Genomic DNA, 57,671 nt, shown 5'->3' on the forward strand with positions numbered 1-57,671 from the left:
GAATGGCTCTGGCGTCCAGTTCAGCGATAGCCAGCTTGCGGCCTTGAAGGCCCGCGCGATGGGGACGGCGGGCGTCGGCGTGAACGAAATGGGCGAGCCGTTATCCCGGTTCGACATCGACTATGCCCGCGATTTCCTGCAGGCGTATGTCGATACGAGCGTCCATCCCGACTATAGCCGCAGCGACGACGCAGCCTTCGACTACACATCCGCAACCTACGACGAGGCCAATCTGCGACTCGCCTTCGATCGCACGTATGCCTACTACTCGATTATGGAACGTCCCAAGATGCTGTACAACGATACGACGAAGCAGTATGTCCTCGTCTATCATGTCGACGGCCCTTCGGACGCTCGCATCCTGGAGTTCTACGATACGCTGAAGAACAGCCCGATGGTCGTCACAGCAGCCAGCCGTTACAGCCGGGCGCAGATGGGCTTCGCCGTATCGGACTCGCCATTCGGCCCGTTCAAGCTGGTCAACGCCCAACGTATGAATTATGTCGAAGGGCGCTACGACAGCAGTCCGGGGATGGCGCGCGACATGACGGTGTTCAAGGACGACGATGGCAAGGCGTACGCCATCTACTCCAGCGAGGAAAATCGCTACACGTACATCTCGCTGCTGAACGACGATTATACGGCCCCCCTCAAAAACGGCACAGAGGGCTTCGGCGAAACGTTCACGGGCCGCGTATTCACGGATATGAATCGGGAAGCGCCGGCGGTGTTCAAATATAACGGCGATTATTATTTCATTACGTCCGGTACGACGGGCTGGGACCCCAATCCCTCGATCGCCTACCGCGCCAATCATATCTTCGGCAATACGACAGACGGCGGCCAGACGTTTACGGCGTATACGAACCTGGGCAACCCGTTCCCGAACGACAGCTCCAACACGTCGTATCGCTCACAGTCGACGGCGGTTATCCCATACGATCCCGAGAACGGACTGTTCATCTATATGGGCGACCGTTGGATCCAGCGCGCGCTGGATACGTCGGGTTATGTATGGACGCCGATCCGTATCACCGATGACGGAGCCCGGATCGAGGGCCAGACTGTGAGCGACTGGAAGCTGGAGTCGCTTGATGCGCTCGCGCCGCTACAGGTGCTGGAGGGCGGCGAGCATGCCGTCAAGCTGGGCGAAGCGTTGGAATTGCCCGAGACGCTGAAGGTGAAGCAAGGCTCTGCGGTGTATGACGGGGTGCCCGTCAGCTGGGATCCAGCGAGCTTGGCGGCGGCCAGTCTGAGACTGGGAACGGCAGAGGTGCAAGGCACGCTGGGCGGAAGCTCCGCCGTGGCCGGTCTGACCGTCCGCGTCGACGTTGCCGTAGCGCTCCCGGACCATATGATCTATTTCGTCAGCCCGTCCTCTGCTGCTGTGGCGCAGTACGCGCAGTTGGTCGCCGACTATACGGCTGCTACGGGCCAGCAGCTCCGGCATAGCGACGCGGAGCAAAGCTACGATCCCGCGAGCGGCAGAACCTGGGGCTACACTGGCACGAACAGCATCCTCCGCTCCAATAGCACGGATATCTACCAAAGCTTGCGTTATGTCAATACGACCAGCACCAGGGAGCTGACCTACAAGTTCGACCTTGAGGCGGGCGAATACCATGTCTACCTCGGCTTTTATGACCCGTGGTTCTCGTCCTCCCAATCGAACCGCGTCGTCAGCACCTCCATCAACGGGACGACGGTGGAGACGGGCAGGGTCATCAACGGCTCCTACGAGACTGCGGCCCACCCGAATATCGCCATGGACGCAGACGGAACGATGGAGATCGTCGTATCCCCGGACAGGACAGGCAGCAATACCGACGTGCAGCTGAGCTGGATCATCATCGCCAAGACGACAGCGGATGCGGAGCCGACAACGGACAAGGCGGCGCTGCAAGCGTTGTATGACGAGCTGCGGGATAAGCCAAACGCCAACTACACGACAGCAAGCTGGAGCGTCTTCCTGAGCGCGCTGACGGGAGCGCAGGCGGTGCTCCAGAATGAAACGGCAACCCAGCAGCAGGCGGATGACGCGCTTCAAACGCTTCGAGCTGCGGCGGACGGGCTGGAGACGAAGCCTCCGGTGGACAACCCGCTGTACATGACGGGAGCGGAGAGCGTCGTAACCGGGCAAGTCTTTGAGGTAACGATCGGGTTGGGATCCTTTAGCGAGAGCGTATACGCGCATGATTTCACAGTCCTCTATGATCCGGCGCAGGTGGAATATATCGGAGCGGAAGCGTTGAAGGACGGCTTTGCGATCCTGGATCAGACGGTCTCGGACGGCCAGATCCGTTTCCTGGCCAGCGATACGCAGCCGGTGGAAGCGAATGGCGAGCCTACGGCGCTGCTGAAGCTGCAGTTCCGTGCGATGGCATTGTCTGAGACTGCGGCAAGCGCCATGACGCTGACGGATGTCATATTGGCAGACGCTTCGGGTACCGAGATGGCGGTAGAGGAGCCGGTAACGTACAGCTTCGATATCGAGGCAGTGATCAAAGACGCGCTGCATACGGCGATATCCAGTGCGACCGCGCTGCATGACTCTGCCGTCGAGGGGCAGCAGGCAGGGCAATATCCGAGCGGCTCGAAGGCAACGCTGTGGCAGGCAATTCAGGCCGCGGTGGCTACGCAGGCGAATGAAGCGGCAACGCAGGAGATGGTCGATCAGGCGGTACAGGCACTGAGCGTAGCGGCGCAGACCTTCGAAGCGCTGGCGATCACGCTGGCGCCGGGCGATCTGAACGGCGACGGCAAGCTCGGCGTCGGAGATCTGGCGTTGATGGCCGCCGCATACTACGGCAGATCGAGCAGCGACACGGACTGGGACGCTTACAAGAAAGGCGATCTGAACGGCGACGGCGTCATCGATATCGCCGACCTGCGCAAGCTGGCGCAAGGGATCATGGGCAGGATCTAGCGAGGGGGATGAAGAAGGGTATGAATAGCCGAATTACAAATAGAGCGTGGTGCCTCGCACTGGTAGGGCTGCTGCTATGCTCGGTATGGCCGCAAGCGCTGTTCGCGGCGCCGGAGGCCCCGGAGTTCTACATGAGCGTGTCCAAGGCCGAGGTCAAGGTGGGCGAGACGATCGTTGTGGAGATCGGTCTGCGCAACGCGCGAGAGCTGGTGGCGTACGAGCTGAACCTGATGTTCGATCCGGCCTTGTGGACGGCGGGCAGCAGCGTCTTCACCAGCAAGCTAAGCGGCTTCAGCGGGCTGGCCAATGCCGAATTGCTGGCCGCAGGCCAGGTGCGCGGCGTCTATAGCAAGCTCGGCGATGCGCCAGGCGAGAGCGGCAACCTCGTGCTCGGCACCGTCAAGCTGACCGCCAAGGCGGTCGGCGCAGCGGAGTTCACGCTGGGCGCGATCAAGCTGGGAGATACCGGCGAGCAGTGGATGAGTCATGCTCCGGGTATCAAAACGAGCGTAAATATCGTCAGCGGCGGGTCGAGTGGAGGCGACAGCGGCTCGGGCAGCGGCCCTGGGGGCGGCGATAGCGGCTCGGGGACCGGCCCGGGTGGAGGAGATGGCGATGGCGGATCAGGGGGCAATACGGGGGAGAGCGGTACGAGCGGCGGCAGCGGCCCGAATCTCGGCAAGGAACCGATCATCACGGCGACCTCTGTGCTGGTGGAAGCGCCGGAGGTTGTCGACGGCACGGCGCAGGTGAAGCTGAGCGACGATCACATGAAGCGAGCGATCGAGCTGCTGAGCGGCTCGACGCTGCGGATCGTGGTGAAGCCTGATGCCTCGACGGGCAAGGTGGCGGTGTCGTTCCCTCTGGCTCAGATGCGGGCCGAATCGGGGCGCAAAGTGCAGCAAATCGTCATCGACAGCGGTCTGGCTCGGGTAACGCTGGAACGGCGACTGATCGAAGAAGCAGAATCTGTCCTGCAGTTCTCGGCGACGCGGCTGGATGCGTCGGCGATTCCGGCCGGGCTCGGCGAGCAGGTTGCTCCGGGAGCTGCGGGCTATCATCTCGAGCTGCTGCTGGACGGACGTTCGATCGCTGCGTTCGGCGCAGGCGACGTAATGATAGAGTTGCCCTATACACTGCGGCCTGGGGAGACGGCGGACAACGTCGTCGTCTACTATATAGCGGCTAACGGCAAGCCGGAGCTGGTCAAAAATGCAAGATACAATCCGGAGACGCAAACCGTCAAGTTTAACCCCAAGCGCTTCGGTCTGTACTTCCCGGCCTACGTACACAAGACGTTCGCCGACCTCGGCAAGGCGGAATGGGCGAGAGTCTACATCGAAGCGCTCGCGGCGCGGGATGCGGTAAACGGCGTCGGCAACGGCGCATTCGACCCGAACGGCCAACTGACGCGGGCGCAGTTCATCACGATGCTGGTGCAGCTGTTCGAGCTGGAGGAGACGTCGGCAGCGGCGACCTTCACCGACGCGAAGCGGGAGACGTGGTATTATCCAGCCGTATCGTCCGCGCAGCGGCTCGGCATCGTGCAGGGCAAGCCGGACGGCAGCTTCGGGATCAACGATCCGATCAGCCGACAAGACATGGCGGTGATGCTGCACCGCGCCTCGACGGCGCTGGGGCTGACGTGGAGCCGGACCGCAGCGGCGCCGACGTTCACGGATGCCGCCAGTATCGCGCCTTATGCGGTAGAAGCGATAGCGCTCATGCAGGAGCAAGGCATCATGGACGGCATGGGCGACGGCAGCTTCGCGCCGCAGGGACTGTCGACGCGGGCGCAGGCAGCAGCTGTGCTGTACAGGCTGTTCGGGCTGTAGCCAGAACGATCCCGTGACCGTAGGCTTGGTTTTGAGGGCAGCCTGAGAGATAGGAGGAAGAGGACGATGACAGGAGCTAATGCCAACGTCGATCAAGCGGCGCAGCGCGCCTACTGGCTGGAGAAGCTGAGGCAGCTCGCCGATCCGGTCCTGGGCCCCTTGGCCGAGCGGAGGCTCAAGTTGTCCATGCCGATCGAATGCAAGCCCGGCATGGAGGAGGATCGCGCCAAGTATACGCATCTGGAGGCGCTGGGCAGGCTGTTGGCGGGCATAGCGCCATGGCTGGAGCAGCCAGGCGGCGCAGAGGAGGAAGCGGAAGAGAAGCTGCGCATCCAATATGCGGCGCTGGCCAGGGCTGCGATCGATGCCGGGACGAACCCGGCATCGCCGGATGCCATGAACTTCGCGGAGGGCGGGCAGCCGATCGTGGACGCTGCCTTCCTGGCGCAGGCGCTGCTGCGCGCGCCTGGCGAGCTGTGGAGCAAGCTGACGCCGGAGGTGCAGCGCAATGTCGCGGACGCGCTCAAGGCGACGCGCAGTCGCAAGCCTCACGCGTCCAACTGGCTGCTGTTCTCCGCCCTGATCGAAGCGGCGTTGTATGTCATGGGAGAGCCGGATTGGGACCCGATGCGGATCGACTATGCGATCCGGCAGCATGAGCAGTGGTACAAAGGCGACGGCGCCTATGGCGACGGACCGGAGTTCCATTGGGACTATTACAACAGCTTCGTCATCCAGCCAATGTTGATCGACCTGCTGGAGACGATGCGCGGACAGGACGAGACCTGGGATGCGCTGCGCCCTGTCGCGCAGCTTCGGGCGCGCCGATATGCCGCTGTCCTGGAGCGGTTCATCGGGCCCGACGGCTCGTTCCCGCCGATCGGGCGTTCGCTCCCTTACCGCTGCGGGGCGTTCCACAGCCTCGCCCAGAGCGCGATGCGCGGCGAGCTGCCGGATGAGCTCTCCCCCGAGAGCGTACGGTGCGCGCTGACGGCGGTCATTCGCCGTACATTGGACGCACCGGGCACCTTTACGCCGGATGGGTGGCTGACGATCGGACTCGCAGGACATCAGCCGGAGCTTGGCGAGCGCTATATCTCGACTGGGAGCCTGTATCTGTGTGCCGCGGCCTTCCTGCCGCTGGGCCTGCCGGCTTCGCATCGGTTCTGGAGCGGTCCGGCCGCGCCCTGGACCTCTCGCATCGTCTGGAGCGGGGGAGATATCCCGATCGATAGCGCTTTTTCGTAGAATGATACAAGTTATTCGAGTTCTATACCTGGTCACCCTCCTTGCGGATTAACTATACTTTAAGAAGCGGCGGCGTTGTCCCTGCTTCCAAAATACGAACCGCGAGGAGCGATACATGTGAGAATATTGCTGCTAGATCTCGATTCGACCAATCCGACACATCTGGGATGTTATGGCTATCACCGCAACACCTCGCCTCATATTGATCGCATCGCGCAGAGCGGGGTTACCTTTACCAACTATTATACATCGGACGCTCCCTGCTGCCCGTCCAGAAACGCACTGATGAGCGGGAAATTCGGCATCCACAACGGAGTGGTCGGACATGGCGGGACCGCGGCCGATCAACGGCTGGAAGGGGCGAGCAGAGACTTCCAGAGCAAGCTCCATACGAACAGCCTGCCGGCGATATTCAGAAAGCAGGGGATGAAGACGGCCTTGATCAGCCCCTTTGCAGAGCGGCATTCGGCCTATAACTTCTATGCTGGCTTCCAGGAGATGTACAATACCGGCAGAAGCGGCATGGAGTCGGCCGAAGAGGTGACGCCAACCGTGCTGGACTGGCTGGACCGACATCAGCGCGAGGAGGATTGGTTTTTGTATGTGAATTACTGGGATCCGCATACGCCTTACCGCGCGCCGCAGGCGTTTGGCAATCCTTTTGAGGAGGAGCCGATCCCGGCTTGGCTTACGAGAGAGGTGTTCGAAGAGCATCGGCAAAAAATAGGTCCGCATAGCGTACATGAGCTGAATATGTATAACGACAAAACCTTCCCGGAATATCCTCGACATCCCGGTAAAATCGAGCAGTATGAGGAACTGCGGCATATGATTGACGGGTATGATTGCGGCATTCGATATATGGATTCGCACTTGGGCCTTATATTCGACCGCTTGGAGCAACAAGGAATCATGGACGAGGTCGTCATCATCATTACGTCGGATCATGGGGAGAACATGGGGCAGTTGGGCATCTACGGGGAGCACGGCACTGCGGATCAGGGCACCTGCCGGATCCCGATGATCGTACGCTGGCCGGGAGCCGCGCAGAGCCATGTCGATCATGGCTTGCATTATCACCTCGACTTGCTTCCCACCCTGGCTGAGCTGCTACAGCAGCAGCCTGTCCCCGATTGGGACGGTCAGAGCTATGCCTCCGTCATCCGCAGCGGAGCAGAGTCGGGTAGAGACTATCTCGTAGTGTCGCAGTGCGCTCATGTGTGCCAGCGCAGCGTCCGGTTCGGCGATTACCTGTACATCCGGACCTATCACGACGGGTACCATTTGTTTGACAGAGAAATGTTGTTCCATATCGCCGACGATCCTCATGAAACGAACAATCTGGCGAAGCAGCGTCCGGAACTCTGCCGGGAAGCGGTCTATCTGCTGAACGAATGGCATGATACGGCCATGATGACCATGCCTTATGACGTCGACCCGATGTGGACGGTCATGAAGGAAGGGGGGCCGTATCATGCCAGGGGCCATCTGGCTCGATATGCGAGCCATCTGAGGGCTACGGGGCGGGCGGACGCCATTCCGAAGCTGCAAGAGCGGCATCCGCAGGAGCGTTTATAATGAGCTGCTCTACCCTAAGCTCCGGGACTCGACATGCTTCATCACATACTCTCTTGGCGACATCGACATGAATTTCTTGAAGGTTCTGGAGAAATACGAAGGATCGTAATAGCCCAGATGATCGGAGATCGCAGAAATGGTCATATCGGTTACCATCAAAAAATCGCATGCATCCATAATCCGCAAATAATGGACGTATTGAATGGGAGAATGGCCCATCTTTTCCTTGAAGATCGAAATCGTATAATTGGGCGAACGATGGATCAGTCTCGCCAATGTATCGATTTCGATCGGTTCCCGGTAATGGGCAAGCAGGTAGTTTTTTATCGTTTCGGCATATTGAACCTTCATTGGAGCGAGATTGGATTCATCCATTTCTTTCTCCAGCAACCCTAGCAACTCCTGCAAGATGCCTTTGCAGATATAATTCCTGGCCCGGTGGCCTTCTCTTAATTCGGAGAACATCTTTTCAATGCGGTGTTTGTAATAGTTCATGTTGCGTGCTCGGATAATAAAGTAATGCTGGCGTTTCAAGAAGTCCGGTTCATCTTGAAAAGGCAGGGTCTGCGTAAACAACACGGTATATTTGAGATGGGGCTGACCGTTATAATTACTTCCGCTGCGTATTGAATGGATAGGCATAAACAGAATTTCGTTGGCGTTCAGCAAGATTTCTTCGCCATTGATCCAATAATGCGCCGTGCCTTCCAGCATAAACACAACAATATTCCAGCCGATTCTCTCTGCAGCGGTATGCCAATCGGGAATCATTTTGTCGAGATTAACGAAGAGTTCATCATGAAACACGACGCTCACTTCCTTTTCGGAGACTGACATAACATCTGCTAAAGGTAGTATATCACGGTAGCTTCTGTAAGGAGTCGGAATGTTACAAAGTACTAGGCCGACAGAAAAAACCCGCCTTCCCTTTGGGGAGGCGGGTTTTTTCTTAAATTCTAAGCATTTATAAGTCTGCTTGATCATTGACATATACAAAGAGTGGAACTATAATATTATAACAATTAAAAATATATTATATCACATTATCGTAATAATGTCAAGAATTATTTTTGAGAAGTTAGAAGCAACATGGAACACGCCATTTGCTAGTCCATAATGAAGGAGGAGATCCCATGTTTTGGCCCCGCATCTTCCAGTCCTTGAATGCCTCCGTACCGGAGCTGTATGCAGCCGAGCTGCTGGGGCTCAATGAACAAACCAGGCCATACGGCGTGGTCCTAACCGAGCAAGAGATTGCAATGATCATGGTTGCCAGAGATCAAGTATTGCAAAGCTATGGGCGGGTAGAGCTGGGGATTGACGTGACGAAAGAAATGGTGGAGCAGTTCGCTTCCTCGGCTTATGTGGAGCAAGAGAGCTACGCGGAGACGTTAATGGCACTGCATGAGATCTTCTATAATCTGAAAAACGAAACGGAGGATAGAATCAGCGACTACCAGCTCATCCACATGATGAAGAGGTTGTATGAAGAGGAGTGCGCGGGCTCTCTCGACCTGTTACAAAGTCGCTTGGAAGCCTATGCCGAGCAGTGTCGTGTGGAAGCGATGAAGAACGATAGCGATCTGGAAGGGGATGATGCTGCATGGCAGCTGAAGAGATGAATGAAAACCGCGGATGGATCGCTGGACGTGAAATTCGCCGGTCGCGATTGCCTCGTCATCAGTATACGATCGGTCTGCTGCAAGAAGGACGACATGCCGGACTGTTGACCAGCGAGGAGGCGATGCGCATCCAGCAAGGCTTGATGCTGATCCTGCAAGAGCTGATCCTGCGCTATACGCAAGGAGAGAGCACCTCGGTGACGACGGAGACGGCCGAGGATATCATGGTCTCGGTCCTGTATGCGATGGATGCCCACTTGTTCGGACTGGGCCAACCGGAGCAGGCTATCGACTGCTTGAAGCGGATGAACATCCGCGACATCTACACTCAGGGGGTCGAGACGGTCAGTCGATGCTTCGCGGACACCAAGCAGCTTTATGAGGAAGTCAGCAGCACGATGCTACAGGTGCCGATCGAAGCGTATCATCTGACGATTGACGAGGCACTGCCCGTGTTTCTTTGCAAATACGGGTTGATCTTCCATGCGCACAATACGATGGCCAGCATCGACTATCCATTGGCTCAGGATGATATGAAGCTGCAAGGCGTATTCTACATGAAGCAATATTTGGAACGCTTGCAGCTGGAAAATACGTTTTGCGCCAAGTTTGATCTGCAAGCGATCCTGGAGCTGCTATCCCATTACGGGAGAATGTGTCGATTTGATTATCGGATGGAATTGTTTAATTTGTTCCAGCTGATCCTGAACCAATCGGTATTCTCCACCCTGTGTGGCGGAGCGCCGACGGAGCTGAGGATAAGCGTTGCTCAATACGAGCGTCTGGCCCATCAATTTGCGAGATTCTCAGAAGGGGAGATTCGCAAGGCGATCACGAGCGCCATGACAATCATTCAGCAGGATCTGGCACTTGACCATTTGTTGATCGCCTATATGGATGACTGTAAGGAGGAGCTGGTGCAACGGGTGAAGCACGCGGCCGAGCATAATAGCCTCGACCATGTGATCGTCATGGAGCGACAGGCGGCAGCAAGCTCGATGGTCATCTCCTTTGACAAAGCGGATGTGATGAGTTCGGCTCAGCTAAGGCGGTTGCTCGATCAGATTCATAGTTGTGCAAGCACGGAAGAGAAGGTTAAGCTTATGTTGCAGAAGGTGCATTCAATCCATGACTACCTGGATCTGCTGGAGTCGGAATGCTTGTACGGCGACGAGTACGAAGCGCTCTTTCGTGCTTTTGGCGAGATGGAGCTGGCGATTTTGGCCAAGGTGGTGTTCTACGAGGAGCTGCGTAGTGAGCCGCTCTTGGCTGTGATTGCAGCTGATCCAGACGATATTTGCTCGGAGTGGCAGCACCATTTTGTTCGTTTCCTTCGCCACAAGGATCATGAGGCACTTCGGAGCCTCGACAGTTGGGTGAACGAATTGGATTATGAGCAGCTAAGCTTTAATTAAGCGGAGCAACAAAAGAATTCCATTCCTTCTGAAAGGACCAGTGACATGCATCCCAACCAATATCCGATCGGCGCCTTTCAAGCAGCAAGCGTTTCGTCGTATGGAGCCATTATGGACCGAGCCAATGAGGTGCCGAAACTGGTCGAACATTTGCACAGCTTGGTTGACGGTCTGGACGAGGGGCAATTATCGGGAGGAACTGTGGGCAGATTTGATCGATTACGAGAAGCTGCCTGTCTCGAATTCCTTGTCGCTGCTCGGCATTTTGCATGAACGGTTTTTCGTACTGCTCCAGGGACTGACCAGCGAGGACTACGAGCGGACGATGCAGACGGCAGTCCTTGGCGTCATCACGCTGGATGTCGCGCTGCAGCGATGGCTCTGGCATCACCGCCATCATGCGGCGCAGATCGAAAACTTGCTCCGCGCCGAGGGTTGGAAGCTGTAACCTTTTGGGGATTCCTCCGTCTATAACCATGAGGAGGGGATTCAATGCGAAGCAAAATGTATGTCTTGATAACCTGGGGGTTGCTCGTAATCATGCTTGCGGCGTGCGGCTCCGTGAACAAGGAGGAGCCGATGAACAAGCCAGGTCAAGGTGACGAGACGTGGTCTGTGGCAGGGAACATCGTATCCAAGGAAGCGGTGGAACCGGGAGGGCGATTGCTCGTCTATCCATCGGAGGAGCCGATGGCGCTGGAGGAGCTTTCCCAGGAAGAGTGGATCGAAAAAGCGCAAGCGGAAGGCGCGGATATCGCATGGTACGTGGTGGACCAAGCGCAGTACGCATCTGTTGAGGTCGGACAGCATGTGCGCATGACACTGAAGCCGGATCAGCTTGAGCCGTATCCGCCGATCCGTACGGTTATCGATCTTGAGGTAACGCCGGGGTCCTAAAAGGAACGGAAGCCATAAGAGCCAGGCCGCTTATTGCCAGGGTGCCTGGCTCTTTTTTTTCTGCAAGAATATTGAAACTTGGAACCTTCCTCTCTATAGTGCGTTTAACATAGAAGTTCTTTTCGGTGAGGTGGAGGCTATAGAAAAGTTTTTGAAGAATTCAACTTTTGGTACGCTGTTCACGCTTCCATTTTTTGTGAGTCTATTCTTTCGCATCTTTTTTTGGGGATGGCTCGTGTTTGGTACATATAACTTACTCTTCGGTGTGTATTGTATCTTGTTGGCCATAGTGTCCCAGATGGAAACGGTCCGTTCGCGAGGAATGCGAATTCTGTTTCGATCCGTGGTCATTGTTGCAGGCAGCTTCTTGATCCTTCTATTTGTTCTTGTATTTCTGCCATCCTACTACGACATTAGCCATTATGTGAAGCGGGATTTTAAATACGCCGTAGGCCAATTGGAGGCTGTCTCCCAGGCGAAGACGACAAAAGGTTTTGGTCTATGGGAGGAGATTCGTATTCAGAATACCACGTACATCAGCCCGGTCAGCATAACGACTGTTGAACTAGACGCGATGGTGATGATTGAGTACCTTCCGCACTCACGATTTATCATGCAGTACTGGAGTAAGCAATCCGCCCCTGAACACTAAAAACAGTTTTGAAAGGATGAACCTATGATTGCTTTTCTGTTCATTGGCGTCTACCTGATGCCCATCATTGCGTTTTTTTTCATTGTTTTGTTGCTGACGGCGATCCACAAGATCGTCAAAAACCGCCCATATCGTAAAGAGATGTATTGGTGCGGCTTGTTTTTTGCTGTCCTCATGTGGACGCTCGTTATGGTGACAATGATGAATGGGGGGCTTTAGAGGATGTGGTATGGAAGCTGGGCTAACGTAACGCCGCAATACATAGCAGATGATCTTAACGATGCAGCAGCTTGGCTATTAAAGTAAGGGGAGAACCATGAACTATTTAAGCAGCTTTACCTTGCCGTCCTCGATGGATCGCAACCCGAATGTATATCCCGATACGGTATTCCGGTCTTTCGCGGGCGAGGCGCTGTATTTCGATCGGATCACGGTTGTGTACGGCAACAATGGCTCCGGCAAATCCAGTCTGCTCAACCTGATGGCCAACAAACTGGGTCTCGCTGGCGCGGAGCGTATCAAAAGCTATGGATACACCGATTATGTGCAGCGTTTTCTTCAACAGAGCCGCATCCAACTGGAGCTTGAACGCGCTGAAGGCGGACAGGGGCGGTTGCCGGAAGGCAGCCGCTATATCAAATCCGAGGATATTCTGTATGAAATCAAGAAGATCCAGCAGAAGGCGGTGCTGCGGGAGGGGCTCCTGTTCGAGAATCGCAGCAAGGGCATGACGCAGGAGCAGGCGGAGACGCATAGCAACAGCCCGGCGTTTGCCAAGCAGATGGGCATCATTCAGTTTTCACAGGAGAAGTATTCCAACGGCGAGACGGCGATGCAGTTTTTTGAGGAGCATCTGCACCCGGGCCGACTTTATTTGCTCGACGAGCCGGAGACGTCGCTCTCGCCCGCCAATCAGATCAAGCTTGCGGAGCAGATCAACGAGCTGGCGCGTTTCCTGGACAGTCAATTCGTCATCGCGTCCCATTCCCCGTTTATGCTGGGGACACTCCATGCGAAGATTTACAATCTCGACCGCGCTTCCTTGCAGACGGCAGAGTGGCATGAGCTGGAGAACGTCAGGTTCTTCTATGACTTTTTTAATCAGCGTCGCTCGTTGTTTGAGGATTGAATTGCCCTGATAATCATTATCAATTATAATGGAGGAACAGTAATCGCATAAGGAGCGGACAAGATGAGGCTGGACGAGCAGATTATGCTATGGAATCACGCATCGGTGAAGGTGCTCGACATCCGTAGTATCCAGGCAGAGGGGGATAGTCTAGCCCGCAGCTATCGTCTGCCTGCCAATGCGTATATCTGCTCCAGTCGCGGCAGCGCCACGGTGCGGCTCGACGAAGAGACATACCGAATGGACGGGGGCCAGGTGCTCCATGGTCCTGCGGGCGCACGGCTCCAGCTCGTCGCCGAGAAGACCTTTGAGTATTGGCTCGTATTATACAAGGCGTCGCTGTCGTTGCCGCGCACCCGGCGCTGGTTCGGCTTGCTGCCGTCGGCCAATCCGTTCCGGCAATCGTATAGCTGCAAGCCGCCTTACCCGCTCGTCTTGCAGACGCAGCTGGAGCAGATGCACCACGACTGGAGCAGCGGCGATCCGATGCTGACGCTGCGCGCCCGCGCCAGATTCCACCAGTTCGTCTGGGAGCTGCTGCACCAGCTGGAGCAGGCCGGATCATCTCCGATGCCGCCTGAGCTGCTCGCACAGGTGACGCAGTATCTGGAGCTGCACTATCGACAGCCGATCTCGCTGGAGCAGCTGGCGGCGACGTTCGGCTGTAGTGTCAGCTACCTGACCAAGCTGTTCCGCAAGCGGCTGCAGACGAGCCCGATGCGTCGTCTGACGGGCATCCGCATGGAGGCGACAGCCCATCTGCTGCTCACCTCGGAGCGCACGCTGCAACAGATCGCCGAGCAAGTCGGCTACCCCGACGCGCATACGCTCAGCCGCAGCTTCAAAAAGCATTACGGCTATGCCCCTTCCCGCTACAAGGAGATGGCAAGCAAACGGAGCATACCCGAATTGCCCGGTCCACATACCCGATCTGCCCTTCTTCCGGCTCCGGACGGGTGGTATAGTGTGAATGAATTTGAAAATCATTCTCACTTAAAGAGACGTGGAGGGGTAAGCTTGTATTCTACAAAAAGATCGGCAACATTAACGGCAGCTACACTGATGCTGGGGGTATCGCTGCTGCTGAGCGCCTGCGCCAGCTCGCCAGCGCCAGGAGGCGCCGAGGCGAACAATACCGGCAACGGGAGTCCATCCGCCAATACAACCGCAGCTACCAATACGCAGGAAGCGACGACAACGGGGTCGACCCGGACGTATACGAGCACCGCCTTCGGCAGCATCACGGTGCCGGACAAGCCGGAGCGGATCGTCGACTTGACGGGCAGCGCCATCGGCAATCTGCTGCAGCTCGACATCAAGCCGATCGCCTCGGTCGACTATGGACTGGTTAACCCGTTCCATGACGGACTGCTAGAGGGGATCGAGAACATCGGCGACGGCAGCAACCTCGAAGCGATCCTGGAGCTGAATCCCGATCTGATCATCGTCTTCAGCTACGTGGGCGACGAGATCTATGAGCAGTTGACGCAGATCGCGCCAACCGTCCGACTGGAGTACGGCGCTCAGAAGCCGTCCGAGCTGCTGCTGGAGTTCGGCAAGATTACCGGCAAGGAACAGGAAGCCGAGGCATGGGTCAAGGCGTGGGACGCCAAGATAGCTGAGGTGAAGCCCGCCGTCCAGGAGGCCGTCGGCGACCGTACAGTAGCGATCATGCAGCCGCATGCCAAAGGCATCTACGCCTGGGGCAACAAGGGGGGCCGCGGCGGCGAGATTATCTATGACGAGTTCGAGCTGACGCCGCCGGCGCTCGTCAAGCAGCATCTGATCGACGGAGAGCTGGCAGGCCAGGATTTCTCCCTGGAGCAGCTGCCAGACTATGCGGGGGACATCATCTTCACGAGTATATTCGGGTGGGATGACGGGGAAGTGAACGGCTCCGCTGTGTACGATAGCGCCATCTGGAAGAGCCTGGACGCGGTCAAAAACGGCCTCGTCTACAATATCGATCCTCAGGGCTACTATTACAACGATCCGATTTCCCTTGATCAGCAGCTGGAGTTTATCACGACCAGCTTGCTGGGCGAATAGCCCGCCAATCGACGCGGGAGATGCAGCGCAGCACCAGTCCAAGACGCCTGATGGCGTCTTTTTGGCTATTCGCTACAAACCAGGCTGTTCTCCCGCCCAATCACTTTAATCGCTGCCGATGGGCTTGATGAGCGCATCGCATCCTGTGACGACTTCGCAATCTTGCGCTTTTACATGAGACGTCGCTGCGAACGTGCGATTTCGAGTATAGTGGTAGGAAGAGAAGGGCGCGCATAGCTCGCAATCGCCGGTATGCACGCTCTCCGGTCAAGGAGGTCTGAGGGATGGGAAGTGTCATTACGGCTTATTATGAGTATGGACAGGAAGAGCTGGAGGCGCTCAGGCAGCGGGATGCTGCGCTCGACAGCGTCATCGAGCGGATGGGCAAGCTCGAACGCGAGGTGATTCCGGACCTGTTCGCGGCGTTGGTCCATGCGATCGTAGGCCAACTCATCTCGTTGCAGGCAGCGCGTACCGTATGGGGCCGGATGCAGCGAGAGCTGGGGGAGATTACGGCCAGACAGTTAGCCGGCGCAAGCGTGGATGAGATCCGCGCTTGCGGCTTGACGATGAAAAAGGCGCAATGCATTCACAGTCTGGCAAGCAGGATCGATGAAGGGACTTGGGATATCGAGGCGCTCCGCCAGCTGCCGGATGACGAGGTCGTGGCCGAGCTGACGAAGCAGGATGGCATCGGACGATGGACCGCTGAGATGCTGCTCATCCACGGGCTGGCTCGGCGCGATGTGCTCAGCTATGGCGACGCGGCGATCCGCAAAGGGATCATGAGGCTATACAGTCTGACGGAGCTGTCCAAGCTCGAGTTCGAGCAGGTTCGTGCCCGTTTTTCGCCTTATGGCACGATAGCTTCGATCTACTTGTGGGCGTTGGCGCATGAGTAATCAAGTAGCGCGAGGAGGGAGACAAAACGATGTATGCCTATGTGTCAATGGAGCGTCACACGATCCAAGCGGGAGGCAGCATGAGCCTGGACATTGGCTTATCTGCAGGGCAAGAGCGCAACGTCATGATACTGGGTCATAGCGGCAGCGGCGATCTGCATAGCTCAGACCAATGTTGGTCTTTGGGAAAGGGGGCTGCCTGGATGTCGCCTCGTCGCCTGGATGTCGTGTCCTTGTGCGCGGCTTCGCATGACGAGTGGTCGGTGTCGGTGTTGACCTTCCGGACGCTGGACCCTGCAAGCGAACCCTTGATCGGAGGAGTGGAGCAGACGGCGGAGCGAGTATATCCGCTGTTCTCGGAGCTGCAGGCTCTGGATCATGCAGTTGGCGGTGCAGCCAGGCTGGAGCGGAGCATCCGTGTGCAGCAGATTGTGCTCTGGTGGATGACGCGCCGTCAGCTCTCGGAGCAACAGAGCGCTGAGGATGCGGTGTTGGAGACGATCCGGTATGCGCAGCGACAGTTTGCCGAGCCGCTCACCAAGCAGACGTTGGCGCGCCGCGCGGGGCTGAGTCTGGCTCATTATTATGCCCTGTTCCACAAGCTCACGGGCGTCGGCCCTGCAGAGTATCTCGCGTCGCTGCGGATTAACCGGGCCAAAGAGCTGTTGCTCCATAACAACCTGCCGCTGCACGAGGTTGCTCCAATGGCGGGCTTCAAGGACGGCTGGTATCTCAGCCGCAGATTCAAGCAGCGGACCGGTATGACGCCAACGCGCTTCCGCAGCAGCAAGCTGACTCAGGTGGCTGCATATTCCTCCCCTTGTTATGGACATCTGCTGGCGCTCGGCGTAGAGCCTGTAGCGGCGGTTGTACCGGACTGGCAGTACTCGCAGACACGCTTTCAGCATGCGGGAGCGACGAGGATGATCAGTCAGACGGAATCCGAGGAGCGGCGACTGGAGGCGCTGGCCCTGCTGCGACCGGAAGCTGCATTTTGCCTCGATGCGCTGCAGGAGGAAGGTCAATCTTTTATGGCCCAGGTACGGACGTTCGCGCCGACCGTGGAGATCCCCTGGATGTCTATGGACTGGCTGGCGCAGCTGGAGCGAATCGCTCAATTATGCGGTCGCGCATCGGCTCTGCAAAGCTGGATGGACCGCTACGAGCAGCGGAGAGCTCAGACGGCGCAGCTCATCCGCAAGCAGGTAGGAGAGAGCGAGACGGTAGCCATCCTCGTATTCCGGCCGGAGGGATGCTGCGTCTACGGCGTTCGCAACGTCGGGTATGTCCTGTACCGGGCTCTGGGGTTGACGCCGCCTGCGCCTGTAGCGGAGCGTCTGCGACGCGACAGCCTGTTCCACTCGCGGCTGCTCGCGCCTGCAGAGCTGCCGGCTTACGCTGCGGATCGGATCCTCGTGATGATCCGGGAAGAGTTGCCCGGTTCCCGACACAGCTATGAGCAGCTCCGGCATTCCAGTGCGTGGGAGGACATGATGAACAGAGGCGTAAAGCAGGTACAGTACATCAAGTCCGCCGAGTGGCTCGGATACGATCCTAGCTCCATCTATGCTCAGCTCGGGCATGCGGAGCGACTGTTCATCAGCGATTAGTCCAACCAAGATCAGCGATATAGCTATCGCTAGTCGTCTCTTCGTGTACTACAATCTATGAGAATGATTATTACTATCACGAGGAGATGCACAATGAAATTGAAACGCTGGTTATTAGGGGTAATGTTGCTGGCGGTAGCGCTCGCCGTCGCTGCCTGCGCGGGAGATCAACAGGAATCGGTTCCCAACGAGCAAGGAGCCGATACAGTATCCGAGCAAGCAGAGCAAAGTTCGTCAGGCGATGCAGAAGAAACAAAGGAGACGGCAGAGGAAAGCGAGATGGTCTCCTACACCGACGTATTCGGCGAGCAGATGATTCCGGCCAAGCCGGAGCATATCGTCGCAGGGAATTTCCTGGAGGGGCTGTTGGCGCTGGATGCCCGGGTCATCGGAGCCAAGCAGGTCCATATGAGGGGACCGTACCTCGAAGGGCTGCTGGAAGGGATCGAGGATGTGGGCAATGACATGAATCTGGAGAAAATCCTCTCGCTCGAGCCGGACCTGATCCTGCTCGACGACAGCTCGACGGAGCCGGCGGTGCGGGACCAGCTGGCGCTCATCGCGCCGACGGTCACGTTGCCTTGGCTAGGTATGGACATCTGGGAGCAGATCAGGGAAGTTGCCGCTATCGTCGACAGACAGGAGGAGGCCGAGGCCTGGATAGAGGGGTTTAACCGCAAGGAAGCCGAAGGCCGGGACAAGGTGCAGGGATGGCTGGCGCCGGATGAGACCGTCTCGATCTTCCGGGTCCGCGGCAAGGACGAGTTGCTGGCCTACGGTCCGCGCAATGTCGGGCATGTGTTCTATCAATCGCTGCAATTAAAGGCGCCTGCTGTCCTGCAGGAGCTGATCGACGGCAATCCGCAATTCACCTCCGAGCTGATCTCCATGGAGCTGTTGTCGGAGTTTGCCGGAGACTATGTCATCCTCATGGTCGATGACAATGCCCGCGAGGCTGGCGGGATGATGGAGGTCATCGAGAGCAGCGCGATCTGGAAGAGCCTGCCGGCTGTGAAGAATGGACGTGTCGCCACGGTGGATCGGGATATCTGGCTGCCCTACCAGCCGCTGGCTCTGCAAGCCCAACTGGAGGATGCGATCCGGGTACTCTCGGAGCTGCAGGGGGGAGCGTGACCATGACTTCTATCCCAGCATCGGCTCTTGGTCAAGCGATAATCGGCCGTCGCACCGTCCGCCAGTTCGACGGCCGGCCCGTTCCGATAGAACGCATACTGATGATGATGGAGCAAGCGGCCTGGGCGCCGTTTCATTCAGCCGAAGAGCCATGGCGCTTCCTTCTTTTTACGGACGATGCCAAGGAGCTGCTGCTGCGCGCTTTTTTCTCGACCAAGACACCGGAGTTTATAGACAAGTACGGGGCTAACCTGCATCGCATGTTCGTCACGGATACGCCGATTCACCTTATGGTCGTCATCCCTCGAGGACAGTCAGAGATGCATTGGATGGAGGCTCACGGCGCTGCGTCAGCCTTTATTCAGAACTTCCAGCTGCTCGCCTGGGAGCAGGGGATCGGCGTTGTGTGGAAGACGAGCGCATTTCTGTACGAGCCGGACTTTTGCCGTCGGATCGGCGTCCAGGATGACGAATACATCGTCGGCTACCTGCAAGCGGGTTATTATGAGGCCAAGGCGGTGCCCAAGGCGAAAGCCCGGACAGCTATCAAGGACAGGCTGACCCATCATTATACGGCGGAGCGGCTAGACTCATAGCCCAGCGGACCGGAGGAGGCATGAACCCAGGACCCGGACAGGGAATGCGAGGGCTATCACGGCTCAAAGCCTGTCTGACTGATGAATAGCTCCTCCTCCGCAAAGCAGGTACGCATACGATCATAGACGAGGCGATAGGCGGATGGCTCATACCACGCCTCCAATTCCAGCTCCTCGTACCGCGCCTGCATGCCGAGACTGCGCGAGCGTCGACCACCGCTGCCGTCGCCCATGAAGTAATCATCAATGCACACCCGGCTGACCAGGGGGCGCAGCAGCTCCGGGAAGCGCTCGCTGCTCGGCAGGATAGGGGCGATCGCCGCCTGGACGTCTATGCCCGCAGCCGCGAGCGAGCGGAGCGCGCCGAGTCTGGCCGCGATCGGCGGCGCTGACGGCGTAAAATGCTTGCGGATGTCCTCGCGGTCAGTCTCGATCGTCATGCTGACGCGAACCCGGTCGCCGAGCGCCTGCAGCAGCTCGATATCCCGGGTGACGAGCGGACTCCGGGTTTGGACGAGCAGGAAATCGGGCGGCTCCTCGACCATCACGCGCAGCAGAGACTGCGTGACCTTCGCTTCGTATTCGATCGGCTGGTAAGGGTCCGTGCTGGAGGACATGAAGATCGTCACCGGATCTTTGGTCTTGCTGTGCATCAGCTCCTTGCGCAGCAGGCCAGCCGCCTCCTGCTTGATGTCGACCCAACTGCCCCATTCCGCACCGCGGAAGGTTGCGACCGGCATCTGCCGCACATAGCAGTAGGAACAAGCGAAGCTGCAGCCGCTATACGGGTTGAGCGAGTGGCTGTAGCCGGACAGGAAGCCGGTGCCCTTGTTCAGCAGCGTCTTGGGTGTTTTGTACGTATAATCGATCTTCATCTTCGTCTCGCCTCCTATCTAGCCAAGCTGGCCAACTATCGACTGCTCAAGCTCCAGCAGCCTCGTCTTCATCGGCATGCCGCCGCGATAGCCGGTCAATGCGCCGCTCTTGCCGACGACGCGATGGCAGGGCACGGCGATCAGGATCGGATTGGCGCCGATCGCAGCGCCGACCGCCCGCACCGCAGCAGGTCTGCCGATCTGCGCGGCGATCTCCGAGTATGAGCGTGTCTCGCCATACGGGATTGCCTGCAATGCCTGCCAGACCGCCTCCTGGAAGGGCGTACCCCGGTAGTAGAGGGGCATGTCGAAGCGCTCCTGCTCGCCTTGAATGTAGCGGTCGAGCGCCGCTGCATAAGGCTTCAGTCGGGTGTCGTCGCGGATGAGGTCGTACTCCGGCAGCCTGCGGCTTGCCCAGGCTGCCAGTTCATCATAAGACTCCCCCAGCGAGCCGACAAAGCATAACCCGTCCTCGGCGGCTGCCACATGCAGCCGCCATTGCGCGTTTTCCAGCACAGACCAGTAGAGCGGGCTGCGGTTTGGGGATGTGGTCGCCATATTATATGTCCTCCTTGACTTGCGTTTTATGATGTTTGCGATAGGCGTCGGGCGTCAACCCCGTCATCTTCTTGAATAACGTAATAAAATAGGGGGAATTCGCCAGACCGACTGCAGCGCCGATCTCGGAGACTGGAGCATCCGATTGCAGCAATGCCAGCTTTGCATGATGGATGCGCGTGCGCTGCAGATAGGCGGTCGGCGTTTCGCCTTTTATTTTTTTGAAGGTGCGATGGAGATGATACGGCGTGCCATGACTGAGATGAGCGAGCGTGTTCAGCGACAGTGCCTCGTCGTAATGCAGATCGATATAGTCGGTGACGACGGCGATCCACTCCTCGCTTGGCAGTCGCTGTCCAGTCGGCTTGCATCGCTTGCAGGGACGATAGCGGGCGGCGAGCGCTTGCTCGGCTTTCTCGAAAGTGCCGATGTTGTCCCGTCGTGGCAGCCTGGACTTGCAGGAGGGACGGCAGAAGATACGCGTCGTCTTGACCGCATACCAAAACTGTCCGTCATAGCCAGCGTCGTTGCTCGCGATCGCTTGCCATTGCTCGTCTGATGCAGGCGCTGGACCGATCCCCTCGTCCTTGTCCCGGTCGGCCTGTCCGCTCGGGCCATTATTGCGGTCTGACTTCACTTGAATGCACCTCCAACAATAGTATAACCTGAAGTAGCCAGATATGGGTGAATGATAGGCTTAAAGAGCAAGATAACAAAACCAAGTCGGGGTGAAAAGGCGAGTAGAGCAAACCCGATATAAACAAACACTAAAGCATGGATAGGAAAGGGAGGCCGGAGAAGCGAAACCGACCCGAAAAGGAGATGCAATGGACCGTATACATAATCTGTCTTCGTTTAACCTGATGCGCTTGCTTTCCGAAGAGGATCTGATCACGATGGATGCCCTGACGACCATCACGACCTACCCGAAAGCCGTATTCATCCAGACGCCAGACACCTTTGTGGAGGAGCTGTTCTTCATTAAACGCGGCAAGGTGCGATTGTACCAACTGAATGGGGACGGGAAGCAGTTAACCTTGGATATTCTGAGCGAGGGCAATATATTTGGCGAGCTTGGGAGCATCTCCATGGGGACCCGTGAGCTGTTCATCGAGACGCTGGAGGAGAGCGATCTGTGCGTGATGGACAAGGCAAGATTTGATCGATATCTGCTCGACCATCCGCAGTTCATGCTGAATATGCTGCAGACGATGAGCGAGCGGCTGTCGGACATGAGTCTTCGCATCCAAAGTCTGAGTCTTGGCAGCCTGCATCAGAAAGTAATGGCGGCGCTGCTTAAGCTCGCAGAACGTTTTGGCACGGAGGACGATGAAGACGGCTATGCGACCATCAAGCTGTCGATCTCCCAGCAAGAAATCGCGCATCTAGTCGGGGTGTCGAGGGAGGCCGTGGCACTGACATTAAAGGAATTGGTCGCTTGCGGCCAACTGCGAACCGGGTTCCGCACAGTAGCTCTGCACCGAAGCCTGGTCGAACGCCAATAGCGCCAATTACCCGCTCGCCTTACAACTTGTTAACCGGATTACATCTTCACAGCCCTCGACTCGGGTAGGATAAAAGGAATGTTGAACGATCCGAGGAGGGCTATAGCCAATGAACGAGAGTAAATCGATCATCCCTGAAGAAATCCGTCTTCGGAAGGGGGCGCGTACAGCAAAGGAGCTGACACCGGAGGTGCTGGACTACCTGAACAGCGGCGCCATCGAAAGCGTCAACCTGACCGAGTGGCTCGCAGTTGACCATATCAGGCTGCTGGAGCAGGTGGCTAGCGAGCTGACTCTGCATGAGCAGGGGGCTCGCATGCTGCTGGCGCTAGAGGCGACTCAGGGACAATCCACGATGAAAGTGATCGCAGCGATTGCAGAGCAATGGCTGATCGTAATCGGAGCGATGCAGCAGGCGGACGGGGAGCGGCTGCTTGCGCGTCTGGTCGCTCATCCATCGGACAGCGTGCGCTGCTGGGCAACATTTGCGACCGCACTGTCGCATGAGACGCTGGAGGACAAGCTATCCCATAGTCGTCCCTATGCGGCGGACCGCCACTTCGGCGTACGGGAGATCGCGTGGATGGCGGTACGGGATGCGGTCGCGGCTGACGCGCAGGCGGCGATCACGCTGCTGACGCCCTGGGTGGCCGATGCCGATGCCAATATCCGACGGTTCGCCGTCGAAGCGACCCGGCCGCGAGGCGTCTGGGCCCGGCATATCGCAGAGCTCAAGACATATCCCGAATGGGCGCTGCCGCTGCTGGAGCCGCTCAAGGCCGACCCTTCGAAGTATGTGCAGGATTCGGTGGCGAATTGGCTCAACGACGCTTCAAAGACCCGGCCGGAGTGGGTTGTCGACGTGTGCCAGGGTTGGCTGCGGGACTCGGACCATCCAGCGACGAAGCGAATGGCGTCGCGGGCTCAGCGCAGTCTTCCCAAAGGGTAGGTTCGTGAGCAGCATCAGCGTATAGAGCTCGGCAGTATGGCAACGATTCGGACGAGCGTATCGACTTCCGCAGGGGCAGCTCAGGCTGTCCCTTGGCGTCGATCTTTGGCGATACTTGTATTTGGCGTCGCCTTACTTTTGTGATGATTTACCTTACTATCGTTTATTAAACTGCGAGCAGTTTTCGTCTACAATATAATTGCAATCGCTTACAATACAACGGATGACTTTAATCTCAATTTGTAGGAGGCTAATGATGGCAAAAGCGAAATTAGTAGCAGCGGCATGTCTTACCTTAAGTCTCATCACGGCGGGCTGCGGCGGCGCGCCTGGCGACAAAGCCACGACAAACGAGGGGACGCCGTCAGGCGCAGGGGAGTCGCAGATCGAGCTGCGCATGACCTGGTGGGGCTCGCAAACCCGCCATGAGCTGACGACGCGGGCGCTTGAGCTGTTCGAGTCCAAGCATCCTGGCATCAAGATCAAGGCAGAATATTCGGGCTGGGACGGCTACTTCGACAAGCTGTCCACCCAGGTGGCAGGCTCCAATGCCCCCGATCTCATCCAGATGGACTATGCCTTCCTGACCGATTACGCCAAGCGCGGGGCGCTGCTCGATCTGACGCCGTATACGACCAATGGCGGTCTGGCTACGACGGATATCGATCCGAGCATGATCGCAGCGGGCTCGATCGAGGACAAGCTCTATGCAGTTGCGCTAGGCGTCAATGCGCCGGGCGTCGTATATAACTCGACGGTCTTCAAGGAGCTCGGCATCCCCGATCCGGGACCGGACTGGACCTGGGACGAATTTAGCGCGATCGCGGCCAAGATCGGTCAGGAGAAAGGCGACGGCTTCGTCGGCATGGCGGATAACTCCGGCGTCTTCAACATCTTCGAGATTATGGTGCGTCAGCACGGACACGCGATGTTCGAGGATGGCGGACTCGGCGCGACCAAGGAAGAGCTGACCGACTGGTTCACGATGTGGAAGGAGCTGCGTCCCGTGCAGGGCATCACCTCGCCGGAGGCGACAGCCAGTCTGACCAATGCGCTGGAGACGCGTCCGCTCGCCGTCGGGACGGCAGCGATGGACTTCCTCTGGTCCAATCAGATCACGGCCTTCAAGAACGGTATGAAAAATCAGGACGACGATATCCGAATTCAGGTTATCCCGCATGGCAAGGATGAGGCGAAAAGCGGGGAGTATCTGAAGCCAAGCTTGTTTATCTCCGGTTATGGCAAGACGGAGCATCCGGACGAGGTGGCGATGGTTATCGACTTCCTGGTGAATGACCCCGAAGCGGCGAAAATCCTCGGCTCGGAGCGGGGCGTGCCGGTCAACGCCAAGATCAGGGAGACGTTGACCGATACGTTGTCGGAGACAGAGAAGATGATCTTCGGCTTCATCGACACGGTATCCGCTGACGCGAGCCCCATCGACCCGCCTTATCCGCAAGGCTTCTCGGAGATCGACAAAAGCTTCAAAACGTTAAGCGAGCAAATCGCCTTCGAGCAAGGCACGATGGAGGCGGCGATCGACGAGTTCATCGCTGGCGCGAACCAGATCCTCGGCAAAACAAAATAATTAATGACATTAAATAAAAATAATTAATGTCATTAATTATCTTCTGATGATCGCAACTGAACGACGCGCGGCCGCATGATCGCATCAAGCAGCACTGTTGTGGCGTTGCGGTGCTGCGGCTCCGCAGCGCTCGGTGCGGCCGCACCCGAAAGGAGAATACACATCTATGGATCACTCGCAACCTGTAGCCGCAGTATCCCCCAGCCTCGCCAAGAGACGAGCCCGCATCCGCGCGAACCGCCAGCAGGGCTGGGCAGCCTTGCTGTTCCTCAGTCCATGGCTGATCGGCTTGGTGCTGCTAACGCTCGGCCCGATGGCGGCCTCGCTCTATCTGTCGCTGACCGATTACAGCGTCCTTGAGGCGCCCCGCTGGCTAGGGCTGGCCAACTATACAGAGCTGTTCGTCGATGACAAGCTGTTCCTGAAGTCTCTGCAGGTGACCTTCACCTATGTCTTCGTCTCGGTGCCGCTGAAGCTGGTCTTCGCGCTCGCGGTGGCGCTGTTGCTCAACAAGGGGATGCGCGGTCTCGGCATCTACCGCACGGTCTATTACATCCCGTCGCTGCTCGGCGGCAGCATCGCCATCGCGATGCTGTGGCGCAAGATGCTCGGCGGCGACGGCTTGGTGAATCAGGTGCTGCTCAAGCTGGGCATCCATGCTCCCGACTGGGTAGCCAATCCGAAGTATGCGATCTATTCGATCGTCATGCTGTCGGTCTGGCAATTCGGCTCCTCGATGATCATCTTCCTGTCGGGGCTCAAGCAGATCTCCGGCGACTATTATGAAGCTTCGTCGGTGGATGGCGCGGGCAAGATTCGCCAGTTCGTCAGCATCACGCTGCCGATCCTGACGCCGGTCATTTTCTTCAACCTGGTCATGCAGGTCATCACCTCGTTCCAGTCGTTTACGCAAGCGTTCGTCATCAGCAACGGTACCGGCGGACCGCTCAACTCGACGCTCATGTATTCGCTCTATCTGTACAAGAAGGGCTTTGCCTTCTTCCAGATGGGCTATGCCTCGGCGATGGCATGGGTGCTGCTGGCGCTGATCGGCTTGTTTACATTCCTCGTGTTTCGTTCCAGCCGGGCATGGGTGCATTATGAGGATGGGGGGAGATAGAGATGACGGATTCGCTGCGCGGGACGATCTGGCTGAAGCATGCGGTCACGATCGGCATCGCCTTCATCATGCTATACCCGGTGCTGTGGATGGTGGGCAGCTCTTTTAAGCCGGGCTATATGATCTTCTCGGAGATCGGGCTATGGCCGGGCCAGTGGGTATGGAGCAACTACAGCTCGGGCTGGACAGGCATCCAGGGCCAACCGTTTCCGCTGTTCTTGGGCAACTCGCTGCTCGTCTCCGCCGGAGCGGTGCTGGGCAATGTCATCTCCTGCTCGATGGCCGCTTACGCGTTTGCCCGGCTGCGCTTCCGCTTCAAGGCGGTCGCCTTTGCCTTGATGCTCGTGACGATCATGCTGCCGCATCACGTGACGCTGATCCCGCAATATATCCTCTTCAATCAGCTCAACTGGATCAACTCGTTCCTGCCGCTGATCGCGCCGAAATGGCTGGCGACAGACGCCTTCTTCATCTTCCTCATCGTCCAGTTCATCCGCGGCTTGCCGCGCGAGCTCGACGAGGCGGCGACGATCGACGGCTGCGGTCCGGTCCAGATCTACTGGCGGATCATCATCCCGCTGTCGGTGCCGGCGCTCATCACGACGACGATCTTCACCTTCCTGTGGACGTGGGACGACTTTTTCAGCCAGCTCATCTATCTGAGCGATGTCGCCAAGTTCACAGTGCCGCTCGGCCTGCGGCTGTTCCTCGACTCCAGCTCCCAGTCGGACTGGGGACCGATGTTCGCGATGTCGGTGCTGTCGCTTGTCCCTTGCTTCATCATCTTCATCGTCTGCCAGAAGTACTTCGTCGAAGGGATTGCCACATCCGGCCTAAAAGGGTAAGCTCAGGCTAAATCCACGTGCGAGGGTGTTGACGGATGAAGCGAATATACCAGTGGTACCAGAGACGAAGGAGCGGGCGGCGGCGGAAGCTGGCGACGCTGATGATTGCCTGCTTCTTCACGTTGAATCTGCTGTTCCTGCTGGCGATCAGCTTGCTGGCCTACCGATCCTTCTCCGAGGTGACCTTCACGGAGATTAGTCGGGCGCGACTGGCTTTGCTCGACGAGAGCTCGGGCCGCGGCTTCGACTTTATGACCAATATGACACGGACGGCGTACTCGGTCATCAGCAACAAGGAAGTAAAGGAGCGGCTCGAGGAGAGTCCGGCGTCGGATTACGACACGCTGGTCAGACGCCGCGAGATCTCCGAGTTGCTCCATCATACGCTGGTCGTGAATAACGAGATCAGCTCGATCGAGATCTATAGCGATCTGTTCAATCGATTGCCGTACAGCGGCACCGATCTCGTCTACCCGACAGCAACGATCGCCAGCGAGCGCTGGTTCGCCCGTCTGCGACAAGCCGACGCCGTCTGGATCTCGGAGCTGGAGAGCGCCTCGTCCGACGCCTTAATCGGCTACGCCCAGCATATGTTCGACAGTCAGGGACGGACGGTCGGCTATCTGGTCGTCCGGATGTCGCAGCAGGCTGTGCTCAGCCACTTCGCCGACCTCCCGATGGCGATGGATGGACAGGTGATGATCGTCGACTCGGCGGGCCGTATCGTAGCTGCGGTCCATGCCGACTCCAGCGCGTCCGAGGACCGGCCGGATCTAGGCTGGCTGCGCGAGCATGCTGCGGGGTCCAGCGGCTATGAGAGGATGAGAATCGATGGCCAGTCGACGCTGGCGCTCTACTCCAGGCCCAGCTCTGTACAATGGCGGCTCGTCCAGCTCATCCCGACGCGCGTCTTGCTCGCCTCGACCGATAAGGCGGGCTGGATGGTGCTTGGACTCGGTGCGCTCATCCTGCTCCTGTCGGTGCTGCTCACTTATCTGTTCGTCTCGGCGATGATCCGGCCGCTGCGGCGGCTGATGATGGAGATGCGGCGGCTCGAGCGCGGCGACTTTGGCGCGCGTGCAGCAAGCGGCTTCACAGAGGAATATGAGCAGCTCTCCTATAGCTTCAACCATATGGTCAGCCAGCTTCGGACGTCGATCGAGGAGACGGAGCGGGAGAGCAAGGCGAGGCGCGACGCCCAGACCAGTCTGCTCGAGGCGCAGATCAAGCCGCACTTCCTGTACAACACGCTGGATATGATCCACTGGCGGGCGATGGACTATCAGGCCAAGGACATCAGCTATATGATCACCCAGCTCGGGAAGCTGCTGCGGATCGGTCTGAGCGGCGGCAAGATCTTCATCCGGCTGCGCGACGAGCTGGAGCATGCGCGCTGTTATGTACGGATCCAGCAAGAGCGCCTGCCATTCTCTATCGTCTACAACGAGCAGATCGCTCCGCAACTGGGCGGCTGTTATATCCCCAAGATCATCCTTCAGCCGCTCATCGAAAATGCCGTCCTCTACGCCAAGCCGCAGCAGCCGGAAGCTGCGCTCGTCATCGAGCTGACGGCGCGGCTGCAACAGAGCCGCCCCGGTCAGCCTCCCGCTATCGTGCTGGAGCTGTGCGACAATGGGCAAGGGCTGCCGGAGGGATGGGATATGGAGCAGGCGCAGGGCATCGGCATCCGCAACGTGCATCAGCGGATCGCGCTGTATTGCGGCGCTTACTACGGATTGCAATTGACCAATCGCGCGTCAGGCGGCGTACTCGCCACCTATCGGCTGCCGGTCATCGAGACCGAGGAGCAGCTGCAGCAATGGCTGGAGGTGAATAATCGATGAGAACCGTCATGCTGGTCGACGACGAATCTCATATCGTCGATGCGCTCAGCCGTCATGTCGGCTGGGAGCGCTTGCAGCTGCGCGTCGTCTGTACAGCTGCGGACGGCGAGGAGGCGTATCGGCAGTTCCTGGCTGTGCGGCCGGAGCTGATCATCACCGATGTCAATATGCCGGGGATGAACGGACTGGAGCTGGCGGAGGCGCTGCGCGCCGAGGACGCCGAGCTGCCGATCGTCATCCTGAGCGGCTTTGACGAGTTCGAGCATGCGCGGCAGGCGATGCGGTTCGGCGTGCATCACTTCCTGCTGAAGCCTGCCAGCGTCATCGAGATCGAAGCCGTGCTGGAGGAGATCGTCCAGGAGTTGGACACAGCAGAGGAGAAGCGACGGCTCGAGGAACGCTATCGTCACGAGTTGGACCGGATGCTGCCTTACCTGCGGGAGAAGTTCCTGTACGACCTGCTGACGACCCGCTACCAGAGCCATGAGCTGGATGAGGAGCGGCTCGCCTTCCTCGGTATCCGGATGCCGAGACAGGCAATAGCAGTCAGTCTGCGGATCACCCGTCCGGCGCTGCTCGTCCGCCTCGGCGAGCGGGACTGGCAACTGCTGAGGTTCGGAGCAGACAACATGCTGCGCGAGCTGCTGCAAGAGATGACGACGGGGACGTCGGTGCAGGGCGATCTTGTGAATGACTCGGATAATCTGTTCGTTCTGCTGCTGATGGACACAGAGGATACAGAGGATACAAAGGATACAGGCCAGGCTGGGGAGATAGAGACGGCAGATCAGGAGGATGAGGCGGAACGGCTAGCCGAGCTCGCCGAGCGGCTCGCGCTGAGCGCTACGGAGAAGATCGCAGCGCTGCTGAAGATCGAGGCGGTGGCCGGGATCGGCGCTAGCCGCAGCAGCCTGCACGAGCTCATCGACTCGTACCTGGAAAGCCGCTCGGCGCTGGAGGCAGCAGAGTTTCTGGGGGCAAGCCGCGTCCATCCGTATACGGAGTGGGCCAAGCTCGACACTGACTTCGATCGGTACGGCTCGCTGTTGAAGCGGTGGAGCGAGACCGTCGCGGCCCGCGAGCCGGAGAAGGTGCGAGAGCTATGGCGCGAGCTGCATGAGCGATTGCGCGGCGAGTCCGGCGGCTCGATGGTCGACGTCCAGACGATCTGCGTCAGCCTGTTCAGCTCGCTCATGCTCAGTTGGAATGATGCTTTCCCGCAGCAGGAGCCGCCTTGCTCGATGAGCCGCTTCCTGCAGGAGATTCAGCAGCAGTTTAGCCTCGAACGGCTGACCGGCTGGCTGGACGGGCTGATCTGCGGCTGGCTGGAGCAGATGACGCAGGAGCTGTCGGGCCGTCGCGGCAACCGGCTGGTCGATTGCGTGGAGCGTTATGTCGAGGAGCACTACAGCCGCGAGATCAGCTTTGCCGCGATCGCCGCCGAGCTGTTCGTTCACCCGAAGTACTTGAGCCAGTTATTCAAGCGGGTGACTGGGCAGAATTTCGTCCAATATCTGAACAACTACCGCGTCCGCAAGGCGATCCACTATCTCCAGTCCGGTCAGCACATGATCTACGAGGTTAGCGAGATGGTCGGCTTCAACAACCCGACCTACTTCAGCCAGGTGTTCAAGATGATTACCGGCAAGAGCCCGTCAGAGTATGTGAGGGGAAGCGTGTAGGAGGGAGCGGTGGATCTGACTCCTGGTGCCGCTTTCCTGTATGTTAGTTGCATCTACCCCAAAATTTACCTAAAAAATTAAAGTACCCGTTGATTCCGATCAACGGGTACAGTTCATCTTATTCGCTTGAATATCCATTCAACCACGCTATAGCCTCATCATGCGCCTCAAAAAACCTCACCGATTCTTTCGTGTTGGACTGCTGCAAGTGCGTGAGAATTTCCCCTGCTTCCATAACAAAAGCAATGGCTGCGCTGTGGCTCAATAACGTCTCATTGAAAAACTTGTCTTTCCATTCCTTTTGAACGGAAAAATGGTCGGGCGTGTAGCCCTGGCGATCGACCAGCAATTTGTATGACCGTCCCTCGGCGATGAAGGACTGGCAAGCGGCTTCAAACCCTTGAAACCATGCAGCGACATCAGCAATAGTGATGCGCCCTGTAAGCTGGGTAACGATGACACCGCCAGTGCAGGTTGTGCTGATATGAGCTGTATTCAATAGGTATTCATCTCTCCCTTATCCTCTAGTATGCGCGAAAACGGTCATGTAGGCAACCTGTAGGCAGCTTGAGGACAATGTACAGGGATAGGCTAGATCGCACCCAGCCCGGCAGCGACCATCATCGCGGAGAAGACGATCTCCAGGATGCCCGTCTGCTTGACCGTCAGCCCCAATCTTGGCGCGATGGCGGCGCGGGCCAGCAAGACGCACAGGAAGGGAAGGACTGCGAACGGCAACAACAACCCCCAGACGACAAAGCCGACATGGTACAGGATGGAGGCGCGGTAGTAGACAGGGTTGTTTTTCTCCCTGATGATCGTCTTGACATAGAGAGCGGTTCCGATAAAGTAGAGCAGCGCCAGAGCGAATAACAACCCTGCCAGCCGCCATGAATCGCCGTCCCCAACATACACCACAGGGAACACGATGAGGCAAAACGAGACGATGGCGGCGATGTCATTGATGAGCGCTCGCTCCCGACGCTTCCTCGCATAGTACGCGTTGACTCCGAAGAGTGGCAGGAAGAGCAAGGCGAACCAGAGCAGCCCGGGCTTGGCGATGATCATCGCAGCGGCGCATGGGACGAGCAGCGCGGCGTAGACGAGCACCGGCTTGCGATAACGCTCTGCCCGCCTCGTCTTCACCCATTGCAGCAGCGGGAAGCTGAACAAATAGACGAGCAGCCAGCAGACGAACAGCAGCAGATGCAACCACGTAATCTTCGTGACCATCAGTCCATAGACAAATGGCAGCGCCAGCATCGACCAGGCGCCGTGTTGATTCGGGATATAATATTTCATGGTAGAACCCCTCCACGCAGTAACGAGAATGACTTCAAATGTTCGTACCCTTTTAGCCCTAGTCCTTCAATAAGATCCTATCCATTGTAAGGCCAAATCTGGATCTGAAACGTGATTGAGGACACAGCATGGCGCGCCTATTCCGAAATGGATAGCAAATCCAGATTTTTGAAACGAAAGCTTGGTTCGCCTCGTTAATTACGAGTGTGGAGCGTATGCATGCCGGTTTTAAAGCCGGCAATGCGTCCTTCGATACTTTTACATAAGCGAGGTTATGAGATGAATCAAGCGTTTAAAACTTATATTACTGTGGAGCTTACGGGTATCCTGGAAACCGATATAGCTGCGGTTTTCCGTGCGCATGGCGACGAGGAGACGCTGGATCATGTCCTCAAGGTGGCGTCTGAAGCAAAGCGGATCGCCGGTCGGTTCGGCGTCGATGCGCGTCAAGCCGAGATCGCGGCGCTGCTGCATGATATTAGCAATGTGATCCCTGTGGGCGAGATGCTGACAGTCGCTGCGCAATTGTCCGTCGAGGTCGCTCCGGAGGAGCGCCTTTATCCTCGTATTATCCATCAGAAGCTGTCGCGGACGATGGCGGCCTGCGCCTTTGGCATTACAGACCGAGACATCCTCTCGGCAATCGAGTGCCACACGACATTGAAGCCTGGCGCTTCGCAGCTTGACAAGGTACTCTTCATCGCGGACAAGATCTCCTGGGACTTGCCCGGGGAGCATCCCGAACTGGCGGCGATCCGAGCCAAGGTGGAGGAGGGGCAGCTCGACGAGGCTGTGCTGCTTTATCTCGATCATGTATGGTCGCAGCGCGACCAGTTGAAGCTGGTCCATGAATGGCTGATCCAGGCAAGAGCGGAGATGAGGGAATCCATACTTCATTAATATCATTAACTACCTCGGGTTGTATGGGGCTGCACGGTATAATTGCGGGAGGAGAAGGTCGCCCGGCCCGTGTTGACTGATAGGACATTAAATATTAATGACATTAAATATATAGAGTCGAAGGGTCGCGGTTACGGGCTTGAAGCTGTCGCACTGCTCCTGGATTGTGCTTTTCGTTCGCTGGGGGCGCACAAGGTTGTTGCCATGTGCAACGCTCATAATGTGAGGTCTATACGATTAATGGAGCAAGTGGGAATGCAAAGAGAAGGCATCTTCCGACAAGAGCTTCAGTGGAAAGAGCAATGGTGCGATCAATATTTCTATGCGCTGCTGGAGAGCGAGTGGCAGTCGGGCGATAGATGATGCGCGTTTAATAAAGTGCAAGCTTTTCAAAAAAAATCATTACCCCGACACGCTCTCATAATTGAGGCGGGTCGGGGCGATGGCGGTTGCGATAGGCTTGCGGAGTGACGCCTACATGTCGCTTGAAAAGCCGACCGAAGTACGAAGGGTCCTGGAACCCCGCCTCTGCGGCAATCTCGCTAATGGTACGAGAGCTGGCCGATAGCAGGCGGCAGGCGCGCTGGATACGCAGCTGCTGGACATAGGTCGTCATCGTCAGGCCCGCATACCTTTTGAAGATGGAGCACAGGTACTCATACTTGCGGTCCATCAGCTCCTCGAGCTGGCTGGCTGTCAGCTCCTTGTCGTAATATTCGTCCAGGATATTGACGATCCGGCGATACAAGACAAACGAGCCAGGCAAGGCAGGATCGACATAATGCTGTTGCAGCAGCCCGCTGGCGAGCAGCTCGAGCACCGTCCACAGCTTGATCGCCAGACGGAGCTGGTAGTAGGCTTGCGGGCGCCGCAGCTCCGCGACGAGTTGCTCCAGCAGCAGCGATATCTCGAAGCGGCGCGACGTCTCCATGCGGGCGGCCAGCCAGAGTGGGACGCCGTTGGCGGCTGTGGTGCGCAGCTCGCCGGAGGAGAACTCCGGCAAAGGCGGGGCGGTCTTGGCGATTGTACCATCCTTCGAATGCGACAGCAGCGGCTCTGGATCGATGGCGAATTGGACCCAGAAGAAGCCGCTGTGCTCGTCGATTGGTTTCCAACCGCAATGGCGCTGCCATGGCAGCAGGAACAGGCATTCGCCCGCGTGCACGGTTAGCCGCTCCTCCTCCACCTGCAGATAGATCGGACCGTCGGTGACGACGATGAGCTCATAGTAGGGGTTGGCATGCCACTTCTCATAGAAGCCGTCATTGCCCCGATGGACATTGGCCCACTTCACTTCGAGCCGCGCCAGACTGGAGATCGATAGCATAGTCACCCGGACACCTCTCATTTTTTTTGCCGACAGATCTTAATCCTGTCCCTTATCGTCGACAATGCAATGTTGATATGATAAGGGCATTATAGCATATCGCTCAGTCGCCGACCTTGGAGAAGTCGACGATGCGGCCGAACTCGCGGAACGGATCGTCGATGACGATCCGGCCCGTCTCCGTATCGCCCAGTCCGCTGTACAGCTCGGCTTTGCCATCGGCACGCATCACGATGCCTGCGGCAAAGGCGCACTCGGCGAGCCGGGGCTTTTTGGCCGGACCGGACGGGTAGGAAGCGCGAGTGCCGATGATGCGGACATCGTGCAACTCGAGCGTCGTCGGATCGAAGACGAAGGACAGGTTATGATACGCCCACAGCAGCTCGCCCTCGGCGCTCCGCGTCTCATGTCCGATATGTCCGATCGCGCCGATCAGCCCGCTGTCGAGATAATAAGCCTGATTGCAGCCGCCCCACTCATCGGGACCAAACAGATGGGGGATGTAAGGCGCAGACGCGATGACCTCGGCAGACAGCTCCTCCAGCCGGTCGATGATCGTAAAGCCGACGAGCGAGAGGCTCCCGTACCGGCTGCGGATGTCCTCGCCCTTCGGCCTGGAGAAGACGCCGATCCGTCCACCCGGCAGCTCGACCAACCGAATATCCTTCATCCCTGCGGGCCCGGTCGTAAAGTAGGTCAGGTCAGTCAGCTCGCGTCCGCGATAAAAGTAGCCGAAAACGGTGTCGATCTTTCCTTTGCTGAAGCGGACATGCGTGCCCCCGAGCACCAGCTCGTCCCCGATCCGCGACACGAACGGGTCTTCGAGCTGGTAGGGCATCGCCTCAGGTACCGCTGCCCATACATCGTCGTGCTGCCATTCGAACAGTCGGACCCAGGAGCGCGCCCAGTTCGAGCGTCGCTCCAGTCGGCCATACAGGTAACGACGACCATTCCATTCAAACGGAACGGAGATGTTGTACACATCGAAGTCATCGGCGCCATGGAAGGTGAGCTTTGCGCTTTCGTAGACCGTGTCGGACTGGAAGCGTCGCAGTTGTGCAGCCAAATCATACATGAGTAAAAGTCTCCTCTTGAACAAGTAATAGTACTTCTTTCGCTTCCATAGTAGACGAGTGGCCCGTCTTCCGTCTTATCCGATTTTGACCGCGATTCCGTTATTTTGACCTGACAGCAAGAACGAATGCCACAAGGATCGGAGGACCAACAGATGACGATTCCCCAATTGCAAGCGAGCGTTGGCATTGACCCGGCGGCCGAGGCGCATTGTCGGCGGCTCAATTCCGTGGATGAGACGAGCGGTCGCCATACCCATGATTTTTTTGAGGTGTTCCTAGTGCTGCATGGCAGTGTCGTCCATAACATTAACGGCGAGCGGGAGCGGCTGGAGTCGAATACGCTCGTTTTCATCCGAGACCGGGACGTACATTGCTACGAGCGAACGGAGGAGGGGGATTGTCAGTTGCTCAACCTGTCCTTCTACAAACGGATGCTGGACGACTTGTTCGATTATCTGGGCGACGGCATCCCGCGCGCCCTGCTGCTGGGACGTGAAGATCCGCCGGCCATCCTGCTGTCACAGGCTGAGACGGACGAGCTGCATGCCCGGATGGGGGTGCTCCATTCCATCGAGCGCACTGACAAGTCTGGCATGCGAGCGCAGACGAGGGCGTTGCTCGCCGAGCTGTTCGCGCACTATCTGCCGCGAGCAGCCGTTGCATCGACAGCTCCTGCGCCGCGCTCTCCTGTGGAATCCCGCGTGGTCAGCGGAATGAAAGGTAATGGGGAGGCCTCCATCGCTGTTGCCATGAACGCCGCTGCGAGCGCCGTCGCAGGCGTTGCCGCGGCTGCGTCAGCTCAGCCGCCCTCCTGGCTGACCGAGCTGACGGAGGCAGTGGAGCGACAGGCGCATTACATCGAGGGCGTACCGGCGCTGGTTCGACTCTCCGGCAAGTCTCACGCCTATCTGTGCAGAGCCTTCAAGAAGCATAAGGCGATGACGCCTGTTCAGTATATTAACGGCTTGCGGCTTGCCGATGCCGAGCGGCTGCTGGCGGCTACGTCGCTCCCGATTGTGGAGATCGGGCTGGAGTGCGGGTTCGAGAGTACAGGTCATTTTTACAGCCTGTTCAAAAAGCAGTACGGTACGCCGCCCCACGCTTACCGACTACGTCAGGCCGACGCTTGACTGTACAATCCGACCTTGCCCCCAGCCGCTCGAGTATAGCGATCGTCACATAATACAGTTTCTCTACTGCAAGCCCCTGACCTAGTATGAGAGTGGCAGAAGGGAGGGAAGCGCAGAAGGCCGGCCCCGCAAGCGACGCTATCCGGTCCGAGTCCACCACTACCATCGTAAAGGGGAAGGGTAACGTGAACAACAAGAACAAGCTGAAGACGCTCCTCCGCAAGTCAACCTGGATGTTATGCGCGCTAACTGTACTGTCTGTGATGGTCAGCCTCGTCGCGCCAAGCATCATCGTCCTAACTGTCAAGGCGAGCAGCCCTGGCACCGAGCTGTATGTATCGTCGTCAGCCGCTGGCGCTGAGGAGGGTACGTTGGCTGCGCCATTCCACTCGCTCGCGGCGGCCAGAGACGCGGTCCGTCTGCTGATCGCGGACGGAATGGACGAGGATATCACCGTCTATGTGCGCGGCGGCGAATACCCGCTATCCTCGATGCTTGTGTTCGACGAGCGCGACTCCGGTCGGGACGGCCACACGATCACGTATCGCAGCTATCCCGGCGAGACGCCGACGATCATCGGCGGCGCACCGCTCTCGGGATGGGAGAGTGTCGGCGGCGGCATTTACAGCGCCGAGGTCGGGAGCCTACGCTTCCAGACGTTGTACGAGAACGGCGAGCGTGCCGTCAAGGCTCGCTATCCCGACAAAGGCGAGCCGAGAGAAGGCTATCTGACGGTCGCCGAGGAGGCTGAGACCGAGCCGGCGCAGCAGTTCCGCTTTGCTGCGGGCGATCTGCCGACGCTGACGACCACTGCCGGTCTGGAGCTGTTCATCTGGCCGGGCGACGGCATCAGTTGGACATCGGATACGCTGCGCGTGCAGTCGATCAACTATACGACGCGTACTGTCGCGCTGCAATCGCCGGCTACCTACCCGCTCGGACCGGGCGCGCGATATTATATCCAAGGCGCGCTGGAGCTGCTGGATCAGCCGGGCGAGTTTTACCTCGACGATGCCCAAGGCAAAGTGTACTACAAACCGAAAGCGCTTCCGATCGATGATCAGCTCATCGTTGCGCCGGCAATGAGCCGGTTGATCGCCTTCAAGGGCGGCAGCCAGACGACGCCGGTGGAGCATATCCGTTGGATTGGCATGACGTTGCAGGACAGCGATTTTGCCCCGAATGCGCAGGATGGTCTCATCTATATGGAGAACGCCCGCTCGATCGAGGTGTCGGACAATGTAATCCGCAACGGCGGCATCCATGCGATGTATCTATTCGGATGGAATCAGCAGCATACGATCAGCGGCAATCTCATCTATAACATCGGACATACGGGGGTGCAGATTCAGTCTGCCAGCTCCTGGGCTTCCCATCCGTATATCAGCAAGCAGAACACGGTGACCAATAATCATATCCGCGACGTCGGCCAACTGGTCGGACATGGCGCAGGCATCCAGCTCGTCGGCAGCGGCGACAACACCGTGTCGCATAATTTGATCCACGAGGCGCCGCGGTATGCGATCAGCCTCAAGGGGATGACGCCGGGCAATATTATCGGCAAGACGATCGACGGCATCGTCGTCACGGCCGCCAATGCCAAGGAATTCGCCAACTCCAAAAACAATATCATCGAATACAACGAGGTGTACAACGTCAACACTGATTCGCAGGATACCGGCATGATCGAGGCGTGGGGTGCGGGGCTCGGCAATGTGATCCGCTACAACCGTCTGCACCATAGCGGCATCCATTTCTCATTCGGCTTTGGCATCTACCTCGATGACCACTCGGATGACTTCATCATCGCCTACAATGTGATCGATCACCTGCAGGTAGAGGGCGACGGCGAGCTGTACAGTCCGATCCGCGTCAAAGGGACGAGCAACCGGATTATCGGCAATGTCGTCGCCGACAATCCGAACGCCAAGCGCGGCGTCATCGGACTCTCGGGCAATTATGGCGATTCGCCCGCAGCGGGCGGAGCGGCTCAGTACAAGGGCAATATCCTGTACAACAACGGCAACACACTGTATACCTTCAACGACTGGACGCCGACCCGGCTGGCCGGCTCGGACGATAATCTGTTCTACAATGCCTCCGGCCAGTACAATGTCACGGGCGTCACGGGCGTGTCTTACCTGGAGCAATGGCTCGCCTACGAGCATGGACGTTATGATGCTGCCTCGCAGGTTGCTGCTCCGCTGTTCATGAATCCGGCGCAAGCCGATTATCGGCTCAGCTATCTGTCGCCGGCCTATACGCTGGGATGGCAGGATATCGACTATGCGAGCATCGGCCTGACGGACACGTTCCGCTATGCCGAGACGAGCGATCCGCTCGATCGGCTCTATATCGCTACGGCAGATCATCGCAGTTATGCGTCGATGCCTGCATCGGGGACAACAGCGCTGCAGCTGCTCGGGCGTACAGAGACCGGCTATGTTGCGGATCTGACCGACGCCGACATCAGCTTCGCCAGCGACGATACGGCTGTCGCGACCGTCGATGCGAGCGGCGTCGTCACCGGCGTAAGCAACGGCGTCGCCAGGATCACCGCAACGGTCGAGCTGGACGGCCGCATCGTGAGTGCAGCGTTCGATGTGCTCGTGGATGATGAGCTGTCGGCGATCGGGCTGACGAGCGGCCGAACGGTGCTGGAGATCGACGAGCAGGCCAGTCTTCGCACCATCGCCTCCACTCTGCACGGGGCCCGGCAGGTGCTGAACAATGGCGATGTAAGCTTCGTCAGCGACGCGCCGGGTATCGCGACCGTGGATAGCGCAGGTGTCGTCGAGGCGCAGGCGGCAGGCTCTGCGACGATCACGGCGACCTATACTGCAGGCGGGCAGACGTATACTGCGCAAATGCCGATCTCGGTGCGCGCAAGCCGGCTTGGCTCGGTCCAGCTTACGGCTCAGCCGGTGCTGACGGAGGGCGACACGGCAGCCTATACGCTCAGCGGTCAGATGACCGACGGTACGGCTGCCGACCTGAGCAGCGCTACGCTGGCCGCTTCGGCGACGCCGGGCGGCGTCGTCAGCGTCGACACGACAGCGGGCGAGGTGACGGCTGTCGCCGAGGGGCGTGCCCGGATATCGATCGCCGTGACGCTGGATGGCGTCGCACTGACGGCGGTCGGCGAGACCGTCGTCTTCCCGGCGACGACGCCAGCCGTGCCGTCCCCATGGCAAGTGACGACCTTTGGCACGGCCCAAGGGTATGCGCAATGGAGCGGCGGCGAGCCGACCAAGCTGATCAGCAGCGGCGACAACATCTGGGGCGCATCGGACTCGTTCAGCTATGCGTATCGCGACGCCGAGCCGACGGGCGATGAGTCGAGCGTATCGATCGGCGCCAAGCTGCACTCGCTCGTGGAGACGGACAAGGATGCCGCAGCAGGTCTGATGTTCCGCGACGGCACGTCGGCCTCGGCCAACAATGTCAACCTGCGAGTCATCCCGGGCGGCGGGCTGCGCCTGACGTACCGCAACGCTGACCATCCCGGCACGAGCTTCATCATGGGACCGACGGTCAGCCTGCCTGTGGAGATCAAGCTGACTAAGGAAGCTGATACGTACATCGGCTATTACAAGCGTGGCGGCGTATGGACCGAGGTCGGCAGGGCAACGATGGAGTCGACGCATCCGTTGACGGCTGGTCTGGCCGTATTCTCGCATGACTCATTGCCGACCGAAGCGGTATTCTCCCAGGTCGCGCTGCAGGAGGCACCGCTGCAATGGTCAAGCCTGCGTCTGACTGCACCGACCGAACGGCTATGGGCAAGCGGTCAGACGACATCGCTGACGGCGGAGGGCGTCACAGCAGCCGGTACGACGATCGACATCCCGCTAAGCTCCGTTGCCTTCAACAGCAGCGATACATCGGTCGCAACCGTCGATGCGACAGGGACGGTAACGTCGACCGGCTATGGCACAGCCGTCATCAGCGCCTCTGCGACGATCCAGGGGACGACGGTGACCGGATCGCTGACGATCCAGGTCATCCAGCCGCGCCAGGCGTATGCGACGATCCAGGCCGAGTCGGCCGATGTCGTGCAAGGACTGACCAAGTATACGACGATCATCGGCGGCACGACGCCGTCGAGCTGGGCGAGCTACAAGGACGTCGACTTCGGCGCATCCGGCCCGGCGCAGTTCGAGCTGCGCGTAGCCGTACCGCTGGAATACGCAGGCAAGACGGTGCAAGTGCGGCTGGATAGCCAGACCGGACCGACGATCGCTACGATGACGATCCAGAGCACCGGCGGCTGGTCGACGATGCAGACGCAATCGGCGTCGATGAATGGCGACGTCACTGGCGTGCATGATGTCTATCTGTACTTTGCCAATGGCGGGGCGGGCAATATCGACTGGTTCCGCTTCTATGAAGAGGCGGACACAACGGCGCTGACGTCTGCGATCGCGGAGGCTGAGACGCTGCTTGGCACCGCTGTCGTCGGCACTGCGCCAGGGCAATATCCGCCATCGGCGGCCGCTGCGTTGCAGACGGCAATCGAGACGGCGGAGGATGCGGCGGCGACGCAGCTGACGCAGCAGCAAGCGAATGCGGCGACGAGCGAGCTGCAATCCGCGATGGCGACCTTCCGCGCTGCGATCATCGTCCCGGTGCGCGATCCATACAGCAGCATCCAGGCCGAGTCGGCGGATGAGGTGCATGGGCTGACCAAATATTCGACGATCATCGGCGGCACGACGCCGTCGAGCTGGGCGAGATATCGCCGCCTCGACTTCGGCGCATCCGGCCCGGATCGGTTCGAGGTTCGCGTCGCTGTTCCGGCCCAATATGCGGGCAAGACGATCGAGGTCCGCCTGGATAGCCCGACCGGGACGACGATCGGCTCGCTCGTCGTGGCGAGCACGGGCGACTGGGGCACGATGACGGTGCAAGGCGTCGATCTGACGCTGCCGACCGGCATCTCCGGCGAGCATGACGTCTATCTGTATTTTGCCAACGGTGGAGCGGGCAATATCGATTGGTTCCGATTCTATGAGGCCGATCAGCCATAAAATCCAGCTGTGGTGCGGGTTTGTAGAGTAAAGCACTGATTGTACAGTATCCAAAACCGCCGATGATCGGGCACAATGGGGTCGCAAGCTGATACGAGAAAGTCAGCGAGAAGGAGGAAGATGACCCTATGAGACGAATCGGGCGGGAATGGAAACTGTGGATGAAACATCGGGCGCTGTTCACGCTGTCGCTGCCCGGCGTGCTGTATCTGCTCATCATCGCCTACATTCCGATGGCCGGCATCGTGGTAGCCTTCAAGGACTACCGCTACGATCTGGGCATTGCGGGCAGCGAGTGGATCGGCTTCAAGAACTTCGAGTTCCTGTTCGCGTCGGAGGCGACGCTGATCATTACCCGCAACACCGTGCTGTACAATGCAAGCTACATCCTCATCGGCACGAGCGCGGCGCTGTTGCTTGCCCTGCTGATGAACGAGATTACTGGCAGATGGGTCCGCTATTATCAGACCGCGATGTTCCTGCCTCACTTTCTGTCCTGGGTCGTGGTCGGCTACGTCACGTACGCCTTCCTCGACCAGCAGAACGGCTTTGCCAACCAGATCATGGCGTGGCTCGGCCTGCAGAGCCGAGACTGGTATTTCGAGCCTGAGCCTTGGCCATATCTGCTTAATCTCGTCCATCTGTGGAAGACCGTCGGCTTCTCCGCGCTCGTCTATTATGCCGGCATTATGGGGATCGACAGCGACTACTACGAGGCGGCCAAGCTTGACGGGGCGAACCGGCTGCAGATGGCGCTTCGGATTACGCTGCCGATGCTGACGCCGCTCGTGCTGATCCTGCTGATCGTCTCGATCGGTCAGATGTTCAGAGGCGACTTTGGTCTGCACTACTTCATCCCGAACAACTCGGGACTGATCTACAGCACGACCGATGTCATCGATACGTACGTGTACAGAGCGCTTCGCATGATCGGCGACATCGGCATGTCGTCTGCGGTCGGCGTCTACCAGTCGGTCGTCGGACTGATCCTGGTCTTCTCCGCCAATGCGATCATTCGCAAGATCAATCCGGACAACTCGTTATGGTAGGAGGAGACTATGCAATCGACTACAACGACGCAGCGGCTCACAAGCCTCGGCATTAATCTGTTCTTCATCGTCGTCACGCTGGCTATCGTCCTGCCTATGGCGCTCATCGTCATGGTGTCCTTGTCATCGGAGCGTTCGATTATCGAGCATGGCTATCAGTTCTGGCCGCAGCAGTGGAGCTTGGAGGCATACCGGTATATTTTCGATGCGCCGGGCATCCTGCTGCGCGCCTACGGCGTGACGATTCTGGTGTGCGTGGCGGGCACGTTTGGCGGCCTCATGATTACCTCGTCAATCGCCTACGTTATCTCGCGCAGAGATTATCGTTATGCTGGCGCGACGACATTTTATGTCTTTTTCACGATGCTGTTCAGCGGCGGTCTTGTGCCGTTCTACATCCTGATGACCCAGTATCTGCATCTTAAGGACAGTCTGCTGGCGCTCATCATCCCGGGCTTGCTCAGTCCGTTTTATGTCATGGTCATGAAGGGCTTCCTGATGAAAATCCCGCATGAGATCGTCGAGTCGGCGCGTATCGACGGCGCATCGGAGTGGCGGACATACGTATCCATCATCCTGCCGCTTGCCAAGCCAGCCTTGGCGACGATCGGACTGTTCATCTCTTTTGGCTACTGGAACGAATGGTTCAACGCGATGCTGTTCATCGACAACAATCGGCTCGTGCCATTGCAACTGCTGCTCGTGCGCATCCTGAACACGATCGACTTCCTGGCGGTCAATCAGGAGTTCGTCGGCTCGCTTGGCATCGATATGACGGCATTCCCGTCGCTGTCGATCCGGATGGCAATGGCGATTGTCGTCGCCGGCCCGATCATGTTTGTCTTTCCGTTTTTCCAGCGCTACTTCGTCAAAGGTCTGACGGTTGGCGCGCTGAAGGGCTAGGGCGTGTCTGCACACCCGCTCAGGGGTATCTAAGACCGAGGCAACGCCTGGACCGGCTGCGGCCGTGATCAAAATCGAACGCTAGGCGAGTACCGGTCCAGTTATTATAATGAAGCTAATACAGGGAGGGTTTTGGTCTTGAACACCAAAAACAAACGAAAACTGACCGTCATCACAGGTATGATCGCTGTCTTGCTCCTCGGCGCATGCAGCAGCAACGGCGGGGGGACGACAGCGGCCCCGACGCCGGCCAATCCGGACAAGGAGACCAACCAGACAACCAACGAAGGCGAGGGCGCTTCGCTCGAGGAAGTAACGCTGAACTGGTATTATCCGCAGCCAAGCGAGCAGACGGATCTGAGGTCGGTCGAGGAAGCGGTCAACCAGATTACGATGGACAAGCTGAACGCGAAGGTGAAGCTGAATCCGGTGGACTTCGGCGACTATGAGCAAAAGCTGAACACCGTATTCGCCGCCGGAGCAAGCGACGTCGATCTGGTCTGGACGTCCAACTGGAGCTTCGTCTACAATAAAAACGCTTCCAAGGGCGCTTTCCTCGATGTGACCGAGCTGCTGGACGCGCATGGCCAGCATATTAAAGCAAGCATGCCGGAGTTCGTATGGGACGATGTGCGTCTGAGCGACGCGCTCTATGCGGTCCCGAACTATCAGATCGCGGCCAAGCGGGCTGGCGTCGTCATCCAGAAGCGATTCGTGGACAAGTATAATCTCGATGTCGCGTCGATCAAGAAGCTGTCTGATCTGGAGCCGTTCTTCGACCAGCTGTTGCAGCAGGAGGAAGGCATCATCCCGTTCGGCACGAACACCAACTTTATGATCCCGGATGTCGACGGCATCTACTCCAACGGCAATTATTCGTACTATCGCAACGACGATTCGATGAAGCTGTTCGACATCTACGCTAGCCCGGAGTACAAGGCTCAGGTGGAGCTGGCTCATCGCTGGTATACGAAGGGGTATATCAACCAGGATGCGGCGACGCTCAAGGACCGCTCGACGCTGCTGGCCAAGGGCAATGTGGCCTCAAGCATCGACGTCACGCTCAAGCCGGGCGGCGAGGCGGAGGCTCAGAAGCAATTCGGCGGCCAGGAGGTCGTATTCGTGCCGCTGACGCCAGCCGAGTTCACCGGCGTACAGCCGTCCATGACGGCGATCAGCCGCAACTCCAAGCAGCCGGAGCGGGCGATGATGCTGCTCGACCTGGTCAACTCGGACAGCGAGTTGTACAATCTGCTCAGCTTCGGCATCGAGGGCAAGCACTATACGAAGATCGGCGACAATACGATCCAACTGATCGCGGACAGCGGGTATGCGCCGCTCACCAACTGGGTGTTCGGCAACATTATGAACGGCTACCTGCTCGAAGGCCAGCCTGCCGATATGTTCGAGCAGACCGCAGCCTTGAACGAGAGCGCCAAGGTGCCGGCGACGTTCGGATTTAACCCGAACCTGGATGCGATCAAGACCGAGGTCGCCAGCGTCAAGGCGGTCGAGGAGCAATACCTGAAGGCGCTCGGCGTCGGCGTCGGCGATCCGGCCAAGCTGTTGCCCGAGTTTATCGACAAGATGAAGAAGGCAGGCAGCGAGAAAATACTGGCCGAGAAGCAACGTCAGCTCGATGAGTGGCTGAAGACCAAACAATAACGGCAAGAGCGGTGCTCAGCGCGTCTTAGGCGCGCTGGGCGCCCTCCGCCATGTCAAGGGTGATCATCGTATGCGCGCCAAGCTGAGAACGAGAAAATACCTCCAAAAACTACTGCTGACAATCGTCTCGTTGGTCACAGTTTTCCTGCTGTCCGCTACCGGTACAGTATTTTACTATGCGGACCAGATCGTCAAGCGGACGCAGCAGGAAGCGAACGAAAAGGTTTTGGCGCAAATTTCCTACAACCTGCAATACATGAACGAAAGCATCAAAACGTTGGCGACCTCGATCTATTTTGACAATGACCTGAGCGGGCTGTTCTACGCCGACAACGAGACGATCGAGGCGCTCATGAAGGCCAAAAAGCTCGACAAAATCGTCAGCTCGACGTCGTTGCTGCACTCGATCCTCATCTACAATCAGGTGACGGATACGTTCTACGGGGGCGGAGATGTCAGCTACATGTCGCCTGCCGACGAGGTAATCGAAGCAGTCAAGTCCGTCATCCAGGGCGATGCGGCAGGCATCTCCAATATGAAGCTGGTGCCGCTGTATCCCGGCGGGCCCCCGACGGATGGGTCGGCAAGTCTGTTCTCTGTGTTCATGTACGACTCGCTGGACGTCTATCGGGGAGAGAGCATGCTCGTGCTCAACATCAAGCCCGACTGGATCATCGATAATGTCCAGGAGCTCAACGGCATGAATCACGCCTCCTCGTCGGTCTATATCGTCGATGCCAACGACCAGCCGCTCATCGTCAGCCCGGACCAGGCGATCCCGCCGTTCCCGGTGGACAGTGTGCGCCAGCAGGCGAACGACAAGCCGCTCGTCTACGATGCCGTGGTCGGCGAAGTCAAGTATCGGGTGACGACCTTGCCTGTCAGCGATATGGGCTGGAAGCTGGTCATCGTCGACAACTATGCGATCATCATGAAGCAGGTGACGCTGCTCAAGCAGATCTGTCTAGGCGTGACGCTGCTGTTCCTGGTCGCTTCGATCGCCGCTTCGTTCATCCTCTCCCGCCGGCTGTACAAGCCTGTCGACGACGCGCTCGAGCTGATCCGAGGCTACGGCGCGCAGGGGGGCGACAGCCTGCATCGCGACGAGTGGGGCTTCATCTCGGCGCACTACAGCAAGGCGATGGAAGAGATCGGCAAGGTGAAGCGCGACCAGGGTCAGATCATGAAGGCGTTCTATCTGCGGCGGCTGATCACGAACAGCGACTCGATGAACGAAGCCGAGTGGGAGCAGACGCTGCGGGACTACAGCTGCCCGGTCGATCTGGCCAAGCCGCTGCAACTGGTCGCGATCCAGCTGGATTTGCCCGGCTCGCGAGGAGGAGAGCTGCGGGGCTCCGAGCTGCAGCTGCTCATGTTTGCCGTCGGCAACATCGCTGAGGAGATCCTCGCGCAGCGGTTCGCATGCTGCGTCGCCGACACGCGGGGAGAGCGGTTGCTGCTCCTGCTCAATAGCGAGGGCGAGGAGCAGGAGAGCGAGCAGGCGCTGCTCGAGCTGTGCGGGCAGCTGCAGGATGTGGTGAGTGGCTACTACAAGCGCTCGATCAGCTGTGCGATCAGCGCCCGCTTCCGCTCCTATCGGGCGATCTCCGAGTACCATAATCAGGTCGTGCAGCAGCTCTCGTATCGGATGGTGTATGGCTATGGGGCGATGATCACGCCCGCCATGGTCGCATCCAACGTCGGCAACTATGACTTCCAACTGCCGGAGGAGCTGAGGAAGAAGTGGGTGAACGGCATCCAGGACGGCAATCTGGCGCAGGCCGGCGAGGCGCTGGATCAGATCCTCGAGCGGCTGTCGGCTTATGATTACGACTGTATCCTGCAGCATGTGCTCCAGCTGCTGCTCTTGCTCAAGCAGACCTTGCAGCAGATGAATCAGCATCGGATGCAAGCCTATGCGATCAACGACAGCGAGCTGTCCCGCACCGTGATGGAGCAGGGGACGCTGCGCGACGTCCGCCGTGTCCTGCATACAGCGCTCGAGGCGATTCACCGCACCCATGCGCCGAGCACCGACAGCAAGCATGAGATGATCGTCGAGGCGATCAAGGCCATCGTCCAGGGCAGCTACATGGACATGGGGCTCAATCTGGCGCATATCGCCGACACGGTACGGATGTCGGAAAATTATGTCGGCAAGCTGTTCCGGGCCAGCCAGGGGATGTCGATCGCCGATTACATCAACGAGGTGCGGCTGGAGCAGGCCCGCCTCCTGCTGGAGCAGACCGACATCACCGTGAACGGGATCATGGAGCGTGTCGGCTACGGCAATCAGAGCTATTTTTTTCGGCTGTTCAAGCGGAGGTTCGGCACGACGCCGAAGGAATACCGCTTCGCCAAATCCCGATTATTCGAAGAACAGTAACCCGCAATGGAGGTACATATGATCCAACCGATAACCGAACCGCTCCGCTCCAGTCCATGGATCGTCCGGCATCCGGCCAACCCAGTGCTGGACGCATCCCGCGTCCCTTATCCGACGGCGCTCGTCTTCAATGCAGGCGTCGCCAAGTTTAACGGCAAGTATGTCATGGTATTCCGCAACGACTACGGCTCACTGACTGAGCAGACGCTGGAGCCGGGCTCGACGACGGACCTCGGCATCGCCTTCAGCGAGGATGGCGTCCATTGGCAGGCCGGTCCGCGCCCATGCTTCCGCATGCATGACGAGGAGATCGTCCGCGCCTACGATCCCCGTCTGACCGTGATCGACGGTCGCTGCTATATGTGCTTTGCTGTCGATACGCTGCACGGCATCCGCGGCGGCATCGCGGTCACCGACGACTTCGAGACGTTCGAGGTGCTCAGCCTCTCCAGCCCCGATCTGCGCAATATGGTGCTGTTCCCGGAGCGGATCAACGACAAGTACGTGCGGCTCGAGCGTCCCTTCACCGTCTACAGTCGCGGCGGCCGGGACCGCTTCGACACCTGGATCTCCGAGTCGCCGGATCTGCGCTACTGGGGCAACTCCGATCTGCTGTTCGGCGTCGAGCATGTGCCGTTCGCCAATGACAAGGTCGGCCCCGCCGCGCCGCCGATCAAGACGCGCAAGGGCTGGCTGACGACGTTCCATGCGGTCGATCTCGATCCGGCGCGCGGCAAAAACGGCTGGGAGCCGAGCTGGCAGAAGCGCTACACGGCCGGGCTGATGCTGCTCGATCTGGACGATCCGAAGCGGGTGATCGGTCTGTGCAAGGAGCCGCTGCTCGTCCCCGAAGCCGACTACGAGGTGAGCGGAGGCTTCCGCAACAACGTCATCTTCCCGGGCGGCATGATCCTCGAGGAGGACGGCGAGGTGAAGCTGTACTACGGGGCGGCCGACGCGGTGGTCTGTCTGGCGACCGCCGATGTGGAGGACCTGCTGCGGCTGTTCTGAAGCGTACACTCAGGGTGTCCATACCCACACAAGAACAGGCTCGGATTCGGGCCTCGTTACTTTAGCTGGAGAGGCGGATGAAGGTGAATATTATTAATGAAGCAGACTACTATCGGATCGTATACGGAGGCTGGCTCGGCAAAAACATCGGCGGCACGCTGGGCGCGCCTGTCGAGGGAGCCAAGGAACTGCTGTCGCTGACATACTACCCGGAGCTGCCAGACGGCCCGTTGGAAAACGACGACCTCGACCTGCAGCTCGTCTGGCTGCATGCGCTCGAGCAATACGGCCCCGGACTGACGGCGCGCGAGCTGGGGCAGGAATGGCTGGACCATATCTTCTTCCCGTTCGACGAGTACGGGGTCGCGCTCACCAATCTGCGCCGAGGATTGCTGCCGCCGCTCAGCGGCGTCTTCAACAACCCGTTCAATGACTGCATGGGCTCGCCGATCCGCTCGGAGATCTGGGCGATGGTGTCGCCGGGCCTGCCGGAGCAAGCGGCGCGATACGCCTATGAGGACGCGATCGTCGACCATGCGGGCGGAGAGGGCGTGTACGGGGAGATGTTCTTCGCCGCGATCGAGAGCGCGATCTTCGTGGAGCAAGATCGCGACCGGCTGATCGCCATCGGTATGCGGTGTATCCCGACCGAGAGCCGCACCTATCGCGCGCTCGCGGACCTGCTGCGCTGGCACCAGGAGGGCAAGGACTGGATCGAGGCCCGGGCGCTTATCCTAGAGCATCACGGACATCACAACTTCACAGATGCTCCGCAGAATATCGCCTTTACGATCCTCGGCTGGCTGTATGGCAGCGACTTTGAGGATTGTATCCTGAAGGCGGTCAACTGCGGCTACGACACGGACTGCACGGCCGCGACGCTCGCCGCGATCCTCGGCATGCTGCTCGGGCCGGAGGGACTGCCGGACAAGTGGGTGCGGCCGGTCGGCGACCGGGTCGTCGTCAGCCCGCCGATCAACGGCTTCGACGCGCCGCGCGATCTGGACGAGCTGACACGCCGGACGATCTGGATCGGCAAGCAGGTGCTCGCCCACTGCGATGCAGGCGTCGTCATCAGCGCCGATCAGCCGAGCCGCTGGGAGGAGCGAGAGCTGGACATTGCCGGGCTGGAGTCGCTATGGAGCCGCTCGGCGACGAGTGCGCGCTACTTGCTGCCGCAGGGTACGCAGCGGCAGCCGCTGCTCGAGTTGCTCGTCGAGTATGGCGAGCAGGGGCCGGCCATCGGCGCAGGCCAGGAGCAGACGCTGCGTCTGACGCTCGTCAACCGCTCGCGGACGACGCTGACCGGCGAGCTGGCGTTGGAGCTGCCTGAGAACTGGCAAGGTCCGGACGCCAGGACGGTGACGCTGCAGCCGGACGAGCGGCTGAGCTGGGCGCAGTCGATCCGGGCGTCTGAGACGATGCGTGGCGACAGCGACCTCGTCCTGCGCTGGACGAGGCGGCATGACGGCGCGATCTGGTCTGTCGAGACGGTGACGCTGCGTCTACTGGCGGCCAGTGCCTGGACGGTCTGGGGACCGGGCGAGGGAGATGGAGATGGCGTGCGAGCCTTCGTAGCGGGCAACCGGATCGACTGGGAGCGGATCGCCGGGACCGAGGCGGACGGCGTCTACCGGGCGCGGACGACGCTGGACGTGCCGTCCGAGCGGTGCGTGCGCCTGATCGCTGCGGCGAACAGCCCGGTCCGGCTGACGCTGGAGGGCGAGACGCTCTTCGACTGCCGGACCGTGCCTGAGTTCATGCCCGCGTACCATCGGGCGCCGGAGGGGCAGCGGGCCGAGCGGGTCTTGCGCGCCGGCCGCTATAATCTGGAGGTCGAGGTGGAGCGCAGTGGCCAGCCGCTCGCAACCTATGTGCTGCCGGTTGCTCCGGCCGAGACGACGATGCCGGGCCCGCATTATTACTACACGGACATCGTGTTCGGCGCTGCGAGGTAGGCAGGGGATTTTATTAGCCGACAGTAAAAAGCAGACCATAAAAAGCCCGACGCTTGCTTTGCGAGCGCCGGGCTTTGCCATTCTCTGCGGTACTGAACGTTCAGGATAGCGGTGTGTTATCGGGATCTTAATCTGTCAGGGACCCTAATCTATCGATTCGATTGGTCCAGACATAGCCTTCATATTTTCGGGGAATCGAGGCCACGCTTTCCTCCGTGTCAAACCCCGAAGACAGCTGGCCATTCCCTTCCACGATTACTACGCGTGTATTGACGGCCTCCATACGCTTGTTGAATTTATATGGCCAGCCCCACAGCGCCCGGGCGTACTTGAGGGGGAGGTGCAGCTCCATATTATGCAGGGCTTTCGGGACATATCCCGTGAAGCCGATCAATTCGTATTGAAGAAGCGCTTTTTTCATCATGGCCATGGACAGCAGACGCAGAGACGGGCTCTGCTCTCTCAGATAGGCGATGCCCTCGTCATCGCCATAGACGGTAAGTTGAGCCAGCCGTTCTTGGGGCAAGGAGCGTAACTTTGACCAGAGCACCTCATAGGTTTCGACGTTTCCGTCCTTGACATGAATTAGCAGCTCTTTGTCGGGGAAGGCGTCAAAAACCTCGTCTATGGTCGGCATCAGGCCCACGCCTTTGCCCCGGAACGGGAACGTCTTTCCACCATCGGCAGTATAGCCATACCCGATATCCATCTGTCTCAGCTCTTCCATCGTGTAATCCCCAACCTCGCCTTCTCTATCTGTGCGGTAAGAGATCGGAGAGTCGTGAAAGACAGCCAGGATTTTGTCCGCGGACAGCTTGACATCAAATTCCACGACATCCGCTCCGTAATCAAAGGCGATTTGCATCGAAGCAATCGTGTTTTCGAGGTAGTCATGCTCCGGTTCATGTATGATAGCTGCTGTATTGGTACTCCAGTCCGTATTGGCCGCATCATACGTTTGGGCAAGTCCGCGATGGGCCAACAGCTTGAAGCCTTGATCGCCCGCGTAAAAAAGACTCGTGTTGTTCAACCAGATCAAAAGCGCAAGGAGCGCGAGGACTCCCCAAAACCGGCGACTTTTTATAAACCGGCGTTTCTTTTTCTCTTTGGACACCTTGTATTTCCCCCTAACTTCGTATATGCACCTATATGTTTGACGCTCTGGGGCGCTGAAAGTTTCAAAAAATGACAATGCAACGTTCGCTACAGTGCCTTGGTACATCCGACTAACAGAGGAGATTGGTGGTACGATCCAGAATACAGTAAGGAGCAAGTTGGACCTGCAAGGAGAGTCATGGAATGAAAATTCGTATCGTCGGCGCCTGTGGCAGCGGCAAAACGACGCTCGCGCGGACGTTGTCGCAAACGTATGATGTGCCGTATTATGAGCTGGACAATCTGACATGGGATCGGAGCGAGGGGCCCAGCCGGAGGCGGGCTGTCGAGGAGCGGGACCGCTTGCTGCAGGAGATCGTCTCCGCAGACAAATGGATCATCGAAGGCGCGCAGCATACGTGGGGGCGCGAGAGTCTGGAGCTGGCCGACGTCATCCTCATCCTGCAACCGCATCGTCTGCTCCGCGACTTCCGGGTCTTCCGCCGGTTCGTGCGGACGCGGCTCGGCCTGGAGGCGTCGCCTTATCGACAGACGTTCTCCGACCTGATCCGGATGCTGCGAGTATGGAATCGCGACTACGACCGCGAAGGGTATGCCATCGTTATGGAGCTGACCGAGCGCTGCGCCGACAAGCGCGCGGTCGTCAGCGATCAAGCGGAGGCGCTCGCCTATGTAGAGGCTTACCAATGCGAACAGACGAAACAAAGAGGAGTCGACAACGATGGCAAGCCATGAAATATTGGATATTTTCAACCCGGATCAGACCTGGATCGGCACGGCGAGCCGCGCCGAGGCGCATGCGAAGGGGCTATGGCATCAGACGTTCCACTGCTGGGTCATCGAGCCGCAGACCAAGCATGTCCTGCTGCAGCTGCGACATCGGGACAAAGATACCTTCCCCGGCAAGCTGGACGTATCGTCCGCCGGTCATCTGCTCGCGGGCGAGAGCGTCCGGGACGGCGTGCGCGAGCTGGAGGAGGAGCTGGGTTTGGCCGTACGATTCGAGGAGCTGCGCTATTGCGGCGTCGTGCCGCAGCAGAGTATCATCGCCGCCGACCTGATCGACCGGGAATTCAACCATGTGTTCCTGTATGCGTCGACCCAGCCGCTCGCCGCCTACCGGTTCCAGGAGGAGGAGATTTCGGGGCTCTACTACATCGGGCTGGATGACTTCCGGCAGCTAACGGCGAGCGAGATCAAGGAGGCATGGATTGAGGGCATACGGATTGATGAGACTACAGGAGTCCGGAGCGAGGATCGTCGTAGCATCGGCCTGCAAGATCTGACGCCGAACACAGAGGCATATTATGAGCTGTTGTTCGAGCAGGCCTTGGCAGCGGACGCTGAAGGGTAAGCAACTGATGCGACAAATACACACATACCTAGACCTAGCGAGGACGGAGCTATCTTAGCGTCACTTGTAATCTGATAGGGGGTGTACTCGTGCATAACGACGAGGAATCGCGCGAGCCGCTGCAAGCGAGAATAGATCGGATCGAACTCAAGCTGGACGAATTGCAGCAGCAGACACGAGACAGGGCCGAGCAGCCATGGTGGTATTATTTCGGAGTGGCATTTATCATCGTCTTTGTCGTTGGTCTGCTCGGCTATATCGCGCTGAGGTTGGTTTTCTGAGACGTTTAATAGAAAAGGGGCGTTAGATTGGAGATCAGAAGCTTAAATTCGCCGCTCTTGGTCGAGCTGTGGCGGGAGGCATTTCGCGTCCATGAGTATCATCGACCGGATGAATATTACACCCGTTGTCTGGAGGAGAACCATACCGGAGAACGCGTCACCTTGCTCGCGCTGGTGGAGGGGCGGCTCGCGGGCTGCGCGCATCTGAAGTATCGTTCGGAGTATCCACCGTTCGCAGAGCAAGGCATCCCCGAGATCAATGACTTGAATGTGTTCCCTGCCTACCGGCGTCAGGGCATCGCCGATCGATTGCTGGCAGAGTTCGAGACGATCGCGGCCCGGTCTGGGTCGTCAATCGGCATTGGCGTAGGCTTGTTTGCCAGCTATGGCGCAGCTCAGCGTTTGTACTGTCGTAGAGGATATCTGCCGGATGGACTAGGGGTCTCGTACGAGGGCCGACTGGTTGAGCCAGGCGAGATGGTACGCGTCGATGACGATCTGAACCTGTTCTTCACGAAACAGCTGCCGGTTAATGAATAGAGAGGAAGACATGTGATGAAGAAATGTATCGTAGTCGGAGCGGGCATCCTCGGCGCTTCGACCGCCTATCGGCTCGCCAGACTGGGAGCCGACGTGCTGATCGTCGACCGTCAGGACGCCGGACAGGCGACGCAGGCGGCAGCGGGCATCATCTGCCCGTGGCTCTCGCAGCGGCGCAACCGCGACTGGTATCGACTGGCGACGGCTGGCGCACGCTATTATCCTGAGCTGATCGCCGAGCTGGAGGCGGAGGGCGAGACGCAGACGGGCTATGCCCGGGTCGGCGCGCTTAGCCTGCATACCGACGGGCAGCGGTTGGCGGCGCAGGAGGAGCGGGCGCGGCAGCGGCGAGAGGAGGCGCCGGAGATCGGCGAGCTCGCCCGACTGGACGAGGCGCAGACGCGCGAGCGCTTCCCGCTGCTGAGCGCAGGGTACGAGGCGCTCGCGGTGAGCGGCGCTGCGCGTGTCGACGGCCGCGCCTTGCGCGATGCGCTGCTACGCTCGGCGGTGCGCCACGGCGCGCGACAGCTGACGGGCGATGCGGTGCTGCTGCCGGAGGCTGTCGCCGACGGGGCGCGACAGCCTGCCGACCGTGCAGCGACGCAGCGCGACGGAGGGCGAGTGGCCGATATCTATGATGGGGATAGAGCGCGCGAGTCTGTAATAGCTGGGCGCGTCACTGGCGTCCGCATAGACGATGTCCGCTATGAGGCCGATGAGGTGATCGTCTGCGCTGGCGCTTGGGCGGCCTCGCTCCTGGAGCCGCTCGGACTGCGCTTTTCGGTGAGCTACCAAAAGGCGCAGATCGTTCATCTGCAGCTGCCGCAGCAGATGGAGACCGGCGACTGGCCGGTCGTCATGCCGCCGTCGACGCAGTACGTGTTGGCGTTCGAGGAGGGGCGGATCGTCATCGGCGCTACGCACGAGGACGACATCGACGGGTATGATACGCGCGTCACCGCGGGCGGCGTCCATGAGGTGCTGAGCAGAGGCATCGAGGTCGCGGAGGGGCTGCGAGAGGCGGAGCTGCTGGAGGTAAGGGTCGGCTTCCGGCCGCATGCGCCCGGCTACCTGCCGGTGCTGGGACGAGTCCCGGGCTGGGCCGGCTTGCTCGCCGCCAACGGCCTCGGTTCGAGCGGTCTTACGGTCGGCCCGTGGCTCGGCGGCCAGCTGGCGAGGCTGGCGCTGGATCTGGAGCCCGAGCAGCCGCTCGAGGCTTATGGATTGGGCTCGGTGATCGGGCCGCTCGACGCGTGATCGGGCAAGAGAGCGGCAGGAGGCGTAGTTGGCTATGGCCATTGCGTCAACCTGTTAGTAGATGCGTCGGGAGGTGCTGGATCAACGCTATTTCTGCTTGACGAGGATGACGCCTAGAGCGATGACAAGTAGTCCGACCCAGGTTTTGCAAGTAGGCATCTCCTTCATGAACCAGTAGCCTACGCCGACCGAGATCAGTACCTCGATGCATTTGGCGGTGATAAGTACATAGCCCAGTTGATGGGTCGCCTTCAGCCCGAGCTTGACGCCATAGCCGATACAGAGATTAGCTGCGAAAATCAGGGGCAGCAGGAGCAGCTGAAATTTGACGGTCGTCCAGAAATGCGGATCGATATGCTTGCCCTGATACGCAAAAATGACATTGATGCAAGTCAACCCCGCAAACAACAGGGCAAAGCTGGCCACATACCACAAGCGCGTACACCTCCGGCAACAGATTGCCTATAATGTTTCCCGGCGCCAACACTTTTATCCGAGGGCATACCCCGACCAACTGCGGGATAATCTATCCTTGGTTCGTCGGAGCACCTCGGGGAGATCGCCGCTTGTCGTTGCGTTATCGCACAGCGGAGATGAAATAGAAGAGAGAGGGAGAATGGAGATGGAACTGAAGGACAAGGTCGTTCTGGTGACTGGCGGAGGCACGGGGATTGGCAGGGCGACCTGTATCAAGCTAGCCCGGAATGGCGCGAGGATTGGTCTGAATTATAACCGATCCGAGCAGGATGCGATGAGTACGGCCAGCGAGCTTGAAGACATGGGTGCAGAAGTCATGCTCCTGAAGGCCGATGTCTCGCAAGAGACAGAGGTTCGCAAGATGGTTGAACAAGCAGCTTCCCGCTTCGGCACGATTCATTATCTGGTCAATAACGCAAGCATCACCAAACAGATCGCATTATCCGATCTCGATGCCGTCACAGACGAGATATGGGACACCTTGCTGGATGTCAATCTGAAAGGGATGTTCTACTGTGCGCGTGCGGTCGCTCCCTATATGAAGGAGAACAAGATTGGCTCGATTCTCAATGTCGGGAGCATAGCCGGCATTACCGGTTCAGGCTCCTCGCTGCCCTATGCCGTCTCCAAGGCGGCGGCTCACGGGCTGACCAAATCGCTGGCCCATGCGCTGGCCCCGGAGATCCGGGTGAACTGCATCGCGCCTGCTGCCGTATCTACCCGATGGTGGGAAGGAGAAGAGGAGAAAATGCAGAGACTTAGCGGTCATCTTCCCTTGCAGCGCATCTCGACACCTGAGGGAGCGAGGCCGAGAGTGGGCTCGCTTTTAGGCGTGTTTTTTGATGGGGGCAAGCGTTGAGATTCATCTGGCGACAGGCGAGCGGTTGACAAAAATATTCTACTGCAATAGAATGGACTTGTTGATTCTATTGCAGTAGAACGGAGGGCGAGGATGAAACTGTATGACAGCGAGCTTCATGTGATGAACATTTTATGGGAAGAAGGAGCCACGACGGCCAAACGGCTAGCCGAGATGACCAAGCAAAAAGTCGGCTGGAGCAAAACGACGACCTACACCGTCATTAAAAAATGCCTGGCCAAGGGCGCAATCGAGCGGCGAGAGCCCAATTTCGTCTGCTATCCGCTGGTGACGCGCGAGGAGATCCAGGAGCAGGAGACGACGGAGCTGATCAACAAGCTGTACCAGGGCGCGCCGGACAGGCTGGTCGCTTCGTTGCTCGGACACAAGCAGCTGTCGCCCGAGGAGATCGAGCGGCTCAAGCAACTCATCGAGCGTATGCGATGAAGATGGACATGTCGCTGCTGGAGATGAGCCTTTCTGCAGCCTGCTTCATCCTGATCATAATCGCCATGCGCGCGATGTTTTTGCACAAGCTGCCAAAGCTCGTCTTCGTTATTCTCTGGGGCGTTGTGTTGATCCGGCTGTTCGTTCCGTTATCGCTCCCAACATCGCTCTACGCCTTCCCTTCATTGGATGGGTGGAGCATTCCGTTGGCCGAGCAAGTAGAGCGCATCGTCACGCCTGGCGCTTCGACTGCTCAAGAGGGGGCGATCGCCACGCCGTCGATCGCGCTGGAGCCGCTGACCGCACAGGATCGGAGTGCCCCGCCGACGCAATGGCTATCTCCGCTCCTGGTGATCTGGTTGGTCGGCTTCCTCCTTAGCCTGCTATCGTTCATCATCCCGCATCTGCGCAGCCGTCGTAGCTACAGGATGTCGCTGCCTCTCGAACGGGAGGCGATTCGCCGCTGGCAGCAGAGTCATCCGCTGCGGCGTGCCGTCCAGGTTCGACAGTCGGATGTCATCGCGACTCCGCTTACCTACGGGCTGCTGAGCCCGGTAGTGCTCTTGCCCAAGTCGATTGCCGACGCCGACGAGCAGCAGCTTGCGTTTATATTAGGGCATGAGTATACCCACATCCGCCGCTTTGACGTACTGGTCAAATGGCTGTTAGCTCTCGCCCTGTGCGTACATTGGTTCAATCCGCTCGTGTGGGTGATGTACCGACTGGCGAACCGGGATCTCGAGCTGTCCTGCGATGAAGCAGTGGTTCGAGCAGCTGGTATGGAACACAGGTCAACGTATGCGCTGACTCTCTTGCAATGGGAGGAGAAAAGTCGCGGGCCGTCACTGGTCAATTCCTTGGCCCAAAAACCGATCGAAGAAAGGATTATTGCCATTATGAACCTGAAGAAGCGCTCGATAACCTCGGCTCTGCTGGCAGGAGCGACGATAGCGGCTGGTATTGCGGTATGGGCCATGCTCCCGATCCATGCGAGCAAGGCAGTAGCCGACAACGACATGGCGACGAGCGAGCCGTATATCTATT

General features: G+C 58.6%; 49 protein-coding genes and 1 pseudogene (2 of these 50 only partly in view). 40 read left to right on the forward strand and 10 right to left on the reverse strand.

The features are described 5' to 3' along the window. From PA598K_RS00365 to PA598K_RS00380, 4 genes are all read left to right on the forward strand, one after another. Nucleotides 1-2,926, forward strand: the 3' portion of a protein-coding gene (locus PA598K_RS00365) for a family 16 glycoside hydrolase (protein ID WP_128654943.1). Its footprint begins 1,823 nt before the window's first position; the window shows 2,926 of its 4,749 coding nt (coding positions 1,824-4,749); the start codon falls outside the window, past its left edge; the stop codon is at nucleotides 2,924-2,926. A 20-nt stretch (nucleotides 2,927-2,946) separates the two neighbouring features. Beyond that, nucleotides 2,947-4,761: an S-layer homology domain-containing protein gene (locus tag PA598K_RS00370; RefSeq protein ID WP_128654944.1), complete on the forward strand. Its 1,815-nt coding sequence runs from the start codon at nucleotides 2,947-2,949 to the stop codon at nucleotides 4,759-4,761. Nucleotides 4,762-4,827: 66 nt separating this feature from the next. Further along, entirely contained in the window at nucleotides 4,828-6,009 is a 1,182-nt protein-coding gene (locus tag PA598K_RS00375; protein WP_128654945.1) for a DUF2264 domain-containing protein, read from the forward strand. A gap of 117 nt (nucleotides 6,010-6,126) precedes the next feature. Next, a complete protein-coding gene (locus tag PA598K_RS00380) occupies nucleotides 6,127-7,587 on the forward strand; it encodes a sulfatase family protein (RefSeq protein WP_128654946.1) in 1,461 nt (486 codons plus the stop codon). 9 nt (nucleotides 7,588-7,596) lie between these two features. Here the strand turns inward: PA598K_RS00380 and PA598K_RS00385 are convergent, their stop codons facing one another. Then, nucleotides 7,597-8,394: a helix-turn-helix domain-containing protein gene (locus PA598K_RS00385; protein WP_260405201.1), complete on the reverse strand. Its 798-nt coding sequence runs from the start codon at nucleotides 8,392-8,394 to the stop codon at nucleotides 7,597-7,599. Nucleotides 8,395-8,720: 326 nt separating this feature from the next. On the opposite strand from PA598K_RS00385, the gene PA598K_RS00390 reads away from it, so the two are divergent. The 11 genes from PA598K_RS00390 (at nucleotide 8,721) to PA598K_RS00440 (ending at nucleotide 19,593) form a co-directional block, all read left to right on the forward strand. Continuing rightward, nucleotides 8,721-9,209: a DUF6323 family protein gene (locus tag PA598K_RS00390; protein WP_128654948.1), complete on the forward strand. Its 489-nt coding sequence runs from the start codon at nucleotides 8,721-8,723 to the stop codon at nucleotides 9,207-9,209. After that, a complete protein-coding gene (locus PA598K_RS00395) occupies nucleotides 9,191-10,624 on the forward strand; it encodes a DUF6179 domain-containing protein (protein ID WP_128654949.1) in 1,434 nt (477 codons plus the stop codon). Before PA598K_RS00390 ends, PA598K_RS00395 begins: the two co-directional genes overlap by 19 nt. A 211-nt stretch (nucleotides 10,625-10,835) precedes the next feature. Beyond that, nucleotides 10,836-11,072 (forward strand): DinB family protein, encoded by a 237-nt coding sequence (locus PA598K_RS00400; protein WP_128654950.1) that lies wholly within the window; start codon nucleotides 10,836-10,838, stop codon nucleotides 11,070-11,072. Between the two features lie 44 nt (nucleotides 11,073-11,116). Further along, nucleotides 11,117-11,521 (forward strand): DUF3221 domain-containing protein, encoded by a 405-nt coding sequence (locus PA598K_RS00405; RefSeq protein ID WP_128654951.1) that lies wholly within the window; start codon nucleotides 11,117-11,119, stop codon nucleotides 11,519-11,521. 676 nt (nucleotides 11,522-12,197) lie between these two features. After that, nucleotides 12,198-12,392 carry a hypothetical protein gene (locus PA598K_RS00410; protein WP_128654952.1) on the forward strand — a complete coding sequence of 65 codons (195 nt, stop codon included), beginning with the start codon at nucleotides 12,198-12,200 and terminating at the stop codon, nucleotides 12,390-12,392. Between the two features lie 97 nt (nucleotides 12,393-12,489). Continuing rightward, nucleotides 12,490-13,302 carry an AAA family ATPase gene (locus PA598K_RS00415; protein ID WP_128654953.1) on the forward strand — a complete coding sequence of 271 codons (813 nt, stop codon included), beginning with the start codon at nucleotides 12,490-12,492 and terminating at the stop codon, nucleotides 13,300-13,302. A 63-nt stretch (nucleotides 13,303-13,365) separates the two neighbouring features. Then, entirely contained in the window at nucleotides 13,366-15,351 is a 1,986-nt protein-coding gene (locus tag PA598K_RS00420; protein WP_128654954.1) for an AraC family transcriptional regulator, read from the forward strand. Nucleotides 15,352-15,635: 284 nt separating this feature from the next. Further along, complete coding sequence (locus PA598K_RS00425; RefSeq protein ID WP_128654955.1) at nucleotides 15,636-16,253, forward strand: DNA-3-methyladenine glycosylase family protein; 618 nt, start codon at nucleotides 15,636-15,638, stop codon at nucleotides 16,251-16,253. 203 nt (nucleotides 16,254-16,456) lie between these two features. After that, nucleotides 16,457-17,863: an AraC family transcriptional regulator gene (locus PA598K_RS00430; protein ID WP_185601381.1), complete on the forward strand. Its 1,407-nt coding sequence runs from the start codon at nucleotides 16,457-16,459 to the stop codon at nucleotides 17,861-17,863. 93 nt (nucleotides 17,864-17,956) lie between these two features. Continuing rightward, nucleotides 17,957-18,997 (forward strand): ABC transporter substrate-binding protein, encoded by a 1,041-nt coding sequence (locus PA598K_RS00435; protein ID WP_185601383.1) that lies wholly within the window; start codon nucleotides 17,957-17,959, stop codon nucleotides 18,995-18,997. Between the two features lie 2 nt (nucleotides 18,998-18,999). Continuing rightward, nucleotides 19,000-19,593 (forward strand): nitroreductase family protein, encoded by a 594-nt coding sequence (locus PA598K_RS00440; RefSeq protein WP_128654958.1) that lies wholly within the window; start codon nucleotides 19,000-19,002, stop codon nucleotides 19,591-19,593. Nucleotides 19,594-19,649: 56 nt separating this feature from the next. Here PA598K_RS00440 and PA598K_RS00445 read toward each other — a convergent pair whose 3' ends face one another. The 3 genes from PA598K_RS00445 to PA598K_RS00455 are packed head-to-tail and all read right to left on the reverse strand — an operon-like array spanning nucleotide 19,650 to nucleotide 21,663. Continuing rightward, on the reverse strand, nucleotides 19,650-20,468 hold the full coding sequence (locus tag PA598K_RS00445) for an SPL family radical SAM protein (RefSeq protein ID WP_128654959.1): 819 nt from the start codon (nucleotides 20,466-20,468) through the stop codon (nucleotides 19,650-19,652). An 18-nt stretch (nucleotides 20,469-20,486) separates the two neighbouring features. After that, nucleotides 20,487-21,026, reverse strand: coding sequence for a methylated-DNA--[protein]-cysteine S-methyltransferase (locus tag PA598K_RS00450; protein WP_128654960.1), 540 nt, complete (start codon nucleotides 21,024-21,026; stop codon nucleotides 20,487-20,489). A gap of 1 nt (nucleotide 21,027) precedes the next feature. Beyond that, entirely contained in the window at nucleotides 21,028-21,663 is a 636-nt protein-coding gene (locus PA598K_RS00455) for a bifunctional transcriptional activator/DNA repair enzyme AdaA (protein WP_376739025.1), read from the reverse strand. A 190-nt stretch (nucleotides 21,664-21,853) separates the two neighbouring features. Between PA598K_RS00455 and PA598K_RS00460 the strand changes: the two genes are divergently transcribed. The 7 genes from PA598K_RS00460 to PA598K_RS00490 all read left to right on the forward strand — a co-directional run bounded on the left by PA598K_RS00460 (nucleotide 21,854) and on the right by PA598K_RS00490 (nucleotide 30,559). Beyond that, nucleotides 21,854-22,531 (forward strand): Crp/Fnr family transcriptional regulator, encoded by a 678-nt coding sequence (locus PA598K_RS00460; protein WP_128654961.1) that lies wholly within the window; start codon nucleotides 21,854-21,856, stop codon nucleotides 22,529-22,531. A 109-nt stretch (nucleotides 22,532-22,640) separates the two neighbouring features. Continuing rightward, nucleotides 22,641-23,480, forward strand: coding sequence for a DNA alkylation repair protein (locus PA598K_RS00465; RefSeq protein ID WP_260405202.1), 840 nt, complete (start codon nucleotides 22,641-22,643; stop codon nucleotides 23,478-23,480). Between the two features lie 256 nt (nucleotides 23,481-23,736). Beyond that, entirely contained in the window at nucleotides 23,737-25,068 is a 1,332-nt protein-coding gene (locus PA598K_RS00470) for an ABC transporter substrate-binding protein (protein ID WP_185601385.1), read from the forward strand. A gap of 166 nt (nucleotides 25,069-25,234) precedes the next feature. Continuing rightward, complete coding sequence (locus tag PA598K_RS00475; RefSeq protein ID WP_128654963.1) at nucleotides 25,235-26,188, forward strand: carbohydrate ABC transporter permease; 954 nt, start codon at nucleotides 25,235-25,237, stop codon at nucleotides 26,186-26,188. A 2-nt stretch (nucleotides 26,189-26,190) separates the two neighbouring features. Further along, nucleotides 26,191-27,033 carry a carbohydrate ABC transporter permease gene (locus PA598K_RS00480; protein ID WP_128654964.1) on the forward strand — a complete coding sequence of 281 codons (843 nt, stop codon included), beginning with the start codon at nucleotides 26,191-26,193 and terminating at the stop codon, nucleotides 27,031-27,033. Nucleotides 27,034-27,068: 35 nt separating this feature from the next. Further along, a complete protein-coding gene (locus PA598K_RS00485; protein WP_128654965.1) occupies nucleotides 27,069-28,877 on the forward strand; it encodes a cache domain-containing sensor histidine kinase in 1,809 nt (602 codons plus the stop codon). Further along, nucleotides 28,874-30,559, forward strand: coding sequence for a response regulator (locus PA598K_RS00490; RefSeq protein WP_128654966.1), 1,686 nt, complete (start codon nucleotides 28,874-28,876; stop codon nucleotides 30,557-30,559). The genes PA598K_RS00485 and PA598K_RS00490 overlap by 4 nt, the downstream gene beginning before the upstream one ends. 118 nt (nucleotides 30,560-30,677) lie before the next feature. Here the strand turns inward: PA598K_RS00490 and PA598K_RS00495 are convergent, their stop codons facing one another. After that, entirely contained in the window at nucleotides 30,678-31,058 is a 381-nt protein-coding gene (locus tag PA598K_RS00495) for an STAS/SEC14 domain-containing protein (protein ID WP_128654967.1), read from the reverse strand. A 92-nt stretch (nucleotides 31,059-31,150) separates the two neighbouring features. Beyond that, the gene (locus PA598K_RS00500) at nucleotides 31,151-31,861 is read right to left on the reverse strand and encodes a YwiC-like family protein (protein ID WP_128654968.1); all 711 of its coding nucleotides are present in this window, start codon (nucleotides 31,859-31,861) and stop codon (nucleotides 31,151-31,153) included. Between the two features lie 279 nt (nucleotides 31,862-32,140). On the opposite strand from PA598K_RS00500, the gene yqeK reads away from it, so the two are divergent. Together yqeK and PA598K_RS38945 are read left to right on the forward strand one after the other, a co-directional pair. Then, on the forward strand, nucleotides 32,141-32,761 hold the full coding sequence (yqeK, locus tag PA598K_RS00505) for a bis(5'-nucleosyl)-tetraphosphatase (symmetrical) YqeK (RefSeq protein ID WP_128654969.1): 621 nt from the start codon (nucleotides 32,141-32,143) through the stop codon (nucleotides 32,759-32,761). A 69-nt stretch (nucleotides 32,762-32,830) separates the two neighbouring features. Next, nucleotides 32,831-33,010, forward strand: a pseudogene (locus PA598K_RS38945) (GNAT family N-acetyltransferase); the annotation flags it as partial. Between the two features lie 169 nt (nucleotides 33,011-33,179). Here PA598K_RS38945 and PA598K_RS00515 read toward each other — a convergent pair. Both PA598K_RS00515 and PA598K_RS00520 read right to left on the reverse strand, forming a co-directional pair. Continuing rightward, nucleotides 33,180-34,088 carry an AraC family transcriptional regulator gene (locus tag PA598K_RS00515; RefSeq protein ID WP_260405207.1) on the reverse strand — a complete coding sequence of 303 codons (909 nt, stop codon included), beginning with the start codon at nucleotides 34,086-34,088 and terminating at the stop codon, nucleotides 33,180-33,182. A 103-nt stretch (nucleotides 34,089-34,191) separates the two neighbouring features. After that, entirely contained in the window at nucleotides 34,192-35,163 is a 972-nt protein-coding gene (locus PA598K_RS00520; RefSeq protein ID WP_128654972.1) for a DUF1861 family protein, read from the reverse strand. Between the two features lie 153 nt (nucleotides 35,164-35,316). On the opposite strand from PA598K_RS00520, the gene PA598K_RS00525 reads away from it, so the two are divergent. The 8 genes from PA598K_RS00525 (at nucleotide 35,317) to PA598K_RS00560 (ending at nucleotide 50,296) form a co-directional block, all read left to right on the forward strand. Beyond that, the gene (locus tag PA598K_RS00525) at nucleotides 35,317-36,294 is read left to right on the forward strand and encodes an AraC family transcriptional regulator (protein ID WP_185601391.1); all 978 of its coding nucleotides are present in this window, start codon (nucleotides 35,317-35,319) and stop codon (nucleotides 36,292-36,294) included. 185 nt (nucleotides 36,295-36,479) lie between these two features. Continuing rightward, nucleotides 36,480-41,324 (forward strand): carbohydrate-binding protein, encoded by a 4,845-nt coding sequence (locus PA598K_RS00530; protein WP_185601392.1) that lies wholly within the window; start codon nucleotides 36,480-36,482, stop codon nucleotides 41,322-41,324. Between the two features lie 128 nt (nucleotides 41,325-41,452). Beyond that, nucleotides 41,453-42,373 carry an ABC transporter permease gene (locus PA598K_RS00535; protein ID WP_128654975.1) on the forward strand — a complete coding sequence of 307 codons (921 nt, stop codon included), beginning with the start codon at nucleotides 41,453-41,455 and terminating at the stop codon, nucleotides 42,371-42,373. A gap of 9 nt (nucleotides 42,374-42,382) precedes the next feature. Then, a complete protein-coding gene (locus PA598K_RS00540) occupies nucleotides 42,383-43,276 on the forward strand; it encodes a carbohydrate ABC transporter permease (RefSeq protein ID WP_128654976.1) in 894 nt (297 codons plus the stop codon). A 138-nt stretch (nucleotides 43,277-43,414) separates the two neighbouring features. Next, nucleotides 43,415-44,941, forward strand: a complete 1,527-nt coding sequence (locus PA598K_RS00545; RefSeq protein ID WP_128654977.1) for an ABC transporter substrate-binding protein — start codon at nucleotides 43,415-43,417, stop codon at nucleotides 44,939-44,941. Between the two features lie 70 nt (nucleotides 44,942-45,011). Further along, a complete protein-coding gene (locus PA598K_RS00550) occupies nucleotides 45,012-47,327 on the forward strand; it encodes an AraC family transcriptional regulator (protein WP_128654978.1) in 2,316 nt (771 codons plus the stop codon). 18 nt (nucleotides 47,328-47,345) lie between these two features. Then, nucleotides 47,346-48,338, forward strand: a complete 993-nt coding sequence (locus tag PA598K_RS00555) for a glycoside hydrolase family 130 protein (protein ID WP_128654979.1) — start codon at nucleotides 47,346-47,348, stop codon at nucleotides 48,336-48,338. Between the two features lie 77 nt (nucleotides 48,339-48,415). After that, entirely contained in the window at nucleotides 48,416-50,296 is a 1,881-nt protein-coding gene (locus PA598K_RS00560) for an ADP-ribosylglycohydrolase family protein (protein ID WP_128654980.1), read from the forward strand. Between the two features lie 127 nt (nucleotides 50,297-50,423). Here the strand turns inward: PA598K_RS00560 and PA598K_RS00565 are convergent, their stop codons facing one another. Beyond that, the gene (locus PA598K_RS00565; protein WP_260405203.1) at nucleotides 50,424-51,410 is read right to left on the reverse strand and encodes a glycerophosphodiester phosphodiesterase family protein; all 987 of its coding nucleotides are present in this window, start codon (nucleotides 51,408-51,410) and stop codon (nucleotides 50,424-50,426) included. Between the two features lie 185 nt (nucleotides 51,411-51,595). Between PA598K_RS00565 and PA598K_RS00570 the strand changes: the two genes are divergently transcribed. From PA598K_RS00570 to PA598K_RS00590, 5 genes are all read left to right on the forward strand, one after another. Next, nucleotides 51,596-52,147, forward strand: a complete 552-nt coding sequence (locus PA598K_RS00570; protein ID WP_185601394.1) for an AAA family ATPase — start codon at nucleotides 51,596-51,598, stop codon at nucleotides 52,145-52,147. Further along, a complete protein-coding gene (locus tag PA598K_RS00575; protein ID WP_128654981.1) occupies nucleotides 52,134-52,766 on the forward strand; it encodes an NUDIX hydrolase in 633 nt (210 codons plus the stop codon). Before PA598K_RS00570 ends, PA598K_RS00575 begins: the two co-directional genes overlap by 14 nt. 89 nt (nucleotides 52,767-52,855) lie before the next feature. Next, on the forward strand, nucleotides 52,856-53,047 hold the full coding sequence (locus tag PA598K_RS00580) for a hypothetical protein (RefSeq protein ID WP_128654982.1): 192 nt from the start codon (nucleotides 52,856-52,858) through the stop codon (nucleotides 53,045-53,047). A gap of 27 nt (nucleotides 53,048-53,074) precedes the next feature. After that, entirely contained in the window at nucleotides 53,075-53,587 is a 513-nt protein-coding gene (locus PA598K_RS00585; RefSeq protein WP_128654983.1) for a GNAT family N-acetyltransferase, read from the forward strand. A 15-nt stretch (nucleotides 53,588-53,602) separates the two neighbouring features. Next, nucleotides 53,603-54,844: an NAD(P)/FAD-dependent oxidoreductase gene (locus tag PA598K_RS00590; RefSeq protein WP_128654984.1), complete on the forward strand. Its 1,242-nt coding sequence runs from the start codon at nucleotides 53,603-53,605 to the stop codon at nucleotides 54,842-54,844. An 87-nt stretch (nucleotides 54,845-54,931) separates the two neighbouring features. On the opposite strand, the gene PA598K_RS00595 is transcribed toward PA598K_RS00590, so the two are convergent. Continuing rightward, on the reverse strand, nucleotides 54,932-55,270 hold the full coding sequence (locus PA598K_RS00595; protein WP_376739026.1) for a hypothetical protein: 339 nt from the start codon (nucleotides 55,268-55,270) through the stop codon (nucleotides 54,932-54,934). 196 nt (nucleotides 55,271-55,466) lie between these two features. Between PA598K_RS00595 and PA598K_RS00600 the strand changes: the two genes are divergently transcribed. From PA598K_RS00600 to PA598K_RS00610, 3 genes are all read left to right on the forward strand, one after another. Continuing rightward, a complete protein-coding gene (locus PA598K_RS00600; protein ID WP_128655001.1) occupies nucleotides 55,467-56,180 on the forward strand; it encodes an SDR family NAD(P)-dependent oxidoreductase in 714 nt (237 codons plus the stop codon). Nucleotides 56,181-56,273: 93 nt separating this feature from the next. After that, nucleotides 56,274-56,627 carry a BlaI/MecI/CopY family transcriptional regulator gene (locus PA598K_RS00605; protein ID WP_128654986.1) on the forward strand — a complete coding sequence of 118 codons (354 nt, stop codon included), beginning with the start codon at nucleotides 56,274-56,276 and terminating at the stop codon, nucleotides 56,625-56,627. Next, nucleotides 56,624-57,671 carry the 5' portion of a M56 family metallopeptidase gene (locus PA598K_RS00610; RefSeq protein WP_128654987.1) on the forward strand. Its footprint extends 626 nt past the window's final position, so 1,048 of the gene's 1,674 nt are visible here — the first part of the coding sequence; the start codon lies at nucleotides 56,624-56,626; its stop codon lies off the right edge, out of view. Before PA598K_RS00605 ends, PA598K_RS00610 begins: the two co-directional genes overlap by 4 nt.

The organism is Paenibacillus sp. 598K (genome assembly GCF_003851045.1).
GTDB lineage: Bacteria > Bacillota > Bacilli > Paenibacillales > Paenibacillaceae > Paenibacillus_D.

Bases quoted from the DNA above. Each gene is read 5' to 3' on its own strand.
- PA598K_RS00370 (WP_128654944.1), top strand. From the start codon at position 2,947: ATGAATAGCCGAATTACAAATAGAGCGTGGTGCCTCGCACTGGTAGGG.
- PA598K_RS00375 (WP_128654945.1), top strand. From the start codon at position 4,828: ATGACAGGAGCTAATGCCAACGTCGATCAAGCGGCGCAGCGCGCCTAC.
- PA598K_RS00390 (WP_128654948.1), top strand. From the start codon at position 8,721: ATGTTTTGGCCCCGCATCTTCCAGTCCTTGAATGCCTCCGTACCGGAG.
- PA598K_RS00395 (WP_128654949.1), top strand. From the start codon at position 9,191: ATGGCAGCTGAAGAGATGAATGAAAACCGCGGATGGATCGCTGGACGT.
- PA598K_RS00405 (WP_128654951.1), top strand. From the start codon at position 11,117: ATGCGAAGCAAAATGTATGTCTTGATAACCTGGGGGTTGCTCGTAATC.
- PA598K_RS00410 (WP_128654952.1), top strand. From the start codon at position 12,198: ATGATTGCTTTTCTGTTCATTGGCGTCTACCTGATGCCCATCATTGCG.
- PA598K_RS00415 (WP_128654953.1), top strand. From the start codon at position 12,490: ATGAACTATTTAAGCAGCTTTACCTTGCCGTCCTCGATGGATCGCAAC.
- PA598K_RS00420 (WP_128654954.1), top strand. From the start codon at position 13,366: ATGAGGCTGGACGAGCAGATTATGCTATGGAATCACGCATCGGTGAAG.
- PA598K_RS00425 (WP_128654955.1), top strand. From the start codon at position 15,636: ATGGGAAGTGTCATTACGGCTTATTATGAGTATGGACAGGAAGAGCTG.
- PA598K_RS00430 (WP_185601381.1), top strand. From the start codon at position 16,457: ATGTCGCCTCGTCGCCTGGATGTCGTGTCCTTGTGCGCGGCTTCGCAT.
- PA598K_RS00435 (WP_185601383.1), top strand. From the start codon at position 17,957: ATGAAATTGAAACGCTGGTTATTAGGGGTAATGTTGCTGGCGGTAGCG.
- PA598K_RS00440 (WP_128654958.1), top strand. From the start codon at position 19,000: ATGACTTCTATCCCAGCATCGGCTCTTGGTCAAGCGATAATCGGCCGT.
- PA598K_RS00445 (WP_128654959.1), bottom strand. From the start codon at position 20,468: ATGAAGATCGATTATACGTACAAAACACCCAAGACGCTGCTGAACAAG.
- PA598K_RS00450 (WP_128654960.1), bottom strand. From the start codon at position 21,026: ATGGCGACCACATCCCCAAACCGCAGCCCGCTCTACTGGTCTGTGCTG.
- PA598K_RS00460 (WP_128654961.1), top strand. From the start codon at position 21,854: ATGGACCGTATACATAATCTGTCTTCGTTTAACCTGATGCGCTTGCTT.
- PA598K_RS00465 (WP_260405202.1), top strand. From the start codon at position 22,641: ATGAACGAGAGTAAATCGATCATCCCTGAAGAAATCCGTCTTCGGAAG.
- PA598K_RS00470 (WP_185601385.1), top strand. From the start codon at position 23,737: ATGGCAAAAGCGAAATTAGTAGCAGCGGCATGTCTTACCTTAAGTCTC.
- PA598K_RS00475 (WP_128654963.1), top strand. From the start codon at position 25,235: ATGGATCACTCGCAACCTGTAGCCGCAGTATCCCCCAGCCTCGCCAAG.
- PA598K_RS00480 (WP_128654964.1), top strand. From the start codon at position 26,191: ATGACGGATTCGCTGCGCGGGACGATCTGGCTGAAGCATGCGGTCACG.
- PA598K_RS00485 (WP_128654965.1), top strand. From the start codon at position 27,069: ATGAAGCGAATATACCAGTGGTACCAGAGACGAAGGAGCGGGCGGCGG.
- PA598K_RS00490 (WP_128654966.1), top strand. From the start codon at position 28,874: ATGAGAACCGTCATGCTGGTCGACGACGAATCTCATATCGTCGATGCG.
- PA598K_RS00500 (WP_128654968.1), bottom strand. From the start codon at position 31,861: ATGAAATATTATATCCCGAATCAACACGGCGCCTGGTCGATGCTGGCG.
- yqeK (WP_128654969.1), top strand. From the start codon at position 32,141: ATGAATCAAGCGTTTAAAACTTATATTACTGTGGAGCTTACGGGTATC.
- PA598K_RS00515 (WP_260405207.1), bottom strand. From the start codon at position 34,088: ATGCTATCGATCTCCAGTCTGGCGCGGCTCGAAGTGAAGTGGGCCAAT.
- PA598K_RS00520 (WP_128654972.1), bottom strand. From the start codon at position 35,163: ATGTATGATTTGGCTGCACAACTGCGACGCTTCCAGTCCGACACGGTC.
- PA598K_RS00525 (WP_185601391.1), top strand. From the start codon at position 35,317: ATGACGATTCCCCAATTGCAAGCGAGCGTTGGCATTGACCCGGCGGCC.
- PA598K_RS00535 (WP_128654975.1), top strand. From the start codon at position 41,453: ATGAGACGAATCGGGCGGGAATGGAAACTGTGGATGAAACATCGGGCG.
- PA598K_RS00540 (WP_128654976.1), top strand. From the start codon at position 42,383: ATGCAATCGACTACAACGACGCAGCGGCTCACAAGCCTCGGCATTAAT.
- PA598K_RS00550 (WP_128654978.1), top strand. From the start codon at position 45,012: ATGCGCGCCAAGCTGAGAACGAGAAAATACCTCCAAAAACTACTGCTG.
- PA598K_RS00555 (WP_128654979.1), top strand. From the start codon at position 47,346: ATGATCCAACCGATAACCGAACCGCTCCGCTCCAGTCCATGGATCGTC.
- PA598K_RS00560 (WP_128654980.1), top strand. From the start codon at position 48,416: ATGAAGGTGAATATTATTAATGAAGCAGACTACTATCGGATCGTATAC.
- PA598K_RS00570 (WP_185601394.1), top strand. From the start codon at position 51,596: ATGAAAATTCGTATCGTCGGCGCCTGTGGCAGCGGCAAAACGACGCTC.
- PA598K_RS00575 (WP_128654981.1), top strand. From the start codon at position 52,134: ATGGCAAGCCATGAAATATTGGATATTTTCAACCCGGATCAGACCTGG.
- PA598K_RS00590 (WP_128654984.1), top strand. From the start codon at position 53,603: ATGAAGAAATGTATCGTAGTCGGAGCGGGCATCCTCGGCGCTTCGACC.
- PA598K_RS00600 (WP_128655001.1), top strand. From the start codon at position 55,467: ATGGAACTGAAGGACAAGGTCGTTCTGGTGACTGGCGGAGGCACGGGG.
- PA598K_RS00605 (WP_128654986.1), top strand. From the start codon at position 56,274: ATGAAACTGTATGACAGCGAGCTTCATGTGATGAACATTTTATGGGAA.